Origin of the sequence: Variovorax sp. UMC13, from assembly GCF_014170375.1 — a bacterium.
GTDB lineage: Bacteria > Pseudomonadota > Gammaproteobacteria > Burkholderiales > Burkholderiaceae_C > Variovorax.
The window spans coordinates 1-56,325 of the sequence record NZ_LZZW01000012.1; the positions used below are offsets into that span (position 1 = coordinate 1).

The 56,325-nt window shown below is 69.1% G+C and carries 54 protein-coding genes; 21 read left to right on the forward strand and 33 right to left on the reverse strand.

Going from position 1 to position 56,325, the window contains the following annotated elements; all coding sequences use genetic code 11:
• From A9977_RS08540 to accD, 7 genes are all read left to right on the forward strand, one after another.
• Positions 1–770, forward strand: a 770-nt coding sequence (locus tag A9977_RS08540; protein WP_405054675.1) for a FimV family protein, incomplete at its 5' end; no start/stop codon positions are given.
• On the forward strand, positions 767–1,000 hold the full coding sequence (locus A9977_RS34195) for a FimV/HubP family polar landmark protein (RefSeq protein WP_259651873.1): 234 nt from the start codon (positions 767–769) through the stop codon (positions 998–1,000). The genes A9977_RS08540 and A9977_RS34195, both read left to right, overlap by 4 nt.
• 37 nt (positions 1,001–1,037) lie before the next feature.
• On the forward strand, positions 1,038–1,859 hold the full coding sequence (gene truA / locus A9977_RS08545; protein WP_183024469.1) for a tRNA pseudouridine(38-40) synthase TruA: 822 nt from the start codon (positions 1,038–1,040) through the stop codon (positions 1,857–1,859).
• Positions 1,856–2,536, forward strand: a complete 681-nt coding sequence (locus tag A9977_RS08550; RefSeq protein ID WP_183024470.1) for a phosphoribosylanthranilate isomerase — start codon at positions 1,856–1,858, stop codon at positions 2,534–2,536. Before truA ends, A9977_RS08550 begins: the two co-directional genes overlap by 4 nt.
• 50 nt (positions 2,537–2,586) lie before the next feature.
• On the forward strand, positions 2,587–3,855 hold the full coding sequence (gene trpB / locus A9977_RS08555; protein WP_183024471.1) for a tryptophan synthase subunit beta: 1,269 nt from the start codon (positions 2,587–2,589) through the stop codon (positions 3,853–3,855).
• On the forward strand, positions 3,852–4,697 hold the full coding sequence (trpA, locus tag A9977_RS08560) for a tryptophan synthase subunit alpha (protein WP_183024472.1): 846 nt from the start codon (positions 3,852–3,854) through the stop codon (positions 4,695–4,697). The genes trpB and trpA overlap by 4 nt, the downstream gene beginning before the upstream one ends.
• A 95-nt stretch (positions 4,698–4,792) precedes the next feature.
• Positions 4,793–5,665: an acetyl-CoA carboxylase, carboxyltransferase subunit beta gene (accD, locus tag A9977_RS08565; RefSeq protein ID WP_183024473.1), complete on the forward strand. Its 873-nt coding sequence runs from the start codon at positions 4,793–4,795 to the stop codon at positions 5,663–5,665.
• 47 nt (positions 5,666–5,712) lie between these two features.
• On the opposite strand, the gene A9977_RS08570 is transcribed toward accD, so the two are convergent.
• Positions 5,713–6,267 carry a YggT family protein gene (locus A9977_RS08570; protein ID WP_183024474.1) on the reverse strand — a complete coding sequence of 185 codons (555 nt, stop codon included), beginning with the start codon at positions 6,265–6,267 and terminating at the stop codon, positions 5,713–5,715.
• Positions 6,268–6,407: 140 nt separating this feature from the next.
• Between A9977_RS08570 and A9977_RS08575 the strand changes: the two genes are divergently transcribed.
• The 4 genes from A9977_RS08575 to A9977_RS08590 all read left to right on the forward strand — a co-directional run bounded on the left by A9977_RS08575 (position 6,408) and on the right by A9977_RS08590 (position 10,459).
• A complete protein-coding gene (locus tag A9977_RS08575) occupies positions 6,408–7,058 on the forward strand; it encodes an LON peptidase substrate-binding domain-containing protein (protein ID WP_183024475.1) in 651 nt (216 codons plus the stop codon).
• An 82-nt stretch (positions 7,059–7,140) separates the two neighbouring features.
• Positions 7,141–8,661, forward strand: coding sequence for a lysine--tRNA ligase (lysS, locus tag A9977_RS08580; RefSeq protein ID WP_183024476.1), 1,521 nt, complete (start codon positions 7,141–7,143; stop codon positions 8,659–8,661).
• Positions 8,658–9,938 (forward strand): Hsp70 family protein, encoded by a 1,281-nt coding sequence (locus A9977_RS08585; protein ID WP_183024477.1) that lies wholly within the window; start codon positions 8,658–8,660, stop codon positions 9,936–9,938. Before lysS ends, A9977_RS08585 begins: the two co-directional genes overlap by 4 nt.
• Entirely contained in the window at positions 9,935–10,459 is a 525-nt protein-coding gene (locus A9977_RS08590; protein ID WP_183024478.1) for a YgjP-like metallopeptidase domain-containing protein, read from the forward strand. The genes A9977_RS08585 and A9977_RS08590 overlap by 4 nt, the downstream gene beginning before the upstream one ends.
• A 7-nt stretch (positions 10,460–10,466) precedes the next feature.
• Here the strand turns inward: A9977_RS08590 and nagZ are convergent, their stop codons facing one another.
• The 22 genes from nagZ to A9977_RS08700 form a co-directional block, all read right to left on the reverse strand.
• Entirely contained in the window at positions 10,467–11,540 is a 1,074-nt protein-coding gene (nagZ, locus tag A9977_RS08595; protein WP_183024479.1) for a beta-N-acetylhexosaminidase, read from the reverse strand.
• Positions 11,537–11,950 (reverse strand): holo-ACP synthase, encoded by a 414-nt coding sequence (acpS, locus tag A9977_RS08600; protein WP_183024480.1) that lies wholly within the window; start codon positions 11,948–11,950, stop codon positions 11,537–11,539. Before acpS ends, nagZ begins: the two co-directional genes overlap by 4 nt.
• A gap of 4 nt (positions 11,951–11,954) precedes the next feature.
• The gene (locus A9977_RS08605; protein ID WP_183024481.1) at positions 11,955–12,722 is read right to left on the reverse strand and encodes a pyridoxine 5'-phosphate synthase; all 768 of its coding nucleotides are present in this window, start codon (positions 12,720–12,722) and stop codon (positions 11,955–11,957) included.
• A 6-nt stretch (positions 12,723–12,728) separates the two neighbouring features.
• The gene (gene recO, locus A9977_RS08610; protein WP_183024482.1) at positions 12,729–13,499 is read right to left on the reverse strand and encodes a DNA repair protein RecO; all 771 of its coding nucleotides are present in this window, start codon (positions 13,497–13,499) and stop codon (positions 12,729–12,731) included.
• A 69-nt stretch (positions 13,500–13,568) separates the two neighbouring features.
• The gene (gene era, locus A9977_RS08615; RefSeq protein WP_405054679.1) at positions 13,569–14,525 is read right to left on the reverse strand and encodes a GTPase Era; all 957 of its coding nucleotides are present in this window, start codon (positions 14,523–14,525) and stop codon (positions 13,569–13,571) included.
• Between the two features lie 65 nt (positions 14,526–14,590).
• Complete coding sequence (rnc, locus tag A9977_RS08620) at positions 14,591–15,286, reverse strand: ribonuclease III (protein WP_183024483.1); 696 nt, start codon at positions 15,284–15,286, stop codon at positions 14,591–14,593.
• Positions 15,287–15,288: 2 nt separating this feature from the next.
• Positions 15,289–15,663, reverse strand: a complete 375-nt coding sequence (locus A9977_RS08625; RefSeq protein ID WP_183024484.1) for a DUF4845 domain-containing protein — start codon at positions 15,661–15,663, stop codon at positions 15,289–15,291.
• A gap of 24 nt (positions 15,664–15,687) precedes the next feature.
• Complete coding sequence (gene lepB, locus A9977_RS08630; protein WP_183024485.1) at positions 15,688–16,659, reverse strand: signal peptidase I; 972 nt, start codon at positions 16,657–16,659, stop codon at positions 15,688–15,690.
• A 127-nt stretch (positions 16,660–16,786) separates the two neighbouring features.
• Positions 16,787–18,598 carry a translation elongation factor 4 gene (gene lepA, locus A9977_RS08635; protein WP_183024486.1) on the reverse strand — a complete coding sequence of 604 codons (1,812 nt, stop codon included), beginning with the start codon at positions 18,596–18,598 and terminating at the stop codon, positions 16,787–16,789.
• A gap of 522 nt (positions 18,599–19,120) precedes the next feature.
• Positions 19,121–20,608: a DegQ family serine endoprotease gene (locus A9977_RS08640; RefSeq protein ID WP_183024710.1), complete on the reverse strand. Its 1,488-nt coding sequence runs from the start codon at positions 20,606–20,608 to the stop codon at positions 19,121–19,123.
• 100 nt (positions 20,609–20,708) lie between these two features.
• The gene (locus tag A9977_RS08645) at positions 20,709–21,764 is read right to left on the reverse strand and encodes a MucB/RseB C-terminal domain-containing protein (RefSeq protein WP_259651874.1); all 1,056 of its coding nucleotides are present in this window, start codon (positions 21,762–21,764) and stop codon (positions 20,709–20,711) included.
• 42 nt (positions 21,765–21,806) lie between these two features.
• Positions 21,807–22,490, reverse strand: coding sequence for a sigma-E factor negative regulatory protein (locus A9977_RS08650; RefSeq protein ID WP_183024487.1), 684 nt, complete (start codon positions 22,488–22,490; stop codon positions 21,807–21,809).
• Between the two features lie 13 nt (positions 22,491–22,503).
• Positions 22,504–23,172, reverse strand: coding sequence for an RNA polymerase sigma factor RpoE (gene rpoE / locus A9977_RS08655; protein ID WP_259651875.1), 669 nt, complete (start codon positions 23,170–23,172; stop codon positions 22,504–22,506).
• Complete coding sequence (locus A9977_RS08660; protein WP_183024488.1) at positions 23,169–23,657, reverse strand: hypothetical protein; 489 nt, start codon at positions 23,655–23,657, stop codon at positions 23,169–23,171. The genes rpoE and A9977_RS08660 overlap by 4 nt, the downstream gene beginning before the upstream one ends.
• Before the next feature lie 13 nt (positions 23,658–23,670).
• Entirely contained in the window at positions 23,671–24,915 is a 1,245-nt protein-coding gene (fabF, locus tag A9977_RS08665; protein ID WP_183024489.1) for a beta-ketoacyl-ACP synthase II, read from the reverse strand.
• 96 nt (positions 24,916–25,011) lie between these two features.
• The gene (acpP, locus tag A9977_RS08670; RefSeq protein ID WP_140843300.1) at positions 25,012–25,251 is read right to left on the reverse strand and encodes an acyl carrier protein; all 240 of its coding nucleotides are present in this window, start codon (positions 25,249–25,251) and stop codon (positions 25,012–25,014) included.
• A 100-nt stretch (positions 25,252–25,351) separates the two neighbouring features.
• On the reverse strand, positions 25,352–26,095 hold the full coding sequence (gene fabG / locus A9977_RS08675) for a 3-oxoacyl-ACP reductase FabG (RefSeq protein WP_183024490.1): 744 nt from the start codon (positions 26,093–26,095) through the stop codon (positions 25,352–25,354).
• The gene (fabD, locus tag A9977_RS08680; protein ID WP_183024491.1) at positions 26,092–27,048 is read right to left on the reverse strand and encodes an ACP S-malonyltransferase; all 957 of its coding nucleotides are present in this window, start codon (positions 27,046–27,048) and stop codon (positions 26,092–26,094) included. Before fabD ends, fabG begins: the two co-directional genes overlap by 4 nt.
• A gap of 57 nt (positions 27,049–27,105) precedes the next feature.
• On the reverse strand, positions 27,106–28,083 hold the full coding sequence (locus tag A9977_RS08685) for a beta-ketoacyl-ACP synthase III (RefSeq protein WP_183024492.1): 978 nt from the start codon (positions 28,081–28,083) through the stop codon (positions 27,106–27,108).
• Positions 28,083–29,171, reverse strand: coding sequence for a phosphate acyltransferase PlsX (plsX, locus tag A9977_RS08690; RefSeq protein WP_183024493.1), 1,089 nt, complete (start codon positions 29,169–29,171; stop codon positions 28,083–28,085). Before plsX ends, A9977_RS08685 begins: the two co-directional genes overlap by 1 nt.
• 61 nt (positions 29,172–29,232) lie before the next feature.
• Positions 29,233–29,415, reverse strand: coding sequence for a 50S ribosomal protein L32 (gene rpmF, locus A9977_RS08695; RefSeq protein WP_183024494.1), 183 nt, complete (start codon positions 29,413–29,415; stop codon positions 29,233–29,235).
• A gap of 169 nt (positions 29,416–29,584) precedes the next feature.
• Positions 29,585–30,133, reverse strand: a complete 549-nt coding sequence (locus A9977_RS08700; RefSeq protein WP_183024495.1) for a DUF177 domain-containing protein — start codon at positions 30,131–30,133, stop codon at positions 29,585–29,587.
• 38 nt (positions 30,134–30,171) lie between these two features.
• Between A9977_RS08700 and A9977_RS08705 the strand changes: the two genes are divergently transcribed.
• Genes A9977_RS08705 through A9977_RS08715 form a run of 3 tightly spaced genes read left to right on the forward strand, consistent with a single transcriptional unit; the run spans position 30,172 to position 32,649 of the window.
• Complete coding sequence (locus A9977_RS08705; protein ID WP_183024496.1) at positions 30,172–30,753, forward strand: Maf family nucleotide pyrophosphatase; 582 nt, start codon at positions 30,172–30,174, stop codon at positions 30,751–30,753.
• Complete coding sequence (locus A9977_RS08710; protein ID WP_183024497.1) at positions 30,750–31,508, forward strand: SAM-dependent methyltransferase; 759 nt, start codon at positions 30,750–30,752, stop codon at positions 31,506–31,508. The genes A9977_RS08705 and A9977_RS08710 overlap by 4 nt, the downstream gene beginning before the upstream one ends.
• Before the next feature lies 1 nt (position 31,509).
• A complete protein-coding gene (locus A9977_RS08715; RefSeq protein ID WP_183024498.1) occupies positions 31,510–32,649 on the forward strand; it encodes an MFS transporter in 1,140 nt (379 codons plus the stop codon).
• Between the two features lie 7 nt (positions 32,650–32,656).
• Here the strand turns inward: A9977_RS08715 and A9977_RS08720 are convergent, their stop codons facing one another.
• The 4 genes from A9977_RS08720 to A9977_RS08735 are packed head-to-tail and all read right to left on the reverse strand — an operon-like array spanning position 32,657 to position 35,861.
• A complete protein-coding gene (locus tag A9977_RS08720; RefSeq protein WP_183024499.1) occupies positions 32,657–33,697 on the reverse strand; it encodes a S49 family peptidase in 1,041 nt (346 codons plus the stop codon).
• A 60-nt stretch (positions 33,698–33,757) separates the two neighbouring features.
• On the reverse strand, positions 33,758–34,123 hold the full coding sequence (locus A9977_RS08725) for a Rieske 2Fe-2S domain-containing protein (RefSeq protein WP_183024500.1): 366 nt from the start codon (positions 34,121–34,123) through the stop codon (positions 33,758–33,760).
• Between the two features lie 38 nt (positions 34,124–34,161).
• The gene (locus A9977_RS08730) at positions 34,162–34,833 is read right to left on the reverse strand and encodes an HAD-IA family hydrolase (RefSeq protein WP_183024501.1); all 672 of its coding nucleotides are present in this window, start codon (positions 34,831–34,833) and stop codon (positions 34,162–34,164) included.
• A complete protein-coding gene (locus A9977_RS08735) occupies positions 34,830–35,861 on the reverse strand; it encodes an RluA family pseudouridine synthase (protein WP_183024502.1) in 1,032 nt (343 codons plus the stop codon). Before A9977_RS08735 ends, A9977_RS08730 begins: the two co-directional genes overlap by 4 nt.
• Positions 35,862–36,404: 543 nt before the next feature.
• On the opposite strand from A9977_RS08735, the gene A9977_RS08740 reads away from it, so the two are divergent.
• The 6 genes from A9977_RS08740 to A9977_RS08765 all read left to right on the forward strand — a co-directional run bounded on the left by A9977_RS08740 (position 36,405) and on the right by A9977_RS08765 (position 45,567).
• The gene (locus tag A9977_RS08740) at positions 36,405–39,653 is read left to right on the forward strand and encodes an Rne/Rng family ribonuclease (protein ID WP_183024503.1); all 3,249 of its coding nucleotides are present in this window, start codon (positions 36,405–36,407) and stop codon (positions 39,651–39,653) included.
• Between the two features lie 516 nt (positions 39,654–40,169).
• On the forward strand, positions 40,170–40,757 hold the full coding sequence (locus A9977_RS08745; RefSeq protein ID WP_310936106.1) for a sugar transferase: 588 nt from the start codon (positions 40,170–40,172) through the stop codon (positions 40,755–40,757).
• Positions 40,758–40,958: 201 nt separating this feature from the next.
• The gene (locus tag A9977_RS08750) at positions 40,959–41,927 is read left to right on the forward strand and encodes a GDP-L-fucose synthase (protein ID WP_183024505.1); all 969 of its coding nucleotides are present in this window, start codon (positions 40,959–40,961) and stop codon (positions 41,925–41,927) included.
• 13 nt (positions 41,928–41,940) lie between these two features.
• Positions 41,941–42,921: a hypothetical protein gene (locus tag A9977_RS08755; RefSeq protein ID WP_183024506.1), complete on the forward strand. Its 981-nt coding sequence runs from the start codon at positions 41,941–41,943 to the stop codon at positions 42,919–42,921.
• Positions 42,918–44,285 carry an O-antigen ligase gene (locus A9977_RS08760; protein WP_183024507.1) on the forward strand — a complete coding sequence of 456 codons (1,368 nt, stop codon included), beginning with the start codon at positions 42,918–42,920 and terminating at the stop codon, positions 44,283–44,285. Before A9977_RS08755 ends, A9977_RS08760 begins: the two co-directional genes overlap by 4 nt.
• A gap of 49 nt (positions 44,286–44,334) precedes the next feature.
• Complete coding sequence (locus A9977_RS08765; protein ID WP_183024508.1) at positions 44,335–45,567, forward strand: glycosyltransferase WbuB; 1,233 nt, start codon at positions 44,335–44,337, stop codon at positions 45,565–45,567.
• An 87-nt stretch (positions 45,568–45,654) separates the two neighbouring features.
• Here A9977_RS08765 and A9977_RS08770 read toward each other — a convergent pair whose 3' ends face one another.
• The 6 genes from A9977_RS08770 to hemC form a co-directional block, all read right to left on the reverse strand.
• Positions 45,655–47,910 carry a polysaccharide biosynthesis tyrosine autokinase gene (locus A9977_RS08770; RefSeq protein ID WP_183024509.1) on the reverse strand — a complete coding sequence of 752 codons (2,256 nt, stop codon included), beginning with the start codon at positions 47,908–47,910 and terminating at the stop codon, positions 45,655–45,657.
• A 19-nt stretch (positions 47,911–47,929) separates the two neighbouring features.
• Positions 47,930–49,084 carry a polysaccharide biosynthesis/export family protein gene (locus tag A9977_RS08775; RefSeq protein ID WP_220811623.1) on the reverse strand — a complete coding sequence of 385 codons (1,155 nt, stop codon included), beginning with the start codon at positions 49,082–49,084 and terminating at the stop codon, positions 47,930–47,932.
• A 226-nt stretch (positions 49,085–49,310) separates the two neighbouring features.
• On the reverse strand, positions 49,311–50,591 hold the full coding sequence (locus A9977_RS08780; protein ID WP_183024511.1) for a heme biosynthesis protein HemY: 1,281 nt from the start codon (positions 50,589–50,591) through the stop codon (positions 49,311–49,313).
• Between the two features lie 3 nt (positions 50,592–50,594).
• Positions 50,595–51,680: a uroporphyrinogen-III C-methyltransferase gene (locus A9977_RS08785; protein ID WP_183024512.1), complete on the reverse strand. Its 1,086-nt coding sequence runs from the start codon at positions 51,678–51,680 to the stop codon at positions 50,595–50,597.
• Positions 51,677–52,447 (reverse strand): uroporphyrinogen-III synthase, encoded by a 771-nt coding sequence (locus A9977_RS08790; RefSeq protein ID WP_183024513.1) that lies wholly within the window; start codon positions 52,445–52,447, stop codon positions 51,677–51,679. Before A9977_RS08790 ends, A9977_RS08785 begins: the two co-directional genes overlap by 4 nt.
• Before the next feature lie 7 nt (positions 52,448–52,454).
• The gene (hemC, locus tag A9977_RS08795; RefSeq protein WP_183024514.1) at positions 52,455–53,360 is read right to left on the reverse strand and encodes a hydroxymethylbilane synthase; all 906 of its coding nucleotides are present in this window, start codon (positions 53,358–53,360) and stop codon (positions 52,455–52,457) included.
• 97 nt (positions 53,361–53,457) lie between these two features.
• Between hemC and ppc the strand changes: the two genes are divergently transcribed.
• Positions 53,458–56,316 (forward strand): phosphoenolpyruvate carboxylase, encoded by a 2,859-nt coding sequence (gene ppc / locus A9977_RS08800; protein ID WP_183024515.1) that lies wholly within the window; start codon positions 53,458–53,460, stop codon positions 56,314–56,316.
• Positions 56,317–56,325 lie beyond the last annotated feature (9 nt).

A 56,325-nucleotide genomic window follows, 5' to 3' on the forward strand; every position in this document is an offset into this window, starting at 1 on the left:
TGAGCAATCCGCTGATGCTGGGCGGCGGCGCGCTGATCCTGCTGCTGCTGGCCTTCCTGGCCTACCGCTTGACCCAGAGCCGGCGCCGCGACGCCGGCGAGAGCGTGTTCCTGGAAAGCCGGCTGCCCAAGGACTCCTTCTTTGCGGCCAGCGGCGGCGAATCGGTGGACACCAGGAACCGCAATTCGGTGGTGTCCTCGCTGTCGTATTCGCCCAGCCAGCTCGACACCGGCGACGTGGACCCGGTGGCCGAGGCCGACGTCTACCTCGCCTACGGCCGCGACCTGCAGGCCGAGGAAATCCTGCGCGAAGCGCTGCGCATTAACCCGGAGCGCGTGGCCATCCATCTCAAGCTGCTCGAGATCCACGCCAAGCGCCGCGACCTGCGCGCCTATGAAGCGCTGGCCGCCGATGTCCACAAGCTCACCGGCGGCACCGGCAGCGACTGGAACCGCGTGGTCGACATGGGCAAGGAACTGGATCCGGGCAACCCGCTGTACGAAGCGGGCGTGCGCCCGGTCGCCGACGCCGTGCTGCCGGTGGCCGCGGTCGCCGTGGCCGCCGCTTCGGCCGAACCCCGCAGGAGGCACCACCGGCGCTGCCCGCCGAGCACGACGCATCGAACGACTTCGACACCGACTTCAACACCGCCCCCGGCGCGCTGGAGACCCCTGGCTTCTCGATGCCGATGCCGGTCGACGAGCACACCCGTCCGGCCGAACTGCGCCCCGCGCCCAAGGACGACTCCGGCTTCATCGAATTCGACATGAGCGCACTGTCCGGCCTCAACGGCCGGGATGCGGGCGAGACCGAGCCGGGCCGCCTCGAAGCACTGGACGACGGCGCCGACAACCCGCACGCCATCAAGCTGTCGCTGGCGCGCGAGCTGCAGGCGCTGGGCGACACCGAAGGCGCGCGCTCGCTGGTCGAGGAAGTCGAGGCCGAAAGCGTCGGCGACCTGAAGACCCAGGCGAGGCAGCTGCTCGCCGAGTGGGCTTGAACACGCGCGCCGCACCGACCGCGGCCCGCTTTTTCCCGTGAGGCTGGCCCTCGGCGTCCGCTACAACGGCCAGGCCTACCAGGGCTGGCAGAGCCAGCTCTCGGGCCGGACCGTGCAGGACAAGCTCGAAGCCGCGCTGGCGCGCTTCGCCGACCGGCCCATCTCCACGCTCTGCGCGGGCCGCACCGACACCGGCGTGCACGGGCTGAACCAGGTGGTGCACTTCGACACCGACATCGAACGCACACCCTTTTCCTGGGTGCGCGGCACCAACCGCTACCTGCCGCCGGACATCGCGGTCCAGTGGGCCCACCCGGTGCCCGATGCCTTCCACTGCCGCGCCAGCGCGCTGGCGCGCCGCTACCGCTACGTGCTGTCGCAGTCGCCGGTGCGCCCCAGCCTCGATGCCGGCCGGGTCGGCTGGTCGATGTACCCGCTGGACGGCGACGCGATGCGCGCCGCGGCCGCCCTGCTCATCGGCCAGCACGACTTCAGCTCCTTCCGCGCCTCGGCCTGCCAGGCGCGTTCGCCGGTCAAGACGCTGCGCCGCATCGCCATCACGCAGCACGACGCCTCGCCCGACGGCGAGCGCTGCCACTGGCACTTCGAGTTCGAGGCCGACGCCTTCCTGCACCACATGATCCGCAACCTCATGGGCTGCCTGGTGCGCGTCGGCCGGGGCGATGCGCGGCCCGAATGGATCGCCGAGGTGCTGGCCGCGCGCAGCCGCAAGGTCGCCGCGCCCACCTTCTCCGCCGACGGCCTCTACTTCGTCGGCCCGCTCTACGACGCGGCCTGGGGCCTGCCGCCGGAGTCGACCTGGCAGGCCGAGGACGCTGCGTATGATGGTTCGCCATGACTTCCGCCACGCGCATCCGCATCAAGGTCTGCGGCCTCACCCGTGAACAGGATCTCGACGCGGCCGTGAACGCCGGCGTCGACGCCGTCGGTTTCGTGCTCTACCCGGCCAGCCCGCGCGCGGTGAGCGCCGAGCGCGCCGCCGAACTCGCGTCGCGGCTGCCGCCCTTTGTCACGCCGGTGCTGCTGTTCGTCAACGAGACGCCGGAAAACACCGTGGCAGCGCTGGCCCGCGTGCCGGGCGCGATGGCCCAGTTCCACGGCGACGAGTCGCCCGCGCAATGCCTGGCCGCCAGCGGCCGGGGCGCCCACCGCTTCCTGCGCGCGGCCCGTATTCCGCTGGGTCTGGCAGGGGCAGGCTTCGACCTCGTAAAATACGCTTCCGATTTCTCCCACGCCCAGGCCATCCTGCTCGACGCCCATGTCGACGGTTATGGCGGTGGCGGCAAGGCATTCGATTGGTCACTTCTTCCACCCGCCGTCGACGCTCACCTCGTCTTGAGTGGTGGACTCACACCTGCAAACGTGGCCGATGGCATTCGCCAGCTCCGGCCGCGTTGCAAGTCGCTGGCCGTTGACGTGAGTTCCGGCGTCGAGATGTCCAAGGGCATCAAGGACGCCGCCAAGATCCGTGATTTCGTCGCGGCCGTCAGGGCCGCCGAGCTCGCATCCTCCTGACCGCCGCACCGTCTCGTTTCCGACGGGCGCGGCCCATCGAATCGAGATTTATGACCTACCAGCAACCCGATGCCAGCGGCCATTTCGGCCCCTACGGCGGCAGCTTCGCGAGCGAGACGCTCACCCATGCCATCGCCGAACTGCGCGATGCCTACGCCAAGTTCAAGGACGACCCGGACTTCCTGGCCGAATTCCACTACGAGCTCAAGCACTTCGTGGGCCGGCCCTCGCCGATCTACCACGCGGCGCGCACCAGCCGCGAGGTCGGCGGCGCGCAGATCTACCTCAAGCGCGAGGACCTGAACCACACCGGCGCGCACAAGATCAACAACGTGATCGGCCAGGCCATGCTGGCGCGCCGCATGGGCAAGCCGCGCGTGATCGCCGAGACCGGCGCCGGCCAGCACGGCGTGGCGACCGCGACCATCTGCGCGCGCTACGGCCTCGAATGCGTGGTCTACATGGGCAGCCAGGACGTGCAGCGCCAGAGCCCCAACGTCTACCGCATGAACCTGCTGGGTGCCACGGTGGTGCCGGTGGAATCGGGCAGCAAGACGCTCAAGGACGCGCTCAACGAGGCGATGCGCGACTGGGTCACGAACGTGGAAAACACCTTCTACATCATCGGCACCGTGGCCGGCCCGCACCCCTACCCGACCATGGTGCGCGACTTCCAGAGCGTGATCGGCACCGAATGCATCGAACAGATGCCCTCGATGCTGGCGGCCCAGGGCCTGCTGGGTGACGGCCGCCAGCCCGACGCCGTGGTCGCCTGCGTGGGCGGCGGCAGCAACGCGATGGGCATCTTCCATCCCTACATCCCCTTCGCCGGCACCCGCCTGATCGGCGTCGAGGCGGCGGGCGAAGGCCTGGACAGCGGCAAGCATTCGGCCTCGATCCTGCGCGGCAGCTCGGGCGTGCTGCACGGCAACCGCACCTACCTGCTGCAGAACGAGGACGGCCAGGTGACCGAAACGCACAGCATCAGCGCCGGCCTCGACTACCCGGGCGTCGGCCCCGAGCACGCCTACCTGGCCGACATCGGCCGCGCCGAATACGTGGGCATCACTGACACCGAGGCGCTCGAAGCCTTCCACTACCTGTGCCGGACGGAGGGCATCATTCCCGCGCTCGAATCCAGCCACGCCGTGGCCCATGCGATGAAGCTCGCCAAGACCCTGCGCACCGACCAGTCGATCCTGGTGAACCTCTCGGGGCGCGGCGACAAGGACATCGGCACCGTGGCCGACCTCTCGGGCGTCGATTTCTACGACCGCCCCTCGATGCGCGGCCTGAGCGTGAAGGGAGGCAAGGCATGACCCGGATTGCCGCCGCCTTCGAGGCCCTGCAAAAGGACGGGCGCCGCGCGCTCGTGCCCTACGTGACCGCCGGCTTCCCCTACGCCGACATCACGCCCGAACTCATGCACGGCATGGTCGAGGCCGGTGCCGACGTGATCGAACTGGGCGTGCCTTTTTCCGACCCGATGGCCGACGGCCCGGTGATCCAGAAGGCCGGCGAGGCCGCTCTGGCGCTGGGCGTGGGCACGAAGCAGGTGCTGGCCATGGTCGCGGCCTTCCGCCAGACCAACGACCACACGCCGGTCGTGCTGATGGGCTACGCCAACCCGGTCGAGCGCTACAACGGCGTGCACGGCGCGGGCAGCTTCATCCGCGACGCGGCCGCCGCCGGCGTCGACGGGCTGCTGGTGGTCGACTACCCGCCCGAAGATTGCGAGGACTTCGCGGCCGACCTGCGCACGGCCGGCATCGACCTGATCTTCCTGCTGGCGCCCACCAGCACCGACGAGCGCATGGCGCAGGTCGGGCGCATCGCGACCGGCTATGTCTACTACGTGTCGCTCAAGGGTGTGACGGGTGCCGGCCACCTCGACACCGAGGCGGTCGGGCGCATGATCCCGCGCATCCGCCAACACGTGGGCGTGCCGGTGGGCGTGGGCTTCGGCATCCGCGACGCGGCCACGGCGCAGGCGGTCGGCTCGGCCGCCGACGCGGTGGTGATCGGCACCCGGATCATCCAGCTGATCGACGGCCAACCGCGCGAGAAGGTGGTGCCGGCGGTGCGTGAGTTCCTGGCCGGCATCCGCGACGCACTGGACGCCCTGCCCGCGGCTACCCCCAAGAACGCGGCTGGCAGATAATTGCCCGTTGCCTGACCCCAGCCCCTCTTTCACATGGTGGGAGAGGGGAGCAGATCGTCGCGCGGGCCCGCCCGTGCGAAAACATAGGATTGCCCATGAGCTGGCTTGAAAAACTGCTACCCCCGAAGATCGCCCAGACCGACCCCAGCGAGCGCCGCCAGATGCCCGAAGGCCTCTGGATCAAGTGCCCGAGCTGCGAGACCGTGCTCTACAAGACCGACCTCGAGCACAACCAGAACGTCTGCCCGAGCTGCAGCCACCACCACCGCATCGGCGCCCGGGCCCGGCTCGACGCCTTCCTCGACCCCGAAGGCCGCTATGAACTGGGCCAGGAAGTGCTGCCGGTCGACGCGCTGAAGTTCAAGGACAGTCGCAAGTACCCCGAGCGGCTCAAGGAAGCGCTGGAGAACACCGGCGAGACCGACGCGCTGATCGTCATGGGCGGCTCGGTCCACAGCATCAACGTGGTCGTGGCCTGCTTCGAGTTCGAATTCATGGGCGGCAGCATGGGCAGCGTGGTCGGCGAGCGCTTCGTGCGCGGCGTCGAGACCGCGATCGAGCAGAAGGTGCCCTTCATCTGCTTCACCGCCACCGGCGGCGCGCGCATGCAGGAAGGCCTGCTGTCGCTGATGCAGATGGCCAAGACCAATTCCGCCCTCACGCACCTGGCGAAGAAGGGCCTGCCCTACATCAGCGTGCTGACCGACCCGACCATGGGCGGCGTGAGCGCCGGCTTCGCCTTCGTCGGCGACGTGGTGATCGCCGAGCCCAAGGCGCTGATCGGCTTCGCCGGCCCGCGCGTGATCGAATCCACCGTGCGCGTGACGCTGCCCGAAGGCTTCCAGCGCGCCGAGTTCCTGCAGACCAAGGGCGCGATCGACTTCATCAGCGACCGGCGCGAGCTGCGCAAGACGATTGCCAGCACCCTGGCGATGCTGCTGCGCCAGCCCGCCGACGCAATTCTCTAGCGCCTGTCAGGCGCCGACCCAGCTTCCGCGAGAGGCTGGCGTCCGCCTCAGATCATGAACACCCGCGCCATCAGGTTGCCCAGCACGATGGCCAGCACCTGCAGCAGCACGATGGCGGCCAGCGGCGACAGGTCGATACCGCCGACCAGCGGAATGATGCGGCGCAGCGGGCGCACGATGGGTTCGGCCAGGCGCGACACCAGGTCGAGCAGCATGGCCGAGGCGCCGGGCACCCACGACAGCACGGCGTAGACCAGCAGCAGGGCCGTCAGGCCCGACACCACCAGCTGCAGCAGGCCGATCAGCGACACCAGCGGCAGGATCGCGATGCGACCGAACTGGCCGACCAGCAGCAACAGCAGCAGGAACTTCACCAGCACCAGCAGCCAGGCCGCCACGGCGCTGGCCAGGTCCCAGCGCTTGACCGAGGGCACGATGCGCCGCAGCGGCATCACGATCCAGTCGCTCACCGCGAACACGAAACGGCCCAGCGGGTTGCCGAAGGGCACGCGGTGGTACTGCATGTACAGCCGCAGCAGGCAGGCGCCGCCCAGCAGGCCCACGATCACATCGAGCAGGAAAGAGGGGATCTGGTAGAGCATGGCGCGTGCGGCGTGAAGGGACAGGGATGATAGTCATGCGCGCCGCCGGCCAGGCGCTTCGACGCAGGAGTGCAAGGGTCTCTGACACGCGCCCTCGCATCTGCTACGGTGCGGTTTGCGCGAACTTGTCTTCCGACACCATGCCGCCCTCCGCCCCGCTTCCTTCGCCGCTGCCGCTGTTCCCGTTGGGATCGGTGCTGTTTCCCGGCGGCTACCTGCCGCTGCGCATCTTCGAGGTGCGCTACCTCGACCTGATCGGCAAATGCCACAAGCAGGGCCTCCCCTTCGGCGTGGTGAGCCTGACGGCCGGCGCCGAGGTGCGCACGGCCGGCGCGGGCGTCGAACGTTTCTCCACCGTCGGCACGCTGGCCACCATCCGCAGCCTGCACAGCCCGCAGCCCGGCCTGTTCGAGATCGAATGCCTGGGCACCCAGCGCTTCGAGGTCCGAAGCAGCGAACTGCAGAAGCACGGCCTCTGGACCGCCGAGGTCGACCCAATGCCCGACGACGTCGCGCTCGGCATTCCGTCCGACCTGCAGCATGCGGCCGACGCGCTGCGACGGCTGGTCGACACGCTCGAGCAGCGGCGCATCGCCGCGCAGGATCCGGACCTGCGCCTGCCGATCGCCGCGCCCTACCGCTTCGACGACTGCGGCTGGGTCGCCAACCGCTGGTCGGAGCTGCTGCCCATGCAGAACACGCTCAAGCAGCGGCTGATGGAGCTCGACAGCCCGCTGATGCGGCTGGAACTGGTGAGCGACCTGCTGGCGCGCCACAACATCGCCGGCTGATCGCCTGGGCGCCCGCCAGGGGACGGCGGGCTAAAATCACGGGCTTCGCGCGGCACCGCTCGTGCCCTCCAGACCCTTGCCCATGACCGAACCTACGACCTCCCCCGCTCCCGCAATCGACGAAAACCAATTGATGGCCGAGCGGCGCGAGAAACTCAAGGCGCTACGCGCCGGCCAGGGCGTCGCCTTCCCCAACGACTTCAAGCCCGCGCACCGCGCCGTGGGCCTGGCCGCTTCGCACGGCGAAGCCAGCGCCGAGTCGCTCGAAGCGCAGCCCGTGACGGTCAGCGTCGCCGGCCGCATGATGCTCAAGCGCGTGATGGGCAAGGCCAGCTTCGCCTCGGTGCAGGACGCCACCGGCCGCATCCAGCTCTACGTGACGCGCGACGCGCTGGGCGAAGAGGTCTACGCCGACTTCAAGCGCTGGGACCTGGGCGACATCGTCGGTGCCAAAGGCACCTTGATGAAGACCAAGACCGGCGAGCTGTCGGTCAAGGTCACGTCGCTGCGCCTGCTCACCAAGAGCCTGCGCCCGCTGCCCGACAAGTTCCACGGCATGGCCGACCAGGAGCAGAAGTACCGCCAGCGCTACGTCGACCTGATCACCGACGAATCGGCGCGCGACCGCTTCAAGGCACGCAGCAAGGCCGTGAGCGCGCTGCGCGAGTTCATGGTGGCCAACGACTTCCTCGAGGTCGAGACGCCCATGCTGCACCCGATTCCGGGCGGCGCCAACGCCAAGCCCTTCAAGACGCACCACAACGCGCTCGACCAGGAGATGTTCCTGCGCATCGCGCCCGAGCTCTACCTCAAGCGCCTGATCGTGGGCGGCTTCGAACGCGTGTTCGAGATCAACCGGAGCTACCGCAACGAGGGCATCTCGGTGCGGCACAACCCCGAGTTCACGATGATGGAGTTCTACGCGGCCTACTGGAACTACCAGGACCTGATGGACTTCACCGAGCTGATCATCCGCACGATCGCGAAGAAGACCACCGGCGGCGAGCAGCTGACTTACCAGGGCAAGGCCGTCGACCTGAGCCAGCCCTTCGAGCGGCTCACGATCCGCGAAGCCATCGTCAAGCACACCGACGCCGGCGCCAACGTCGACGACACGACCTGGCTGATCAATGCCCTGCGCAAGCTCGGCCTGAATGAAGAGAAGGACAAGCTCTCGCAGCGCAGCCTGGCGAGCCTGCAGGTGCTGTACTTCGAGGAAACGGTCGAAGAGAAGCTCTGGCAGCCGACCTTCATCATGGAGCACCCGACCGAGATCTCGCCGCTGGCCCGCGCCAACGACGAACGCCCCGAAGTCACCGAGCGCTTCGAGCTCTACATCACCGGCCGCGAGTTCGGCAACGGTTTCAGCGAGCTCAACGACGCCGAGGACCAGGCCGCGCGCTTCAACGCGCAGGTCGCGGCCAAGGACTCGGGCGACGACGAAGCCATGTTCTACGACCACGACTTCGTGCGCGCGCTCGAGTACGGCATGCCCCCCACCGGCGGCTGCGGCATCGGCATCGACCGCTTCATGATGCTGCTGACCGACTCGCCGAGCATCCGCGACGTGATCCTGTTCCCCGCACTGCGTCGAGAAGCTTGAACGCGACGAACGCCGGCATCGGCATCGATTTCGGCACCTCCAACTCCGCGATCGCCTGGGCGATCGATGGCGGCATCGCGGAAGCGCTGCCGCTCGAGGGCACGGCCACCACCATGCCGACCGCCCTGTTCTACAACGCCGAAGACCGCACGACCCATTTCGGCCGCGACGCCGTCGCCATGTATCTGGCGGGGGTCGAAGGCCGGCTGATGCGCTCGCTCAAGAGCCTGCTCGGCAGCTCGCTGATGCAGGAGACCACGGCCGTCTACGACGGACTGATCAGCTTCCAGGACATCGTCGCGCGCTTCCTGCACGAGCTGGGCACGCGCGCCGAACAGACGCTGGGCCACCGGCCCGAGCGCGTGGTGCTCGGCCGGCCGGTGCACTTCGTCGACGACGACGCCAAGCGCGACCGCCAGGCCGAGGACAGCCTGCGCCTGGCCGCGCGCGCCGCGGGCTTCCGCGAGATCGCGTTCCAGTTCGAGCCCATCGCCGCGGCCTTCGACTACGAGCAGCGCGTGCGCAAGGAATCGGTGATCCTGATCGTCGACATCGGCGGCGGCACCTCCGACTTCACCGTGGTCCGGCTCGGCCCCGAGCGTGCGGTGCGCCCCGAGCGCAGCGACGACGTGCTGGCCACCAGCGGCGTGCACATCGGCGGCACCGACTTCGACCAGCGGCTGAACCTCGAGCGCGTGATGCCGCTGCTGGGCTTCCGCCACCACGACACGCGCGGGCGCGAGGTGCCGAGCAAGGTCTTCTTCGAGCTCTCGTCCTGGCACCTGATCAACTGGCTCTACGCGCCCAAGGCGGTGCGCCAGGCGCAGGAGCTGCGCACCAGCTATGCCGACACGCGGTTGCACGCGCGGCTCATGACGGTGCTGGAAGAGCGCTACGGCCACCGCATCGCGAGCGAGGTCGAGCAGGCCAAGATCCAGAGTTCGATCGGCGACGAGGCCGTGGCCATCGACCTGTCCTTTGCCGAGGCCGGCCTGGGTGCCTCGCTGACGCCGCAGGACATGGCCGAGCAGCTGGCCGATGCGCTGGGCAAGGTGGTGGCCAGCGCGCACGAATGCGTGCGCCGCGCCGGCCTGCGCAGCCACGACCTCGACGCGATCTACCTGACCGGCGGCTCCTCGGCGCTGCGGCCCTTCCAGGATGCGCTGCGGCGCAGCTTCGCCGGCGTCAAGCTGGTCGAGGGCGACCTGTTCGGCGGCGTGGCCGCGGGCCTGGCCTACGCGGCACGGGCCACGCGCAAGGCCGCCAGCACGGCGTGAAGTACCTCGCGCACTACCCGCCTGCGCTGCAGGCGCAGGTGCGCGAGCTGATCGCCGCGCAGGGGCTGGCGCCCATGCTGCTCAAGCGTTATCCGGCGCTGCACGCGGTGCGCACCGACCGCGCGCTGTACGACTATGTGACGGGGCTCAAGAACGAGTTCCTGCGCAACGCCGATCCGCTGTCCAAGGTGATGTTCGACAGCAAGCTGCACGTGATCCGCCACGCGCTGGGCACCCACACCACGGTCTCGCGCGTGCAGGGCAGCAAGCTCAAGGCCAAGCGCGAGATCCGCGTGGCCAGCCTGTTCAAGGCGGTGCCGCTCGAGTGGCTGCGGATGATCGTGGTGCACGAACTCGCACACATGAAGGAGCGCGAGCACGACAAGGCCTTCTATGCGCTGTGCACGCACATGGACCCCGACTACCACCAGCGCGAGTTCGACCTGCGGCTCTACCTGACGCACCTCGACACCGGCGGCGCGCGGCTGTGGAATGCCGAGCCGGACAGCGCCGGCTCCTGAAGAAGTCTCAGCCGGGCAGCAGCGCCACTGCGCGCCGGTAGGCCGCGGACGCGGTCAGCGCCTCCCAGTCCAGCGCGGCCGAGGTCGGCAGCAAGGCGCGGCGCCGGGCCTCGCCGGCCGCATCGGGCTGCCAGCGGCCATCGGCCGCGGCGACGCTGAAGCCTTCGAGCAATTCGTCCAGCGGCGCACCCTCGCCCACGCTCTGGTTGCAGAGCATCGCCAGGTCGCAGCCGGCCGCGAGCGCGGCCAGGGCGGCGTCGGTGTAGCTGAGCAGCTGGCCGTCGATGTAGCGGCCGGCCTCCATGCTCAGGTCGTCGCTGAAGATCGCGCCCTCGAAGCCGAGCCGGCCGCGCAGGATGGCCTGCAGCCATCGGGCCGAAAAGCCCGCGGGGCGTGCATCGACCCTGGGATAGATCACATGGGCCGGCATCACCGCGGCCAGCGTGCCGCCGAGCCATTCGAAGGGCCGCGCGTCGTCGGCCAGGATGGCCTTGAGGCTGCGCCGGTCGACCGGGATCGCGACATGCGAGTCGGCCTTGACAAAGCCATGGCCGGGAAAGTGCTTGCCGCAGTTGGCCATGCCGGCCTGCAGCAGGCCGTGCATCAGGCTCTGGGCCAGCAAGGCGGCGACGCGCGGGTCGCGGTGGAAGCTGCGGTCGCCGATGACCGAACTTCCGCCATGGTCGAGGTCGAGCACCGGCGCGAAGCTGAAGTCGACGCCCACCGCGCGCAGCTCGCTCGCCAGCACGAAGCCGGCCGCGGTCGCGGCCTGCACCGCACGCATCGCGTCGTCCATCCACAGCGTGCCCAGCGTGCGCATCGAGGGCAGCCGCGTGAAGCCGTCGGTGCGAAAGCGCTGCACGCGCCCGCCTTCATGGTCGACGCAGACCAGGATGTCCGGCCGGATCGCCTTGATCTCCGCATTGAGCGCCTGCATCTGCGCCCGGTCCTGCCAGTTGCGCGCGAAATGGATCACGCCGCCGACCTGCGGATGGGCGAGCCGACGCCGTTCGGCGGGCGTGAGGGCGGTGCCGGCCACGTCGATCACGAGGGGCCGCTGGGTCGTCGTCGGGGAATTCATGGGCTCGGGTCCGTCTTCGGATGCTGCTCGACCACCACGAAGCTGGCCGCGTAATCGGTTTCGTCGGTCACGGTGACGTGGGCCGTGAGCCCGCGCGCCTCGAACCATTCCTTGAGCACGCCGTGCAGCACGATCACCGGCTTGCCGCTGCGCTCGTTGGCGATCTCGCAGAGCCGCCAGCTCATGGGCATGCGCATGCCCATGCCGACGGCCTTGCTGAAGGCTTCCTTGGCCGAGAAGCGCGTCGCCAGGTAGCTCAGGCCGCGCTTCGGCCAGCGCGCGCTGCGCGCCTGCCAGACCGCGAATTCGGCGTCGCTGAGCACCTTGCGCGCGAAGCGCTCGCCCTGGCGCTCGAAGGTGGCGGCGACGCGGCGCACGTCGCAGATGTCGGTGCCGATGCCGTAGATCACGCGTTCACTTCGCGGCCTGCGCCTCGTCGATGCAGCGCAGGTAGTCGCGCGTGGTGGCGGCGTAGCCCAGTTCGAGCGCGTCGGCGACGAAGGCATGGCCGATCGAGACCTCCTTGACGCCCTGCACCGCGCGCAGGAAATCCGTGAGGTTGTCGCGGCTCAGGTCGTGGCCGGCATTGACCTCCAGCCCCGCGGCCTGGGCGGCGCGCGCGGTCTCGGCGTAACGCGCGAGCACCTCGGGGGCCCTGGCCGAGCCGCGCGAGGCCGCATAGCCCTCGGTGTAGAGCTCGACCCGGTCGGCGCCCACGGCCTTGACCGCGGCCATCATCTCGGGGATCGGGTCCATGAACAGGCTCACGCGCACGCCCAGCGCCTGGGTTTCGGCGATCAGCGGGCGCAGGCGCTCGGCATCGGACGGAAAGCTCCAGCCGTGGTCGCTGGTGGACTGCGTCTCGCTGTCGGGCACGAAGGTGGCCTGGTGGGGCCGGCAGGCGCGCACGAAATCCATCAGGTTGTGGAAGGGGTTGCCCTCGATGTTGAACTCGACCTGCGGCCAGTCGCTCGACAGCAGGGCCGCGAGATCGTGCACGTCGTGTGCCCGGATGTGGCGCTCGTCGGGCCGCGGGTGCACCGTGATGCCCGTGGCGCCGGCTTGCAGGCACAGGGTCGCGGCGCGCAGCACGCTGGGGATGCCGAGGTGGCGCGTGTTGCGCACCAGCGCGACCTTGTTCAGGTTGACCGAGAGGGCCGTGAGGGAGGAAGGCGTGGTCATGGGCGATCAGAGGGCTTGCAGATCCCGCATCATCTGCCGGGTCCGCAGGGTGGTAACGCCGCAATGGTAGTTCAGCAGCGTGCGCAACTGGCTGCGCAGGGCCGCGTTGCTGCCGGCGCTGAGCAGGGCCACGCAGCGCAAGGTGGCCGTGAAAGGCGAGCGATCGTCCAGCGCCTCCTGCAGCGCCAGCCAGTCGGCGCCCGCGAGCGAGGCGTCGGCCGGCGCCGACTCGCGCAGGCCGGCCTCGGGCACCAGCGCATAGCGCGCATCCTCGGCCAGCGGCGCGAGCGTCAGGGTTTCGGTGTCGAGCACCGGCAGCAGGCCGACGCCGCGCAGCAGCAGCAGTTCGAAGGCCCGCAGCGCGGCGGCCTGGGTCGCGGCCTGGGCCACCCCATGGTCGCTGGCCAGCACCTCGACCACGCCCGCATAGGCGTCGAACAGCGCCTCGTGCGCGTCGTCGCGCGCCAGCAGCCGCAGCAGCAGCTCGTTGACGTAGTAACCCGACAGCAGCGATTCGCCGGTGGGCATCACCAGGCCGCCCATCCATTCGGCGCTCTTGAGCGTGCGGATCTCGGCGTCGCCGCCGTAGTTGAGCTGCAGCGGCTGCAGCGGCAGCAGCACCGGCCGGAAGTTGGAGCTGGGCCGCTTCGCGCCCTTGGCCACGATGGCGACACGACCGTGGTGGCGGGTGAAGACCTCCAGGATCACGCTCGACTCGCTCCAGTCGTAGCGGTGCAGCACGTAGGCGGGTTCGTGGGAGACGCGTTGGGTGGCCATGTCAGTGCGCGCTGGGCGCCGAGGCGGGCGCCTGGTGGCGACGCGCAGCGCGCAGGTCCGGGGCTGTGCTTATTCGTAACCGAAGCTGCGCACGCGCGCTTCGTCGTCGGCCCAGCCGGAGCGCACCTTCACCCAGAGCTCGATGAACACCTTGGCATCCATCAGCTTCTCGAGCTCGACCCGGGTCTCGGTGCCGATGCGCTTGATGCGGTCGCCCTTGTCGCCGATGACCATGGCCTTGTGCGTGTCGCGCTCGACCACGATGGTCGCGGCGATGCGCATCAGGCGCTTCTGCCCCTTCTTCTGCGGCGGCTCTTCCTCGAACTTGTCGATGATCACGGTCGAGGTGTAGGGCAGTTCGTCGCCGGTCAGGCGGAACAGCTTCTCGCGCACCATCTCGCCGGCCAGGAATTTCTCGCTGCGGTCGGTGAGTTCGTCCTCGGCATAGAACCAGGGCTGCTCGGGCAGGTACTTGGCGCAGATGGCGAACAGGCGCTCGACGTCCTTGGCGCTCTTGGCCGACATCGGCACGAGCTCGGCGAAGTCGTGCTTCTCGTGCATGGTCTGCAGCCAGGGCGCGACATCGCCGCGGCGGTGGATGTTGTCCAGCTTGTTGGCCAGCAGCACCGTCGGGATGCCCTTGCCCAGCAGCTTGAGCACGCGCTCGTCGGCCGGCGTGAAGCTGCCGGCCTCGACCACGAACAGGATCAGGTCCACGTCACCGACCGCGCCCAGCACGGTCTTGTTGAGCGACTTGTTGAGCGCGTTGGCGTGCAGCGTCTGGAAGCCCGGCGTGTCGACAAACACGAACTGCGTGGCCTCGCGGGTGCGCATGCCGGTGATGCGGTGGCGCGTGGTCTGGGCCTTGCGCGAGGTGATGCTGATCTTCTGGCCGACCAGCGCGTTGAGCAGCGTCGACTTGCCCACGTTGGGCTTGCCGACGATGGCGATCAGGCCGCAGTGCTGCGGCCCGTGGACCGAGGTGTCGGCGGCCGCCGCCCCGGGCATCGCGGGCATGGGTGGCATGCCGGGGACGGGCGGGATCAGCTTTTCGGGGGCGCCATCGGCGTCGGGGACATCGTGTGTAGGGGTCATGTTGCTTTCGTGCCGCGGGCCTTGAGTCGGATCAGCATCGCCGCGGCCGCGGCCTGCTCGCCGGCGCGTCGCGAACCGCCGATGCCGCGCTCGGTCAGCCCCAGTTCGGGCACCTCGCACTCGACATCGAAGGTCTGCTTGTGGGCTGCGCCGAGCGTGCCGCTGACGCGGTAGACCGGCAGTTTCATTTTGTGCCCCTGCAGCCATTCCTGCAATTCGGTCTTGGGGTCCTTGGCGGCGGCTTCCATGCGCGGCGTGATCTCGACCGACTCGTAGAGCCGGCGCACCAGCGCCTGCGCCGCGCCGTAGCCGGCATCGAGGTAAACGGCGCCGATCAGCGCCTCCAGCGCATCGGCCAGGATCGAGGGGCGGTTCGGGCCGCCCGAGCGGGCCTCGCCCTCGCCCAGCCGCAGCAGCGGCGAAATCGCCAGCTTGACCGCCAGCTGGTGCAGCGTGTCCTGCTTGACCAGGTTGGCGCGTACGCGCGACAGATCGCCTTCGGGCAGGTCCGCGAGCCGCTCGTAGAGCAGGTGAGAGACGGCCAGACTCAGGACCGAGTCGCCGAGGAATTCGAGCCGCTCGTTGTGGTCGGCGGAAAAACTGCGGTGGGTGAGTGCGCGCTGCAGCAGCCGCGCGTCGGCGAATTCATGCCGGAGGCGCGCCTGCAGCGCAACAAGAGCGCCTTCTGCCACGGTCAGCGGGACTGACCCTGGCCCTTGTACTTGAGTACCAGGTAGGCCGGGCCGAACAGATGGATTTCGCGGTCGTAGGCATAGGACACGACGACCTTGTCGCCGACCTTCTGCACGTCGAGGTCCTTGCCGCTGACCGACTTGAAGTCGTCGATGGCCTGGGCGCGGTCGAAGATGGAACGCACTTCGGGCACCGTGCTGCCTTCGGCGGCCTTGGCCGCGGCCTTGTTGATGGCCTGGTACTCGATCAGCGTCGGGATGACCTGGGCCACCACCACGCCGACGCAGGCCAGCACGATGGCCACGAACAGCAGCCCGATGAAGGAGATGCCGCGTTGCTTCGACGCGGATGCCGACCGTTCAATGCTCTTTGCCATTGCTCTACCCTCGAATGATTGCTTTTATTGGAACGCGCCGATGCGCTTGAGATTGCCGAAATTCATCCAGACGAAGAACGCGCGCCCGACGATGTTCTGGTCGGGCACGAAGCCCCAATAGCGCGAGTCGAGCGAGTTGTCGCGGTTGTCGCCCATCATGAAATAGTGGCCGGCCGGCACCTTGCAGACCACGCCTTCGACACTGTAACGACAATTATCCCGGTCCGGAAAGCTCATCACCTCGACGTCGGAGATGCCCGCGCGGCGGGTCTCGTCGTTGAGCAGCTTGTGCTGCGTGGTGCCCAGCGTCTCGGTGTATTGCTTGAGGTAGCGCATGGTCTCCTCGTCGAAATACTCGGGGATCGCGTCCTTGCTGACCGGCTGGCCGTTGATGGTCAACTGCTTGTTCAGGTAGGCCACCTCGTCGCCGGGCACGCCGACCACGCGCTTGATGTAGTCGAGGCTGGGCTTGGGCGGGTAGCGGAACACCATCACGTCGCCGCGGGCCGGGGCCTTGCCTTCGGTGATCTTGGTGTTGAGCACCGGCAGGCGCAGGCCGTAGGTGAACTTGTTCACCAGGATCAGGTCGCCGGTGAGCAGCGTCGGCATCATCGAGCCCGAGGGGATCTTGAAGGGCTCGAACAGGAAGGAGCGCAGCAGGAACACCACCAGGATCACCGGGAACAGGCCGGCGGTCCAGTCCAGCCACCAGGGCTGCATGATGAGCCGCTCGCGTGCCTTGACGTCGACCCGGTCGACCTGCTCGATGCCCTGGCGCGCCAATTCTTCGCGCCGCTGCACGAGCGAGGCGTCGAGCCGCTCGGCCGCCTGGCGGCGCCGCGGCAGGAAGTAGAAGCGCTCGGCCAGCCAGTAGAGGCCGGTGACGACCGTCGCCACGAACAGCAGCAGCGCGAAGTTGCCTTCGACGGCACCGAAGTACCAGGCGCCGACGTAAGCGCCGAACGCGGCCAGGATGAGGGAGGTGAGGAGTGCCATCTTCGTTCTTTTAGATGCTGCAGGCGTCGGGAACAGCGCGGTCCCATGCCGGAGATGCCGCGGAACCGGCCGTGCCGGGCCGCCGGCATCGCCCGCTCGAGGGAGCGCTGCGGGGGTGGTTCATTCTTCAGTCTTCGACTTGCAGGATCGCAAGGAAGGCCTCTTGCGGCACCTCGACGGAGCCGATCTGCTTCATCCGCTTCTTGCCCGCCTTCTGCTTCTCGAGCAGCTTCTTCTTGCGGGAGATGTCGCCGCCGTAGCACTTGGCGAGCACGTTCTTGCGCAGCGCCTTGATTGTCTCACGCGCGATGATGGTGACCCCGATGGCCGCCTGGATCGCGACGTCGAACATCTGGCGCGAAATGATCTCGCGCATCTTCGACACCACCGCCCGGCCGCGGTACTGCGACTGGCTGCGGTGCACGATGATCGACAGCGCATCGACCTTCTCGCCGTTGAGCAGGATGTCGACCTTGACCACGTCGGACGCGCGGTACTCCTTGAACTCGTAGTCCATGGAGGCATAGCCGCGGCTCACCGACTTCAGCTTGTCGAAGAAGTCGAGCACGATCTCGCCCAGCGGCATCTCGTAGGTCAGCATGACCTGGCGGCCGTGGTAGGCCATGTTCATCTGCACGCCGCGCTTCTGGTTGGCCAGCGTCATGACGACGCCGACGTATTCCTGCGGCATGTAGAGGTGCACGGTCACGATCGGCTCGCGGATCTCCGACATGCGGCCGACGTCGGGCATCTTGGACGGGTTCTCGACCATGATCACTTCGCCGTCGCTGCGCACCACCTGGTAGACCACGCTGGGCGCGGTCGTGATCAGGTCCTGGTCGAACTCGCGCTCCAGCCGCTCCTGCACGATCTCCATGTGCAGCAGGCCCAGGAAGCCGCAGCGGAAACCGAAGCCCAGCGCCTGGCTCACCTCGGGTTCGTAGCGCAGCGAGGAATCGTTGAGCTTGAGCTTCTCCAGCGCGTCGCGCAGCGAGTCGTACTCGCTGGCCTCGGTCGGGTAGAGGCCTGCGAACACCTGCGGCTGGATCTCCTTGAAGCCCGGCAGCGCTTCGGTGGCCGTGGCCGCGGCACCGCCGGTGCCCGGCTTGATCAGCGTCACCGTGTCGCCGACCTTGGCCGCCTGCAGCTCCTTGATGCCCGCGATGATGTAGCCCACCTCGCCGGCTTCGAGCGAAGCGCGCGGCTCGTTGGCCGGCGTGAACACCCCGACGCTGTCGGCGTTGTAAATCGCGCCCGAAGCCATCATCTTGATGCGCTCGCCCTTCACCAGGCGACCGTCGACCACACGCACCAGCATCACGACGCCGACGTAGGGGTCGAACCAGCTGTCGACGATCATCGCGCGCAGCGGGCCGTCGGGATTGCCGCGCGGCGCGGGCATCTTCGCGACGATGGCCTCGAGGATGTCGTCGATGCCCACGCCGGTCTTGGCCGAACACGGGATCGCATCGGTCGCGTCGATGCCGATCACGTCTTCGATCTCGGTGCGCGCGTTGTCCAGATCCGCGTTGGGCAGATCGATCTTGTTGAGCACGGGGATCACCTCGACACCGAGGTCGAGCGCGGTGTAGCAGTTGGCCACCGTCTGCGCTTCCACACCCTGCGATGCATCGACGACGAGCAGCGCGCCTTCGCATGCCGACAGCGAACGACTCACTTCATAAGAGAAGTCCACGTGGCCCGGCGTGTCGATCAGATTGAGGTTGTAGACCTTGCCGTCGCGGGCCTTGTAATGCAGCGCAGCGGTCTGCGCCTTGATGGTTATCCCACGCTCTTTCTCGATGTCCATCGAGTCGAGAACCTGCGCTTCCATCTCGCGTTCCGCGAGGCCGCCGCAACGCTGGATCAGACGGTCCGCAAGCGTCGACTTGCCGTGGTCGATGTGCGCAATGATCGAAAAATTTCTGATGTGATTCATCAACGGGAACGCTTAAGTACTTGAATTGCCTCGTGCGCAGAAGGCGACAGGCAAGAAAAAAGGGCGCGTCCGAAAGAGACGCGCCCTGAACCAACAAGCAATGGCAACTGCAGTAGTTGGGACTTCATTGTAGGCAAAAAGGGGAGCGCGTACATGTCGGGGCCGGGTCAGGAAGGCTCGTTGCAGGTCAGCAACAGGAAGTTTGTTAACAGCTTATCAACAAAGGCGGTGGGCAACTGCCGGGACAACTTGTGGGTGATCTGTGGACCAGCAGTGGACTGTCCAAAGACATACCGCATGGTGAATGCACCCGCCGCCTTTATGCCCTCCGGGCGATCCAATCGGCGCCCATTCTACTAAATCAAGTCGTTAGTCTTACGCCAATGTTTGTCGTCACTAACTTATCGAGCCTCCAAAGCCGTCGAAAAAATCTTCGCGATGCGCCGTCGAAGCCCTCCGGCATCCTGAAAAAAGGCCCCAAACCCGACTGCCGGGTGGGGCCACTTGACCTGAGTAGGAAGATCAGCGGGCCGGTCGGATCAGCGCGTACTGCGCCCATTCGCCCCGGCGGAACAGCACGCTCACGGGCTTGGCCTTGTCGGCCTTGCCCAGGGCGGCGTCGAGTTCCTTGACGCTGGTCACCTCGGCATTGCCCAGCGCCAGGATCACGTCGCCCTCGCGCAGGCCGGCACGTGCGGCGGCGTCGGTGGCGGCGTCGATCTTCACGCCGCCGCGCACTTTCAGCGCTTTCTTCTGCGCTTCGGTCAGGTCGCTCACCGACAGGCCCAGCGACTTGGCGGCCGCAGAAGCCGAGGACTTCGGCGCCGGCTCCTCGCGCTCCACCGCGGGACGCGCCGGCTTGTCGGGCTCGATCTCGGCGATGGTCACGTTGAGGTCGCGGAAGGCGCCGCGCCGGTACACGGTGATCGTGCTCTTGGTGCCGGGCTTGGTGTTGCCGACCAGCCGCGGCAGGTCGCGCGAATTCTCGATCGCCTTGCCGTCGAACTTGGTGATGATGTCGCCCGCCTCGACGCCGGCCTTCTCGCCCGGCGAACCGGCCTCGACGCTGCGCACCAGCGCGCCCTGCGCCTTGCCCAGGCCGATCGACTCGGCGACGTCCTTGGTCACCTGGTCGATGCTCACGCCGATCCGGCCGCGCGAGACGCGGCCCGTGGCCCGCAGCTGCTCGCTCACGCGGATCGCCTCGTCGATCGGGATCGAGAAGGAGATGCCCATGAAGCCACCCGAACGCGAGTAGATCTGGCTGTTGATGCCCACCACCTCGCCGCGCATGTTGATCAGCGGGCCGCCGGAATTGCCGGGGTTGATCGCCACGTCGGTCTGGATGAAGGGAAGGTAGTCGCCGGTGTCGCGCTGCTTGGCGCTCACGATGCCGGCGGTCACGGTGTTCTCCAGGCCGAAGGGCGAGCCGATGGCCATCACCCATTCACCCACGCGCAGCTTCGACACGTCGCCGACCTTCAGCGCCGGCAGGCCGGTGGCATCGATCTTCACGACCGCCACGTCGGTGCGCTTGTCGGCGCCGATGATCTTGGCCTTGAACTCGCGCTTGTCGGGCAGCGTGACCAGCACCTCGGACGCGTCCTCGACCACGTGCGCATTGGTCATCACGAAGCCGTCGGGGCTCAGGATGAAGCCCGAGCCCACGCCACGCGGCCGGCTCTCTTCCTGCGGCTCCTGGGGACGGTTCTGGCGCGGTCCCTGGCGCGGCGTGCCCGGCGCGGGCTGCCCGAAGAAGCGGCGGAAGAACTCCTGCATCTCCTCGTCCATCTCGCCGTTGGCGCCGCCACCGCGCTGCGTCACCTTCTCGACGGTGCGGATGTTGACCACCGCCGGGCCGACCTGGTCGACCAGGTCGGTGAAGTCGGGCAGCGTGCGGGTCTGCGCCTGCGCGCCGGTCGGTGGCAGCAGGCCACCGGCCGCGGTCAGCACCAGCGCCGAGGCCAGCAGGCACGAACGGAGTTTTCTTCCCTCGACTTTGAGCAGCATCATCGGATCTCTTTTCATGAAAGAACAGCGAACATCATCGCGCTATGAATCGGCAGCGGCCGTTTGGTTCAGCGCGCAGCGGGACGGCGCGCGCACCGGGCTAGCGCGTGCGTACAAGATTCTGAGCGAAAGCCTGCAGCGTGCGTGGCGGCACCTCGCCGACGATCGTGAGCCACCAGTCCCCGCCCTTGTCGGTCATGCGCCGGGTCAGGGTGTAGGTGGCGCCGAGCGCCAGCAACGCCTCCTTCGACGGGCGCTGTGCATCGTAGGGCTCGACGAACAGCGAGACCGAGGCCAGGCCGTCGGAGAAGGTCCACTGCATGGTGCGTTCGGGCTTGGCCGCGCCATCGAGCGCGCGCCGGTAGCAATTGACCGGCTTGAAGCCCGCCACCGGCTCGCGCAGCGACCAGCCTTCGGCGGCCGCGGTGGTGCGTTCCAGCTCCGACTTCTCGACCCGGTAGCCGGCGGTGTTGCCCATCATCTGGACCAGCGCCTGCGGCTTCACCGGCGCATCGAACTGCAGTTCGGAGAAGGCCGACTGTTCGACCACGCGGCCGTCGCCGTCCACCGTCTGCAGCGCCACCACCAGGCCGGAGCGGCGTTCGCTCCAGACGCGGTAGCCGAAGCGCAGCGCATCGCGCGGCACGAGCTGCAGCACGTCGGCATCGAAACCCGCGACCCGGCCCTTGCCGAGCATCTGCACGTCGTAGAACTCGCCGATGGCCACGTCGGGCGCGCCACCCGGCAGGTTGGGGAAGAAATCCAGGTTCTCGCGCTTCTCGCTGCGCACGACCTTGTCCTCGGGCAGGAAGGTCATGACGTGGTCGTTGCGGCGGAAGGTCGAGCGTGGCGCGCCCGACAGCGCTTCGATGCGCTCCAGCAGCTGGTCGCCGTCGGCCACGTGCCAGATGCGCGAACTCGAGAGGTTGCCGCTGGTGGACGAGACCACGAAGGTGCCGACATAGGTGCGCTGCCGCGACGCCGCGTGCATGCGGCGCAGCCAATCGACCGTGCCCAGGCTCGACACTTCGCCGGCCACCGGCGGTGCGGCGCTCTTGGCCGCCGCTGCCGCGTGCCCGCGTGTCTGCGCGACCGCCAGGGGGGCCAGGCACAGCGCGGAGAGCACCAGCATGGCACGGCGGGCGGTCATGGGCATGGCGCGGCGAAAGTCAGGTTGATCAGCGGGCATTCGGAGGCGTCAGCGCGCGGAGCTCTCGAAGGTGGCGTTGCGCAGGAAGCCCGAGGGCATCTGCGCCCCGCCGGCGGCCTGCCGGTGTGCTTCGAGCAATTGGTCCAGGCGGGGGTCGCGCAGCATCACCTGCGGATTGCCGCTGCCGCTGCCGACCACCACACGGGTCGGTCCCGACGGGCCGCCCTGCTGGGCCGCCGACAGCACCGAGCCGTCGGAACTCGCCAGCTGCACCGCGGGCGTCGTTTGTTGCTGCTGTTGCGCCATCTGCGCGCCCGCGGGCGCGACGCCGCTGCCAACCCAGTTCCAGCCGATCGCCGCTGCCGCGACCAGCGAGGCCGCGCCGGCGACCAGCTTCCAGCGGAAGATCGGCTCGTTCGCGGCCTCGACCGGCAGCCGCGCCGCCACGGGCAGCGGCACCATCACGGGGGCGGCGACCACGGCCGCGCGCCGCACCGGCACCTCGTCGGCCAAGCGCTGCTGGAAACGTGCGAGGAACGCACTGCTGTCGGTGCAGGGCGCAGGCCGAGGCGCCCGCAGCACGTCGCCGATCAGGTGGTAGGTCTGCCAGCTGGACTGCAGTTCACCGTCGTGGGCGAGCAGGTCCATGGTTTCGCCGAAGGCGTCGCCCTGCAACCGATCGTCGGCCAAGGCGGAAATCTGCTCACGCACGGACTCGGGGGTATGTTTCATTTCATTCACCTGCTTACCAACGCTTGCCGGACTGGTTGTCGAGCATGGGCTTGACCCGCGCGGAAATGGCTTCGCGGGCCCGGAAAATCCGGGAGCGAACCGTGCCGATCGGGCAATTCATCAACTCAGCAATCTCTTCGTAGCTCATGCCCTCGATCTCGCGCAGCGTGACGGCCTGGCGCAATTCGGCCGGCAGGGCCTCCATCGCAGCCTCGACTGCGGCCGCGATCTCTTGCGCGGCCAGCACGGTTTCGGGGGTTTCGTCGCTGATTGGTTCGTTTCCAGGACGGTAAGTTTCATCATCGTCCGACGAAGATGGCCGCAAGGCGCTTTCCGAGACCGTCGGATCGCGCTTCATGTCGACCAGCGCCTTCTTGGCGGTGTTCACCGCGATCCGGTAGAGCCAGGTGTAGAACTGGGCTTCGCCGCGGAACTGGTGCAGCGCGCGGTAGGCCCGGATGAAGGTCTCCTGCGCGATGTCCTCGACCAAGTCGACGTCCCGCACCATGCGGCCGATCAGCCGCTCGATGCGCCGCTGGTACTTGATCACCAGCAGTTCGAAGGCCTTCTGGTCGCCCGCGACCGTGCGCTGCACGAGCTGGAAATCGACCTCGCCCGGACGCGGCTCGGCCACGTCGGTCAGACCGGCGTCCGGTGGCACGGGCGGGGGGGAGGCAGTCATGGAAGAGAGGAAGAAGGCGCAACGCGCACCGCCGCATCGGCGGGCCGGCCCACCGGCTCGGGCGTCGGGGCGCGCGAATATACCGCACGGCGCAAGTCCGGCCAGCGCGAAGGCTGCGCGCGGCGTTCGAGCCAGAGCCAGCGCTGGGGGCGTCCGGGCTCGACCAGGCGCAACAGCAGCAGGAATTGAAGGTCCAGGCAGACCTCGGCGCGCGCCGCCAAGGTCGGCGAAACGCCGCCCAGCGACCAGTCACGGCCGTCGAAGCGCAATTCACCGGGCATGGCGCGGCGACCGAGCCGCCACGCCGCACCGCCCGCGAACAGCACGCTCACCGCCAGCAGCGCCGCGCGGCCGCCGAACATGGCATCGAGATGCAGCACGGCAGCGCCTGCGCAGGCCGCGCCCAGCGCCCAGAGGCCGAACAACAGGCGATCCGCATCGCGCGAACGCCCCACCGGATAGCTCACCGCTGGGGCGCTGTGCATGGACGGAGTCGCTTCAAGCGCGCTTGAACACCAGCGTGCCGTTGGTGCCGCCGAAGCCGAAGTTGTTCTTCACCGCGACGTCGATCTTCAGGTCCCGCGCCTCGTTGGCGCAGTAGTCCAGGTCGCACTCCGGATCCTGGTTGAAGATGTTGATGGTCGGCGGGCTCTTCTGGTGATGCAGGGCCAGCACCGTGAACACCGACTCGATGCCGCCGGCGCCGCCCAGCAGGTGGCCGGTCATCGACTTGGTCGAGTTGACCACCAGCTTCTTGGCATGCGAGCCGAAGGTGTTCTTGATCGCGTTGGTCTCGTTGATGTCGCCGATCGGCGTCGAGGTGCCGTGCGCGTTCAGGTACTGCACCTCGTCGGCATTGACGCCGGCGTTGGCCAGGGCCGAAGCCATCGAGCGGCGCGGGCCGTCGACGTTGGGCGCCGTCATGTGGAAGGCGTCCGCGCTCATGCCGAAGCCGGAGACCTCGGCATAGATCTTGGCGCCACGGGCCTTGGCATGCTCGTATTCCTCGAGCACCAGCACGCCCGCACCCTCGCCGAGCACGAAGCCGTCGCGGTCCTTGTCCCAGGGGCGGGACGCGGTCTTGGGGTCGTCGTTGCGGGTCGACAGCGCACGCGCGGCCGCGAAGCCGCCGATGCCCAGCGGCGACACGGTCGACTCGGAGCCGCCCGCGATCATCACGTCGGCATCGCCGTATTCGATCATGCGCGCCGACAGGCCGATGGCATGCAGGCCGGTGGTGCAGGCGGTGACCACGGCGATGTTCGGGCCCTGGAAGCCGTACTTGATCGACACGTGGCCCGAGATCATGTTGATGATCGAGGCCGGCACGAAGAACGGCGACACGCGGCGTGGGCCGCGGTTCACCAGTTCGGCGTGCGTGTTCTCGATCAGCGGCAGGCCGCCGATGCCCGAACCGATGTTGCAGCCGATGCGCGTGGCCTCTTCAGGCGAGAGCGCATCGTTGGTCTTGAGACCGCTGTCCTGCACCGCCTGGATGGCGGCGGCCATCCCGAGATGGATGAAGCGGTCCATGTGGCGCGCTTCCTTCTCGGAAATGTATTGGGTGATGTCGAAGCCTTTGACCTCGCCTGCGAACTTGCAGGCGAAGGGGCTGGCATCGAAGGCCTTGATGGTGTCAATGCCCGAATTGCCGGCCAACAGGTTGGACCAGGATTCGGCCACCGTGTTGCCAACAGGGGCGATGCAACCGAGCCCGGTCACGACGACGCGGCGTTTGGTCATGCCGGCAAACCTTTCTGGGGAAGCACGGAAGCCCTCTCGCGAGCCACGCGACGACGATGCGCCGCGAGCCGGAACGGGTTTTCCACGCGCGGCCGATCAGGCCTTTTGATTCTTGGAAGCGTAGTCGACGGCGTTCTGCACCGTGGTGATCTTCTCTGCGTCTTCGTCGGGGATCTCGATGCCGAACTCGTCTTCGAGTGCCATCACCAGTTCCACCGTGTCCAGGGAGTCGGCACCCAGATCGGCCACGAAAGCCTTTTCGTTGGTGACTTGGGACTCTTCCACGCCGAGCTGCTCGGCGATGATTTTCTTGACACGTGCTTCGATATCGCTCATTTGGTTCCCTCTGGGGGTTTATAAAGAATCGGTGGATTTTAGCCGTCCGGGCCTGGGCCATTGCCTCACGGTCCGTACGGTAGGGAATTGCGCCAGACGGCTACATGTGCATGCCGCCGTTGACGTGGAGCTCCTGCCCCGTCACGTAGCCCGCCTGCGGCGAGGCCAGGTACGCCACCGCATGCGCGATGTCGGCCGGCTTGCCCAGGTGGCCCAGTGGAATTTGCGACAGCAACGCCTGCTGCTGCGCTTCGGGCAGGCTGGCGGTCATGTCGGTCTCGATGAAGCCCGGCGCCACGCAGTTGACCGTGATGTTGCGGCTGCCCAACTCACGCGCCAGGGCGCGCGTCATGCCGGCCACGCCGGCCTTGGCGGCCGCGTAGTTGGCCTGGCCGGCGTTGCCCGACGCGCCCACCACGCTGGTGATGCTGATGATGCGGCCGTAGCGCTGCTTCATCATCGGGCGGATCGCGGCGCGGGACAGGCGGAACACGGCCTTGAGGTTGGTGTCGAGCACCGCATCCCAGTCGTCGTCCTTCAGCCGCATGGCCAGCATGTCGCGGGTGATGCCCGCGTTGTTGACCACCACGTGCAGGCCGCCGTAGGCCTTGACGATCTCGTCGACCAGCGCATCGAGCGCCGCGCCGTCGTTGACGTTGAGCGCTCGGCCGCGGCCGTCGAAGGCGCCGAGCGCGGACGTGATCTTCTGGGCGCTCTCTTCGGTGGTGCCGGTGCCGATGACCTTGAGGCCGCGCTGGGCCAGTTCCAGCGCGATGGCCGCGCCGATGCCGCGCGATGCGCCGGTCACCAGGGCGACCTGGCCTTCGAATTTGGGGATGCTCATGGGGTGTTCAGCAATTGCCGGGTTTCGGCGAGTGTCGCCGGATCGTAGACCGAGGCCGCGGCCAGGTCGGGCGCGATGCGCTTGGCCATGCCGGCCAGCACGCGGCCGGGGCCGCATTCGACCAGCGCCGAGACGCCGCGCGCCTGGAGCGCCTGCACGCTCTCGACCCAGCGCACCGGGCCCGCGGCCTGGCGCACCAGCGCGTCGCGGATGCGGTCGGCATCGGTCTCGACGGCCACGTCGATGTTGTTCAGCACGGGGATCTGCGGCGCGGCCAGTTCGACCGACGCCAGCTTCTCGCGCAGCGCCTCGGCCGCCGGCCGCATCAGGCTCGAATGGAAGGGTGCCGACACGGGCAGCGGCAGCGCGCGCTTGGCGCCCTTGGCCTTGAGCACTTCGCAGGCCTTGTCGACGGCGGCCTTGCTGCCGGCGATCACGGTTTGCATCGGATCGTTGAAATTCACCGCCTCGACCACCTCGGCACTGTCGGCACCGAAGCCGGCCGTGACTTCGGCGCAGCCGGCGATCACCTGGTCGGCCGCCATGCCCAGCACCGCGGCCATCGCGCCCACGCCCACGGGCACGGCCTGCTGCATGGCCTGCGCGCGGAAGCGCACCAGCGGCGCCGCCTGGGCCAGCGTGAGCACGCCCGAGGCCACCAGGGCCGAGTATTCGCCCAGCGAATGGCCGGCCACCACCGACGGCTTGGCGCCGCCTTCGGCCAGCCAGGCGCGCCACGCGGCCACACCGGCCACCAGCATCACGGGCTGGGTGTTGGTGGTCAGCGCCAACGCTTCCTTGGGGCCGTCGTGGATCAGCGCCGCGACGTCTTCACCCAGGGCGTCGGAGGCTTCGCGCAGGGTCTCGGCGACGGCCGGGTGGCCGCCCCAGGCGTCGAGCATGCCCACGGCTTGCGAGCCCTGGCCGGGAAATACAAAAGCAAAGGATGTCATCGGTTGTCTCTTATGGTGTGGATGCCGGGCCGCCGAAGCCCGCGCGGCATCCGGCCTCTACAGGGTCAGGAGCACCGCGCCCCAGGTGAAACCGCCGCCCACGCCTTCGAGCATGACGGTGTCGCCCTTCTTGACCTTGCCGCCGCGCACCGCCTCGTCGAGCGCGAGCGGAATCGAGGCGGCCGAGGTGTTGCCGTGCTCGTGCACCGTCACCACCAGCTTGTCCAGCGGGAGCTTGAGCTTCTTCGCCGTGCCTTCCATGATCCGGATGTTGGCCTGATGGGGAATCAGCCAGTCGATGTCGGCCTCGGTCTTGCCAGCCTTGGCCAGCGTGGTGCGGGCGGCTTCCTCGAGCACGCGCACCGCCAGCTTGAACACCGCCTGGCCGTCCATGTGCAGCAGCGGCGTGCCAAGCACGTTGCCGCCCGACACATGGCCCGGCACGCAGAGGATGCCGACGTGCTTGCCGTCGGCATGCAGGTCGCTGGCCAGGATCCCCGGCTCGTCGCTGGCTTCCAGCACCACGGCGCCGGCGCCGTCGCCGAACAGCACGCAGGTGGTGCGGTCGTTGAAATCGAGGATGCGGGAGAACACTTCGGCGCCGACGACCAGCGCGCAGCGGGCGCTGCCGGTCTTGATCATGGCGTCGGCCACGGTCAGGGCGTAGACGAAGCCGCTGCACACCGCCTGCACGTCGAAAGCCGGGCAGCCGGCGATGCCGAGCTTGTGCTGCAGGATCGCCGCCGACGAGGGAAAGACCATGTCGGGGGTCGAGGTCGCCACCACGATCAGGTCGACCTCGCTCGCCTGGCGGCCCGCGGCTTCCAGCGCGCGCTTGCAGGCCTCGAGGCCCAGGTCGCTGCTGGTCACGTCCGGCGCGGCGAAGTGCCGGGCCCGGATGCCGGTGCGCTCGACGATCCACTGGTCGGAGGTTTCGACGCCACGTTCGGCCAGTTCACGGGCCAGGTCGTCGTTGGTGACTCGGCGCGGCGGTAGGAAGCTGCCGGTGCCGGTGATACGAGAAAAGAGGGTCATCAGACGTGGAGCGAGGGCGCGTCGGCTGGCACCGCCGATTCCGGCCGCGCTAGCAGCGGCGCGGCACGGGCGATACGAGCCCGCACACGCTCGAGCAGGTTGTTGCGAGCGGCATCATAAGCGCGATCCAGCGCATAGCCGAAAGCCTCCTCGTCCGCCGAGCCATGGCTCTTGAACACCAGCCCGCGCAGGCCCAGCAAGGCCGCGCCGTTGTAGCGCCGGTGATCCAGGCGCTTTTTGAGCGCTTTTAGCACCGGATAGGAAACGATCGCAGCAAACTTGCTGAAGAGCCCGTTGGAATACTCGATCCGCAGGAAGTCCACGATCATCGAGGCCACACCCTCGGAAGCCTTGAGCGTCACATTCCCGACAAAGCCGTCACAGACGACGATGTCGGTCGTGCCCTTGAAGATGTCGTTGCCTTCCACGTTGCCGTAGAAGTTGAGATCCTTGGATTTGGCGGCAGCTCGCAGCAGAACGCTGGCTCTCTTGATCGTTTCGCTGCCTTTGATGGCTTCTTCGCCGACGTTGAGCAGTCCCACGCTGGGCGCCTCGTTGCCGGTGAGCGCCGAGACCAGCGCCGAACCGAGCACGGCGAACTGCAGCAGGTCTTCTGCGTCGCAGTCGACATTGGCCCCCAGGTCGAGCACCGTGGTGGCGCCGCCGGTCCGGTTGGGCAGTTGCGGGGCGATGGCAGGCCGGTCGATGCCATCCAGCGTCTTGAGCAGATAGCGTGCGATCGCCATCAATGCACCCGTGTTGCCAGCGGACACCGCAGCTTGGGCCACACCATCCTTGACCTGCTGGATCGCCACCCGCATCGAAGAATCCTTCTTCTTGCGCAGGGCGATCTCGATGGGGTCGTCCATCGCAACCACTTCGGTCGCGGGAATCACCTTGGCGCGGGCGTGCGAAAACCCGCTCAACGCGGCCGGCAAACCGACCACGAGCAGATGGGCCTCGGGGTGTCGCTCCAGGAATGCGCGGCACGCCACCAGCGTGACGCGGGGTCCGTGATCGCCACCCATGCAATCCACGGCAAGCGTGATTGCGGAAGGCGCTGGAGCTGAAATAGGAGAGATGACCATCAAAACAAAGGCCCGACGCTACAGCAAAAGTAGCTTCGGGCCTCGGCCTTGGGTTCGGAGATCAGGAGTCCGACTTGGTCTTCAGAACCTTGCGGCCACGGTAGAAGCCGTTCGGGCTGATGTGGTGGCGCAGGTGGATTTCGCCGGTGGTCGGCTCGACGGCGATACCGGGCACGACGAGTGCGTTGTGCGAACGGTGCATGCCGCGCTTGGAAGGCGACTTCTTGTTTTGCTGAACGGCCATGATGGCTCCTGGAATTCGGTTAGGTGAGCGGGCAAGCGGGGCGGCATCGACCTGGCGTCTTTTGCAGATCCTCCAGTGGAAACCCTGCAAAAAGGTCGACGGCGGCGCGCGCGAAGCCCTCGATTATAGCGCGGTCGATCCGGCTGCGCCAGATCACCCGCACCGGGCGCTATTCGCCCTTGGGTTTCTTGAGTCCGCCCAGCACCGCGAAGGGGTTGGGGCGGGCCTCGTTGGCCTGTTCGAAATCGGCATCTTCGGCCGACAACCGGACCGGTTCCGGGCATACGTCATGGCGCGGCGTGACCGGGATCTCCATGAGCAGCTCGTCCTCGATCAGACCCTTGAGGTCGAAGTCGCGCGCGGCCACCAGCACGTCTTCTTCCGATTCCTCATCCTCGATCGCGGCCGCCTCTTCGTCGGCCGCGAAGCGGAACCAGCGATCGACTTCGAGGTCGAGCGACACCGGACCCAGGCAGCGCTGGCAGACGAAGGGCAGCGTGGCCTCGGCGTGCAGGTGCAGCCAGGCGACCGGCGCGCCGTCGCTGCCGGTGCGGCTTTCGCCCTGGGCCGTCCAGGCCACCTGCGCATCGGGGGCCGATTCGGCGAGTTCGGCGCTCAGGCGGGCGTAGCCCACGACCGGGTCGCTGCCATGCAGGGTGGCGGCGGCCTCGGCGAAGCCGGTCACATCGAGGCGGGTAGGCACAAATTCTCTGTTCATCCCGGCCAGTCTAAACCGCTCACGCACAATCACGCCCCATGCAACGTCCGCTGATCCTCGCCTCGACCTCGCGCTACCGCCGCGAATTGCTCACCCGCCTCCAGCGCCCCTTCAGCGTCGAATCGCCCGAAGTGGACGAAACACCGCTGCCGGGCGAGACCTCGCTGGCACTGGCCCAGCGCCTGGCGCTGGCCAAGGCCCAGGCCGTGGCGGCCCGTTTCCCGAGCGCCGTGGTGATCGGCTCTGACCAGGTGGCCGACCTCCACGGCGAGCCGCTGGGCAAGCCCGGCGACCACGCGCGCGCCACCGCGCAGCTGCAGCGCATGCGCGGGCAGACCATGGTGTTCCAGACCGCGGTGGCCGTGGTCTGCGCCGAGAGCGGCTTCGTCGCCCACGACGTGGCCCCGGTGCGCGTGGTGTTCCGCGACCTGAGCGACGCGGCGATCGAGAACTACCTGCGCGCCGAGCAGCCTTACGACTGCGCGGGCAGCGCCAAGAGCGAAGGCCTGGGCATCGCGCTGCTCGAATCGATCGACAGCGACGACCCGACCGCCCTCGTCGGTCTGCCGCTGATCCGCACCTGCCGCATGCTGCGCGCCGCCGGGGTCGACCTGCTGTGAGCCGCGGCAAGCTCTACCTCGTGCCGGCCCCGCTGGACTTCGGCTGCGACACCCAGGCACCGCTGCAGGACGCCCTGCCGCTGGGCACGCTGCAGGCCGCGGCCGGCATCACCCACTGGATCTGCGAGAACGCCAAGACCGCGCGCGCCTACCTCAAGCGCATCGACGCCGTCGTGCCGCTGGCGCAGCCGCTGCAGGCGCAGCAGATCCAGGAGCTGCCGCGCGAGGTGCACAAGAAGGGCGACCATGCGGGCCAGTTCGACGCCCGCCCGCTGCTGGCGGCCGCGCTGGAAGGCCACGACATGGGCCTGATGAGCGAGGCCGGCATGCCGGCGGTGGCCGACCCGGGCTCGTCGGTGGCGCGCGCGGCACACGACCTGGGGCTCGAGGTGGTGCCGCTGACCGGCCCGGTGTCGCTGCTGCTCGCGCTGGCCGCCAGCGGCCTCAACGGCCAGAACTTCGCCTTCGTCGGCTACCTGCCGCAGGACGCGGACGGCCGCGTGCAGCGCATCCGCGAACTCGAGGCCCTGGCCTTGAGAACCGGCCAGACCCAGCTCTTCATCGAGACGCCCTACCGCAACGCCGCGCTGCTGCAGTCGCTCACCCAGACCTTGCAGCACCACACGCGCCTGTCCGTGGCGCGCGGCCTCACGCTGGGCAACGCCAGCGTGCGCAGCGAAACCGTGAAGGCCTGGCGTGCCAGGCCGGCGGCCACCGAGGACCGCCTGCCGGCCGTGTTCGCCATCGGCCGCTGAGATGGGCGCGACCTCCCGCGGCAACCGCTGGGCCACCCGGACCCAGTTCTTCTGCTCCGGCTTCATCTTCGCGACCTGGGGCGTGCATGTGCCGACCATCAAGACCCACTACGGCCTCGACGAGGCGCAACTGGGCTTCGCCATGCTGGCCGCGGGCGTGGGCGCGCTGTTCGGCATCACGCGCGCCAGCCGCTGGATCGGCCGCCACGGCGCGCGCCGGATCGCCGGCTGCGCGGGCACGGTCTACGCGCTGCTGATCGCCCTGCTGGTCCTGATGCCCGGCTATGCGGCGCTGCTCGGCCTGCTGGCCGCCTTCGGCCTGGTGACCAGCGTGTTCGACGTGGCCATCAACACCGATGCCGCGCAACTGGAAGCGCATGAAGGCGCGCACCTGATGAGCGGCATGCACGGCATGTTCAGCCTGGGCGGCATGGTGGGCGCGGTGAGCGGCGGCGCCGCGCTGGCCACCGGCATGGGCGTGCAGGCCCATCTGCTGGCCGTGGCCGCCGTGATGGCGCTCGCCATCGCGGGCTCGTCCACCCGCATGCTGCCCCGGCCCGCCGGCGTCGCGGCCGATGCCGACGCGGGCTTCCGCCTGCCGCGCGGCGCGCTGGTGGTGATGGGGGTGCTGGCGGCCCTGGGCCTGATCGCCGAAGGCGCGATCTACGACTGGAGCGTGCTCTACTTGAACCAGGAACTGGGGGCGCCGCAGCAGCAGGCTGCCTTGGCCTATGCGAGCTTCTCCGCCGCCATGGCCGCCGCGCGCTTCGGCGGCGATGCGCTGCGCGCCCGCTTTGCACCCGCGCAGCTGCTGCGGGCCAGCGCGCTGCTGGCCGCCGCCTCGATGACCCTGGTGCTGCTGACCGACCTCCCCTGGCTCGCGCTCGCGGGCTTCGCCGGCGTGGGCGTGGGCTTCGCGAACGTGGTGCCGATCCTGTTCGCGGCCTCGGCCCAGGTGCCGGGCGTCGAACCCTCGCGCGGCATCGCGGCGGTGTCGGCCGCGGCCTACCTGGGCTTCATGGCCGGCCCGCCGGTGATCGGACTGCTGGCGCGCGTCAGCTCGCTGACGATCGCGCTCTACACGGTGGTGGCCTTCGCGGTCGCGCTGGCCGCCTCGGCACGCTACGCGAACACGCGCTGAACGCGGGTCAGCGCAGCGCCGGCGCGCTGCGCAGCGCGCTCACCGAGGCATTGCCCATCGCGGCGCCGAACTTCTTGGCCAGTTTCTCCGCCACGTTGTCGCGGCGCGTGTAGTCGATCACGTCCTCGGCCTTGATCACCTCGCGCGCCACGTAGTCGACGTTGCCGAGGTGGTCGGCCAGCCCCATGTCCACGGCCTGCTGGCCGCTCCAGAACAGGCCGCTGAACAGGCCCGGCGTGTCGAGCTTGAGGCGGTCGCCGCGGCCGGCCTTGACCACGTTGATGAACTGGGTGTGGATCTGGTCGAGCATCTGCTGCGCATGGGCGCGCTGCGGCTCGCTCATCGGGCTGAACGGGTCGAGGAAGCCCTTGTTCTCGCCCGCGGTCAGCAGGCGGCGCTCGACGCCGAGCTTCTCCATGGTGCCGGTGAAGCCGAAGCCGTCCATCAGCACGCCGATGCTGCCCACGATGCTGGCCTTGTCCACGTAGATCTGGTCGGCGGCGGCCGCGATGTAGTAGGCGGCCGAGGCGCAGGTCTCCTCGACCACCGCGTAGACCGGCTTGCCGTGCTTGGCCTTGAGGCGCTTGATCTCGTCGTTGATGATGCCGGCCTGCACCGGGCTGCCGCCGGGCGAATTGATCAGCAGCACCACGCCCTTGGCGCCCGCATCCTCGAAGGCGGTCTTCAGGGCCGCGACCACGAATTCGGCGCTGGCGTCGGAGCCGTTGGCGATCTCGCCCTTGATCTCCACCACCGCGGTGTGCGCCGTGGTCGCGGCGGTGCTGGTCGCGGTGCGCGACACCGCGAACCAGGCCAGGAAGATGAAGAAGGCCAGCCAGCCCAGGCGCACGAAGGTCTTCCAGCGGCGTGTCGCGCGCTGCTCGCGCAGGGCGGCGAAGGCGAGCTTCTCGAGCGTGGCCCGCTCCCAGCCGGGTTGTGAAGTGGGATCGTTCTTGGACATGTTGGGGGCGGCTTGCGCGGAGGAAAGCGGCACGGGCCGCTCGAAGGGCTCGAAACCCTGGGGTTCCGTGCGGGTGGGTTCGGTCATGTGGGTGTGCGCAGCCTGCGGGCAAACGACAGCTGCGAGAGGAAAGGAAGGGAGGGCATCCTAGAAAACGAGCGGCAGCAGGTTCCAGTCAGTATGCCAGTGCACCACGCCGTCACGCTCGCTCAGGGTGATCTTCACCAGCCCGCCACGGCAGGGCCCGCCGGCGCAGTCGCCGGTGTCGGGCTGGTAGGCCGCGCCGTGCGTAGCGCACAGCAGCCACTGCCCGCTGTCGTCGAAGAAGCGGTCGGGCTGGTAGTCCATCTCCATTGCCACGTGGGTGCAGCGGTTGAGGTAGGCGTGCGGCTGGCCCTCGAAGCGAATGGCGAAGGCGCGCAGGCTCTCGCCCTGGTGCACGACATCGAAGGACACGGCCCGCCCACCCTCGACCAGGTCGGCGGAATTGCACAGGGGAATGATGTCGCTCATGGCTGCTCGTCGATCAAACGATGCGTGGAGGTTGGCGGTCAGGCATTGTCCCGCAGCCAATCCGACAGTTCGGCGACAGAGTGGGCCACATGCAACGGCGACAGCGCCTCGAAGCCGGCCACCTCGTGCGCGCCGTAGCCCACGCCCACGCCCGCGCAGCCGGCATTGACCGCCAGCTGCAGGTCGTGGGTGGTGTCGCCGATCATCAGCGTGCGCTCGGCCGGCACGTCGAGTTCTTCCATCAGTTCGAGCAGCATGCGCGGATGGGGCTTGCCATGCGTCTCGTCGGCGGTGCGCGAACCATCGAAGCGGCCCCGCATGTCGCGCGCGGCCAGCGCCTCGTTGAGGCCGCGGCGCGACTTGCCGGTGGCGATGGCCAGCAGGTGGCCACGGGCCTTGAGCGCGTCGAGCATCGGCAGCACGCCGTCGAACAGCATCACGTCGTCCTGGTGCTGCAGGTAGTGGTAGCGGTAGCGGGCGCCGAGCTCGGCGTACTTCTCGCGCGGCACGTCGGGCGCGGCGCGGGCCAGCGCCTCGGCCAGGCCCAGGCCGATGACCCAGGCGGCGTCGCGCTCGTTGGGCCGGGCGCCGCCGACGTCGACGACCGCCTCCTGGATGCAGCGCGCGATCAGGCGGGTGGAGTCGTAGAGGGTGCCGTCCCAGTCGAAGACGATCAGGTCGAAACGGCGGGCGGAAACAGCATCGGTCATGGGGAAGGCGCAGGCGAAGGTGGGGTGGCGAGCGAAGCCAGGGCTTCGGGTGGCAGGAAGGCCAGGAGTTCCGGCGGCAGGTCGGCCTGCAGCGAGATCCGCTGGCCGCCCGCCGGGTGATTGAACTGCAGCCGCCAGGCATGCAGGAACATGCGCTTGAGGCCGCGTTTTTGCAACTGGCGGTTGCGTTCGAAGTCGCCGTACTTGTCGTCGCCGGCGATCGCGTGGCCGGCCGAAGCCAGGTGCACCCGGATCTGGTGCGTGCGGCCGGTCTTGATGGTCACGGCCAGCAGCGAGGCGGGTGCGGCGTCGCCCGGCAGGGCGAAGCTCGCCAGCACGCGCACCAGCGTCACCGCGTGCATCGCATCGGGATGGTCCTTGGCCACCACGCGCACCCGGCGTTCGCCGTCCGGCAGCAGGTACTTGGCCAGCGGCGCGTCCAGCACCTTGCGGTTGGCGGGCCAGCGGCCCTCGACCAGCGCCAGGTAGGTCTTGCCGGTCTCGCGCTCGCGGAACTGATCCTGCAGCGCCAGCAGCGCGCTGCGCTTCTTGGCCACCAGCAGGATGCCCGAGGTCTCGCGGTCGAGCCGGTGCACCAGTTCGAGGAACTTGGCGCCCGGGCGCGCGGTGCGCAGCTGTTCGATCACGCCGAAGCTCACGCCGCTGCCGCCGTGCACCGCGACGCCCGCGGGCTTGTCGATGGCGAGCACTGCATCGTCCTCCAGCAGGGGCGGGAACTCGCGCGGCGGTGCCGGTGGCGCCCCGCCCTCCTCGGCGCGCGCCGAGATGCGCACCGGCGGCAGGCGCAGCACGTCGCCCACCTCGATGCGCGTCTCGGCCTGGGCCCGGCCCTTGTTGATGCGCACCTCGCCCGACCGGATGATCCGGTAGACATGCGTCTTGGGAACGCCTTTCAGATGGCGGAACAGGAAATTGTCGAGTCGCTGCCCGGCCGATTCCTCATCGACCGTCAGAAAACGGACTTCGGCCGCTTCAGGGCCCGGCTTCGCACCTATAATGTTTTTCACCAGCGCGGTCTTGTAAGTGCTTGATTAAGCAGAAGTTTAGAGCACCACCGAAAGCGCTGTGAGGTCGATGCCGTTTGGGCGCCGAGTCCGCAAACCCCGCGCTGAAGCGCAAAGTGGCAGACAAGACGCCCCAGCCAAGCCGACGCCCACGAAACACCGATACGGAATACCCAGCCGGCAGGCTCCAAGCTGCCGGCGGATCGAAGCGAGCCCACTTGTGTTGATGCTGCTGATTCAAATTTGCCTGCGCCCGCTGATGCCAGCGGCCTCCGGCATGGAATTGTCCGCAGCGCGCGCCACCCCTGCGCAATCCGCCATGACATCCATGGCGACTCGACACCGTCGCGGGCTCGCCCCCATCCATGCGCCCCCTCGCCTGCTGCCGTTGAGCTGACGCTCGACAACGGCCGGCCGCGTTCACGCGGCGGCCAGGCAGCCGGAGTGTTAGCGGCAATTCCCCCTCGTTTCGCGAAGCGTCGTCCGTGCATCGTTGGCCCGTCAGGGGCCGGTTCGAACGCATATATCTATTAAGGACAACGCATCATGAAGCGGATGTTGATCAACGCCACGCAGCCGGAAGAGCGCCGCCTGGCCATCGTCGACGGGCAGAAGCTCCTCGACTACGAAATCGAAATCGAAGGGCGCGAACAGCGCAAGGGCAACATCTACAAGGCCGTCGTCACGCGCGTCGAGCCCTCGCTCGAAGCCTGTTTCGTCGACTACGGCGAAGACCGCCACGGCTTCCTGCCCTTCAAGGAAATCTCCAAGCAGTACTTCGCCGAAGGCGTGTCGGCCAGCCAGGCCCGCATCCAGGACGCGATCCGCGAAGGCCAGGAACTGGTCGTGCAGGTCGAGAAGGAAGAGCGCGGCAACAAGGGCGCGGCCCTGACCACCTTCGTCTCGCTGGCCGGCCGCTACGTCGTGCTGATGCCGAACAACCCGCGCGGCGGCGGCGTCTCGCGCCGCATCGAGGGCGACGACCGGGCCGAGCTCAAGGAGGCGATGGACCAGCTCGAGTACCCGAAGGGCATGAGCATCATCGCGCGCACCGCCGGCATCGGCCGCTCGGCGCCCGAACTCCAGTGGGACCTGAACTACCTGCTCAAGCTCTGGACCGCCATCGACGGCGCGGCCAAGGGCGCCAAGGGCGCCTTCCTGATCTACCAGGAATCCTCGCTCGTCATCCGCGCGATCCGTGACTACTTCAATCACGACATCGGCGACATCCTGATCGACACCGACGACATCTACGAGCAGGCCCAGCAGTTCATGGCCCACGTGATGCCGGAGCATGCGGCCCGCGTGAAGCGCTACCGCGACGACGCGGCGCTGTTCAGCCGCTTCCAGATCGAGCATCAGATCGAGTCGGCCTACGCCCGCACCGTGCAACTGCCCTCGGGCGGCGCGATCGTGATCGACCACACCGAAGCGCTGGTGTCCATCGACGTCAACTCGGCCCGCGCCATCAAGGGCGGTGACATCGAAGAGACCGCCACCCGCACCAACCTCGAGGCCGCCGACGAAGTGGCCCGCCAGATGCGCCTGCGCGACCTGGGCGGCCTGATTGTCATCGACTTCATCGACATGGACGAGTCGAAGAACCGCCGCGAGGTCGAAAGCCGCCTGCGCGACGCGCTCCGGCAGGACCGCGCCCGCGTGCAGTTCGGCTCGATCAGCAAGTTCGGCCTGATGGAAATGAGCCGCCAGCGCCTGAAGCCGGCGCTCAGCGAAGGCTCGTCGATCCCCTGCCCCCGTTGCGGCGGCTCGGGCCACATCCGCGACACCGAATCGAGCGCGCTGCAGATCCTGCGCATCATTCAGGAAGAGTGCCTGAAGGACAACACGGCCGCCGTGCACGTCCAGGTGCCGGTCGAAGTGGCCTCCTTCCTGCTGAACGAGAAGCGCCCCGAGATCGCCAAGATCGAGCTCAAGCAGCGCGTGACCGTGCTGATGGTGCCCAACAAGACCTTCGAGACGCCGCACTACAAGCTCGAGCGCCTCAAGCACGACGACCCGCGCCTCGACCACATCCAGGCCAGCTACAAGATGGCCGAGGAGGTGGAAGACCCGACCTCGGTCACGCGCCGCTCGCAGGAACCGACCAACAAGCAGACCCCGGTGATCAAGGGCGTGCTGCCCGACGCACCGGCACCGGTCGCCGTGCCCAAGCCCGAACCGGTCCGCCCGCCCGTCGCGGTGCAGCCACCCGTGGCGCCGCCGCCCGCGGCCCCCGTGGCCGCGCCGGCCGAAGGCGGCTTCTTCGCCTTCATCAAGCGCCTGTTCGGCGCCGAGACGCCCGCGGCCAAGCCCGCGGCGGCTTCCAGCACCGGCACCCCCGCCAGCGCCATCCCGGTAGAAGCACCGAAGCCACGCCGCGACGGCCGTGGCGGACGCGACGGCGAAGCCCGTTCGGCGCGCGACGGCGAACAACGCCGCGGTGGCCGCGGTGAAGGCCGTGGCGGCCGTGACGGCGAAGGCCGTGGTGGTCGCGACGGCGAACGCCGCGGCGGTCGCGGTGGCGAACGTTCGGGTGAACGCGCCGGCGAACGCCAACCGCGTGAAGCCCGGACCGAACTCCGCAGCGACGCACCCGTGCGTGAAGCACGCGAACCGCGCGAGCCCCGTGAACCGCGTGAAGGCGGCCGCGAAGGCCGCGGCCCGCGCAACGGCGGCCGTGGCGAACGCCGCGACGCCGACCGTCCGGTGACGCTGGAAGGCGCGGACGGCCAGCAGGAAGCGGTCCAGAACCTGGCGCCGGCCGTCGATGAAAACGGTGCGCCGATCGAGCGCGCACCGCGCGCCCGCCGTGAACGCGGCGAGCGTGGCGAACGTGGTGGCGAGCGCAACGGCGAGGCACGCGAACGCGGCACCGCCGAAGCGCCCGCGCGCTTCCTGAACGGCGATGCGTCGTCTTCGGACGGCACGAGCGCCGAGCGCAACGAGCGCGCGCCGCGTGAGGAACGTGCGCCGCGTGAAGAACGCGCCCCCCGCGAAGACCGTGCGCCGCGCGAAGAGCGCACACCGCGCGAGGACCGCGAGCCCCGTGGCGAACGCGCCGGTGAAGGCCGCCGCGAACGCCGCGACGGCACGCCGCGCCCTGCCGAGTCGGCGCCCGACGCCCTCGCGGCCGTGAATCCCGAGGCGCTCGAAGGCCAGGCCGACAACGGTGCAGCGACCGAGCAGGCCCCTCGCCGCGACGGCGACGAACGCCGCGGTCGCTCGCGTGACCGCTACGGCCGTGATCGCCGCGAGCGCGCACCGCGCGAAGGCGACGAGACGGTCGCGGCCACGGAAGCCGAAGCCGTTGCTGCGGAACCGGCGGCTCCCGTCGCCGTCACACCCGCGCAGCCGGTCGCCGAAGCCGTGGTGGCGGCCGCTCCGGTCGTTGCGACGCCGGTGCCCGAAGTCCAGGCCGCGCCGGTGGAAGCCGCTCCGGTCCGCACCGAGCGCGCGCCTCGCCCCGCGGCGGCCGCACCGGCGGTGGTGCACAGCCAGCCGGCCAACGGCCGCGGCGCGCTGCCGAAGGTTCAGCCCTTCGAGTTGCCCCTGGCGGAACTCGCCCAGGTGGCGGAAGGTTCGGGGCTGCATTGGGTGAACTCCGATGCCGAGCGCGTCGCACAGGTTCGCGCCGCCATCGCGGCCGAAGTCAAGCCGATCCACGTGCCACGCGAACGCCCGCCCGTGCCGGTGCTGGACGAAGGCCCGCTGGTGCTGGTCGAAACGCGCCGCGACCTGGCCGCCACGGTGTTGCCGTTCGAACGCGCCGCGCACGAGGGCGACACCGCTCGCTGAGCGCCGCCCCCCTGGGCACCCGCTCAGGGTGCCCGCATGCCGACCCCGACGTCGGCCGCCTTCACCGGCGGCCGACGTTTTTTTTCGCCTTCCTGAAGCCAGGCGCTGCGCTGGTCGCCCTGCCCTCGCCTCGGAAACAAGTAGCAACAAAGGTCCTCGGAGAGTGTGATTTTTCTTCGTACAAAAGTTCTACAAACGTATTTAGAATGTTGCATCGCACAACATGAAGTGGGACGTGAAATAGTGCCGGTCTGCGGTCTCTATAAAAAATGAGTACCGTAGACTTACAGGACAAACTAGAACAAATGTGTTCAAATTCTTTCCTGTAGTATTAAAGCGTTACACTGCCGCGCCGTAGGCAGAAACCCCAAGGGGATTCACATGTTTCGTACCGATTCGACTGCGCAAGGCCATCTGCTCAGGCACCGCCCCTCCGGGCGCGGGGAGCCCGCACCCACGCCCATCGCCGCACAACCGAAGGGTCTGACGCCGTTGCAACGCGGCCTCAAACGAAGCGTGGACATCGTCGCGGCCCTGACCTTCTTCACCTTCTTCGGCCCGATCTACCTGGTGGTGGCCCTGGCCGTCGCCATCAGCATGGGCCGGCCGGTGCACTTCTTCCAGACCCGGATGGGCGAAGGCGGCCAGCGCTTCAAGTTCTACAAGTTCCGCTCCATGGTGCGCAACTCCGAGAGCATCCTGGACGACTACCTGAGCAAGAACGACGTGGCCCGCACCCAGTGGGAAACCTTCCAGAAGCTCGAAGTGGACCCGCGCATCACCCCGCTGGGCCGCCTGATCCGCAAGCTGAGCCTGGACGAGCTGCCGCAGTTCTGGAACGTGCTCAAGGGCGACATGAGCCTGATCGGCCCCCGCCCCTGCATGGAGCGCCAGCGCAGCCTCTACGGCAAGCACTGGGACCACTATTGCGCGATGCGCCCCGGCATCACCGGCCTGTGGCAGGTGAGCGGCCGCAACCGGCTGTCCTACGCCCAGCGCGTCGAACTCGACGCGCAGTACGTCAACAACTGGTCGCTGTGGCTGGACATCAAGATCCTCGCCAAGACCGCGACGGCGGTGATCTCGGGCGAAGGCTCGCGCTGAGCGGGCGAAGGCCTGGAAAAGCGGCGGCTCGGCAACGGGCCGCTTCGCCTACCGCTTCCAGCCTCGCGCCAAACGAGGGATGATGCGGCGCAGAGGCCCGCCCCAGCGGATCGAGCGGCCGATGCGCCGCCCGGCCGCCGGTCCTCTCGAACCTTCTTCCTTCCAGCGGCGGCCCGACGGTCAACCTATCTCAGAGATTTCATGAACGCGCTTCGCAAAGGCATCTACGTGGCGGGCCATCGAGGCATGGTCGGCAGCGCCATCGTGCGCACGCTCGAAGCCCTCGGCCACGAACGCATCATCACGCGCACCCACGCCGAACTCGACCTGACCGACCAGGCCGCCGTGCGCGACTTCTTCGCCACCGAGAAGCCCGACGCGGTGTACCTCGCCGCGGCCAAGGTGGGCGGCATCCATGCCAACGCCACCTACCCGGCCGAGTTCCTCTATGCCAACCTGATGCTCGAGGCCAACGTGGTCCACGAAGCCTGGCGCAGCGGCGTGACGCGGCTGCTGTTCCTCGGCTCGAGCTGCATCTACCCGCGCCTGGCTGCGCAGCCGATGGCCGAGGACGCCCTGCTCACCGGCAAGCTCGAGCCCACCAACGAGCCCTACGCCATCGCCAAGATCGCGGGCATCAAGCTCTGCGAGAGCTACAACCGCCAGTACGGCACCGACTACCGCAGCGTGATGCCGACCAACCTCTACGGGCCCGGCGACAACTACCACCCGGACAACAGCCACGTGCTGCCGGCGCTGATCCGCCGCTTCCACGAAGCCCGGGAGGCCGCCGCGCCGTCCGTCGTGATCTGGGGCACGGGCACGCCCAAGCGCGAGTTCCTCTATGTGGACGACATGGCCGCAGCCTGCGTGCACGTCATGGACCTGCCGCGCGACCGCTATGCGGCCAGCACCGAGCCGATGAACAGCCACATCAACGTCGGCTGCGGGGAAGACCTGTCGATCGCCGAACTGGCGCAGCTGGTGGGCGAAGTGGTCGGCTACCGCGGCGAGATCCGCTGCGACGCCAGCAAGCCCGACGGCGCGCCGCGCAAGCTGCTCGATATCTCCCGCATCCGCGCCCTGGGCTGGGCCCCGCGCATCGGCCTGCGCGAAGGCATCGCGAGCGCATACCAGGACTTCCTGGCCCACGAACGCGTGGCCGCCTGACATCCCAGCGCCCATGCAAGCTGCCACCTCGCTCTCCCTGATTCCGCCCGGCACCGGCGGGGTGCGCGACTACGCCGCCATTGTCGGCAGTTCGATCCATGCGCCGGTGCGCGAACTCTCCGCCCAGACCGACACCCGGGATTGGTCGGGCGACGTGCTGCTGCTGCATTTCAGCGGCTACGGCTATCACAAGCGCGGCATTCCCTCCTGGCTGCTCAAGGAACTCGCGAGCCTGCGCGAGCGCTTTCGCGTGTTCGGCGTGGTCTTTCACGAGCTCTATGCCTCCGGCCCACCCTGGCGTTCGGCCTTCTGGCTCAGCGGCATGCAGCGGCGCATCGCCAGCGAGCTGGCAGGCCAGGCCGACTTCTGGCTCACCAACCGCGAACGCGCGGGCCATTGGCTGCGCGAACAGGCGCCCGAGGCGCCACACCGCGTGCTGCCCGTGTTCTCGAACGTGGGCGAGCCCGCCGCGGCCGAACACGAACGCGAGGCCTCGATCGTGGTCTTCGGCAGCGCCGGCATGCGCGCACCGGCCTATGCCTGGAACGATGGCGAGATCTTCCGCTTCGCCAAACGGCATGGCCTGCGCATCGACGACGTCGGTGCGCCGCTGCAGGACCGCGCCCTGGCGAACCGCCTGATCGAGGAAGGGGTCCAGGTGCGCGGCATGCTGCCGGCCAAGGAGGTGAGCCGGGCCCTGTCCCAGGCACGCCACGGCGCGCTGGCCTATCCCGCCGACTTCGTCGGCAAGAGCGGCATCTTCGCTGCCTACGCCTCGCATGGCACCTGCCCGATCCTGCTCACCAAGGACCTGGCGCCCTGCGACGGCATGCGGCCCGATGTCGAGTACGCCGCCGGCTTCGATGCGCTGGAGCGCGATCCGGGGCTGGACCCGCAGGCCATCGGCCAGGCCGCGCGCCGCTGGTACGAGCCGCACTGCATCCAGGCCCACGCCGCGGCCCTGCAGGCGCTGAGCCGGAGGGCCCGCGCATGAAGCAGGGTGCCGTCTATTCCCAGCCGATGCCGGCCGCGCCGGGCGCCCGCGCCGCGGGCCGCGCGTCGACCCTCAGCGCGGCCGGCCGCATGTTCATCGCGGTGCTGCTGATCGTGGTGTTCGAGGGCGCGATGCGCAAATGGGTGGCGTCGTCGCTGACGCTGCCGTTGATCGGTCTGCGCGACCTGCTGGCCGTGGCGGTGGTGGCCCAGGCCGCCTGGTCGGGCCAGCTGCATCGCTACGCCAAGGTGACGGTGCCGCTGCTGGCCTGGTCCTGCTGCGTGATCGCCTGGGGGCTGATGCAGATGGTGGCCGGCGAGAGCTCGCCGATCGTGTTCCTGATCGGCATGCGCTTCTGGCTGCTCTACATCTGGTTCGGCGTGGCCGCCGCCGCCTCGATGAACGAGGCCGACTACCGCGCGGCCGTGCGGCTGGTCGTCGCCACCGTGATGGTGCTGGCGCCGCTGGCGGTGCTGCAGCACTATTCGGCGCCCGGCGCCACCATCAACCGCCAGCTCGACGGCGACGAGGACACCGTGTTCGTGGCCATCGCCGGCGTGGTGCGGACCACCGGCACCTTCAGCTTCACCTCGGGCTACGCCACCTACCTGATCATGGCGGCGCCGCTGGTCTTCGGCGTGCTCGCGGCCCGCAAGCAGGGCCGTCGCCAGCGCCTGTTCGCCTTCCTCGGCTTCGGCGCCTTCCTGCTGTGCAGCCTGATGAGCGGCTCGCGCGCGGCGGTGCTCTCGGCCGCCTTCATGCTGGCCGCCTACCTCGCCACGCGGGTGCTGTTCGCCCGCAACCGCGACAAGCCGGCGGCGCTGGGCGCGGCGCTGGTGGCCTGCGTGCTGACCGCGGCCTTCGTGTTCTTCCTCTCCGACGCGGTGCAGGTCACGCAGCAACGCTTCGAGCAGGCCGCCAGCGGCGAGGATTTCGCCGACCGCCTGCTCGCCACCTTCATCGGCGAGCCGAACGTGTTCGGTGCCTCGACCTGGCTGGGCGCCGGCCTGGGCGCGGGCTCGAACCTCGCGACCGCGCTCAACGCGAGCGCCACCAACTTCGGCCTGGCCGAATCGGAGACCGGCCGCATCCTGCTCGAGGGCGGCCTGCTGGGCTTCGCCTTCATCGCCCTCAAGGTGCTGCTGCTGCTGACGGCGCTGGTCTCCAGCATCCGGCTGTCGGCCCAGCGGCACAGCGGCTTCCCGATCCTCGTGTGGCTGACGCTGGTGATCTCGCTCATGACCTGGCCGGCCATCGGCCAGCTCACGGCCAACGCACTCCTGGGCCTGCTGCTGGCTTACTTCCTGCTGCTGTTCCGCTATCCTTCGAACGATTTCTTCCCGGTGCGATTGCCCTCCAAGTGAGCGGTGGCTGCGACGGACGCCGATCCGCCTCTTCCCCTTTTTCGCACCGATGAAACTCCTCGTCTACGGCATCAACTTCGCGCCCGAACTCACCGGCATCGGAAAGTACAGCGGCGAAATGGTGGCCTGGCTGAGTGCACGCGGGCACGAAGTGCGCGTGATCACCGCCCCGCCCTATTACCCCGAGTGGAAGGTGCATGCGGGCTACAGCGCGACGCGCTACGCCCGCGAGACCTGGCACGGCGCGCAGGTGTTCCGCACCCCGCTGTGGGTGCCCACCAAGGTCAACGGGACGCGCCGGCTGCTGCACCTGGCGAGCTTCGCGCTGGCCAGCATCCCCGCGCTGCTGGCCCAGTGGCGCTGGAAGCCCGACGTGATCTGGATGACCGAGCCGCCGCTGTTCTGCACCCCGGCCGGGCTGGCCTTCGCACGGCTGCGCTCGGCCAAGGCCTGGCTGCACATCCAGGACTACGAGGTCGATGCGGCCTTCGAGCTGGGCCTGCTCAAGGGGGCCCGCCTGCGGTCCTTCGTGGCCGGCGCCGAGCGCTGGCTGCTGGGCCGCTTCGACCGCGTCTCGACCATCTCGCAGCGCATGCTCGAGCGCGCCAGCGCCAAGGGCGTGCAGGCCACGCGGCTGCTGTCCTTCCCCAACTGGGCCGACATCTCGGCCATCCGGCCGCTGGCGGGACCGAGCCCCTACCGCGCCGAACTCGGCATCGCCGACGATGCCGTGGTCGCGCTCTATGCCGGCAACATGGGCGCCAAGCAGGGCCTCGAACTGCTGGCGGACCTCGCGCTCGCCTTGCGCGCGCGGACCGACATCGTGTTCGTCTTCTGCGGCGGCGGCGCCGGCCGCGACGCGCTGATGGCGCGCTGCGCCGGGCTCGACAGCGTGCGCTTCATCGACCTCCAGCCGGTCGAGCGCCTGGGCGACCTGCTGGGCCTGGCCGACGTCCACCTGCTGCCGCAGCGCGCCGATGCGGCCGACCTGGTCATGCCCTCGAAGCTCACCGGCATGCTCAGCAGCGGCCGGCCGGTGCTGGCCGGCGCGCGGCCCGAAACGGAGCTGGGCCAGGTGGTGGCGCAATGCGGGCGCATCGTGCCGCCGGAAGACGCCGCGGCCTTCGCCGAAGCCCTGCTGCAGCTGGCCGCCGATCCCGCGCTGCGCCGCGAACTCGGCCTGCGCGCCCGCCGCTATGCCGAGGAGCGCCTGGACCGCGACGCGGTGCTGGCGCGTTTCGAACGCGACCTGCAGGACTGCATCGGCCGGCGCGTGGACTGAGCGGCCTGTCCTGGCACCGCCCATGAAAAAACCGCCTCGAGGGGCGGTTTTTTCATGGGCGGACGGGGCATGCCGCCCCGCCGGATCTCACTGCTCGTCGGGCAGGATGCTGTCGTAGTTGTAGTTGGTGTAGCGGTAGCGCCCGTACTTGTAGGGCGTGTAGGCGCGGCGCTCGACGTCCATGGCGTTGAGCAGCACACCGGTCGCGGCGCGGCCGCCCAGGGCCAGGCGGCGCGTGCTTTCGCGCAGCTCGCCCATGGTCGACTGGTCGGCGCGCGCCACCAGCAGCACCGTGCCTGCGTGCGCCGCCACGGTCATCGTGTCGGCCGCCACCAGCACCGGCGGGGTGTCGATCACGATCAGGTCGTACAGCTCCGAGAGTTTCTCCAGCATCGACTTGAAGGACTCCGACACCAGCAGCTCCGAGGGGTTCGGCGGCAGCTGGCCGGTGGCCAGGAAGTCGAGGTCGGGCACCACCTGGCGGTGCACGGTCTGCTGCACGGTCAGGCTGCCGGCGATCAGTTCCGACAGGCCGCCATGGCGCTGCAGCCCGAAGTACTGGTGCGCATGGCCGCGCCGCAGATCGGCGTCGATCAGCAGCGTGCGCTTGCCCGCGGCCGCCATCAAGGCCGCGAAGTTGGCCGTGACGAAGCTCTTGCCCACGCCGGGCGTCGCGCCGGTGATCAGCACCCGGTTGTTGGGCGCTTCCAGCATCGCGAACTGCATCGCGGTGCGCAGGCTGCGCAGGCTCTCGACCGCCGGGTCGTCCGGGTGCTCGATGGCCAGCAGGCGCACGCCGGTCGCACCGGTGAGCCGGCGCTTGGCGATGCCGTCCTGCGCATTGCTCAGCGGGATGGTGGAGAAGACCGGCAGCCCGCTGTGGCTCTCGACTTCATGCGGATCCCGGATGCGCTGCTCGATGAAGGCATTGCGCAGGTAGGCGGCGACGATGCCCAGGAACAGGCCCAATGCCAGCGCCGCGCCGACGATGACCGAGCGACGGGGCTTGACCGGCAGTGTCGGCACCAGGGCCTCATCGAGCACGCGCACGTTGCCGACCTTGCCTTCCTTCACCAGTCGCAACTGCAGTGCGTTGTTCAGCAGCGACTGGTAGAGCTCGGTGTTGACCTTGACGTCGCGCTCCATCCGCACGGCTTCCTGCTGGATCGCCGGCAGGCCCTTGATGCGCGTCTGGATGTTGCCGATGTCGCGCTGCAGCGCGGCGATCTGCGCGTCGAGCGTCTGCACCGACGGATGCTCGGCGGTGAAGCGGCTCTCGAGTTCGCGCCGGCGCTGCTGCGCCTCGAGCAGCTTGCTCTGGCGGTCCACCGCCTCGCCCAGGATGGCCGTGGCCTCTTCGCCGAAGGCGACGGTGGCCTTCTGGTTGCGGAAGCGGTTGTAGATCTCTTCGGAAGCCTCGAGCTGGCGCTTGAACTGCGGCAGCTGCACGTCGAGGAAGGCCAGCGTCTTCTGCGCCTCGGCCGCCTTGCGTTCGATGTTCTGGCGCACGTACTGGGCGCCGACCGCGTTCAGCACGCGGGTGATCTGGTAAGGGTTGTTGCCGCGCGTCGACACCTCGATGATGCCCGACTGCTTGCCGCGCTCGTAGAGCGACAGGCCGGCCTGCACCTCGGCCACGACACCGGACTTGCGATGCCGGACCAGGTCGAATTCCGCGCCTGCCTTGCCGGACAGCCGGTCGATCATGAGCTCGACCGTGCCCTCGTCGGTCTGCGACTTCAGCAGCGTGCCGACGGTGCCTTCGAGCGGCGCCGCGAGGCGCGGATTCGTCAGGCTGTAGCGGCCGCCGCCCAGGGCCGTCACGCGGAACTCCGAACCCTCCAGGCCCTCGGGCACGTCGAAGCTCGAGGCGACGATCTGCTCGGTGCCCGACACATAGCCCTTGAGGCCCAGGAAGCCCGGCTCCGACAGCCCGTTCGAGCGGCGCGCCATCCAGCCGCCGATGTAGGGGATGTAGCGCGGTGAACTCGCGATGTAGAGCTTGCTGGCCTCGACCGCGGGTGCCACCACCATGCGCGAACGGATGATCTCCATCTCGGCGCTGGTCGGGGTGCGCAGGTCGAACAGGCCGGCGGCCTCGTTGAGCACGCCCTTGGAGTTGTTGCCGTTGCCATCCTCGACCTGCACGACCACGGCGGTCTCGTAGACCGGTCGCGCCAGCAGGGCGTAGGCGATGCCGATCGCCAGCACCACCAGCGTGATCGCCAGGATCACCCACTTCTGCGCGCGCAGCACGTCGACGTAGCGACCGAAGTCCACGTCACCGCCGCCCTCGCTGGCTGTGGGCAGGTCGGTGTTGGAATAAGGAGTGGTGGAATTCATCGGCTGGATACTCTGAAAATCAGCGCGTCGACGGCCGCGACAGGTCGCGCACCGAGGTGGCGGTCGCGGTCGAGGGCAGGATGAGACTGATCACGCGGTTCCACTGCACCAGCGGCACGGGATCGACATAGACCACATCCCTCGGCCGCAGCGCGAACTGGTCGGCCAGCGCCAGCGCCGTGGGCGTGCGCGCATCGAGATGGAACAGCGACTGGCCGCCCTTGGGCTCGTTGCGCACGACGTAGATCTGGCGCGGGTTGGCCGAGCTCAGGTTGACGCCGCCGACCTCGCTCAGCGCCTCGTTGAGGCTCAGGCGGCCGTTGCGCATCGGGATGGCGGCCTGCTGCAGGACCTCGCCCATCACCGTGACCTTGCGCTCGTCGCGCCCGCGCACCATCACCATGTCGCCGTTCTTCAGCGGAATGCGGGTCGGGTCGACGCCCGCGCCGGCCAGGCCCACCAGGTCCAGCGTGGTGGTGACGCCGTTGCGCGTCAGGGTCACGAAGGAACGGTCGCCGTTGGGCAGCAGCCCGCCGGCGCGGTTGAGCGCTTCGGCCAGCGTCATGGGAATGTCGGTGAACACCAGCAGGCCCGGCGAGCGCACTTCGCCTTCGACATAGGCGCGCTTGCTGCGGAAGGCGGTCACGCGCACGCTCAGCTGGGGTTTCTTGAAGACGCGGGACAGGCGCTGGACCAGCGTGTCCTCGATCTGCTGCACCGTCATGCCGGCGGCATTGAGCGGACCGGCATAGGGAAAGGTCAGCTGGCCGGTGTCCGAGACGATGAAGCCCGGCGCGGGCGAGATGCTCGCCGGATCGGCCACGGTGGTCGCCGGCGTGCTGCTGAAGGCAATCTCCGGATGGTCGTAGACCACGATGCCGATCACGTCGCCCGGGCCAATGCGGTAGGCCTCGGGGTTGCCGATCAGCGCCAGCACCTCGGGGCCGATGCCGGCCGAGACGGCCTTGTTCTGCGCCTGGATGAGCGCCGGGGTGATGGCGGTCAGGGCGCCGGCGGGCGGCGGGTCGTCATTGGGGCCCGCATAGCCCGAGGGCGACACGGCTTTGCTGGCCTCGCTGCTGGCCGAGCTGAAGCCGGGGGCGAGCGGAGCACAGCCCTGCAGCACCAGGGCGGCAGAGACGAACAGAGCAGCGTGTACTACAAAACTTTTCAAACCGGACTCCACAGAAACCAAAATGAATACTTTTGGAAACAGTTCCGACTGTACAGCAGGTCACATGATTCCTTCAAATTGTTTCTTGGGGTATCGCCGACAGTGGCCGGCGCGATCGTGCACAAGGTCACGATGACCGGGTCGAAAGTGAAGAAAAGAGCGACTCACCCCGGCGCCGCGGGCTGGCTGCGCGCGCCGTACCGTCCCTTGGGATACCCAGGAAGCCCTAGAGGTTTTCCGTCTGCGCCGCGCGCTTCCAGGCCGCCAGAGCCTGCGGCGCATCATCGCGCGCTTCGGCCAGTTGGGCCAGTGCCAGCCAGGCGCGCCGGTAGAGTTCGGTGTCCTGCAGGCCCAGGCCGGCCTGCGTCAGCAGCTGCTGGGCCTTGCCCCACAGCTGCCGCTTCATGCAGGCCATGCCGGCCAGGTACTGCAGGTTGGCGTCGCGCGGGTTGTTGCGCTGGGCCGATTCGATGCGCGCCAGCCAGTCGGCGTCGACCGAATCCAGGCCCGCCTCCAGGGCCCGCGTGAGCCGCACGCGCAAGCCGTCGCCCAGGCTGCGCGGCTGCTCGACCATCCGCTCCCACACCGGCAGCAGCCAGCTGCGGGCCACCGCCAGGTCGCCGTTGAGCAGCACCATGCGCTGGGCGGCCTGGATCGCGACTTCGGGCATCTCCCGTTCGTTGCTCTCCAACGCGCCCCAGGCACGCAGCAGTTGCGCCGCGTCATGGGAATCCGACAGCACCTCGGTCGCCAGGCCGCGCACGATGCTTCGCGCCGCGGCCTCGGAGAAGGCCCGGTGCTTGGCCAGCAGGCGCGCCGTCTGCAGGGCCTCGAGCGTGCGGCGCTCCTGCCGCGCCGCCTTGAGATGCAGGCGCAGGGCCAGCGTGCGCCGCTGCACGCCCTGCGGCAGCTCTTCCAGGCGCGCCAGCGCGGCGGCCGGGTCGCGGTCTTCGAGGGCCCAGCGGGCCGATCGCAGTTGCACGCCTTCGCGGGTCTCGGGGCTGAGCACGCCGCGCTCGGCGCTCTCGTTGAGCGCCAGCTGGAGATGGGCATCGCGCGCCGGCCGGTCCTGCAGGGATTGCGCGCTTTCGGCGGCCAGCAGGTGCGACAGCACCCGCAGCTGGCGCGCCTGCGGCAGGGACACGTCGAGCCCCTCGAGCGCGCGCTCCTGCGCCAGCGCGGCCAGCGCCGCCTTGCGGGCGCGCGAGAAACGCCCGGCGATCAGCTGCACCATGGCGTCGAGCAGCGAGGAATGCAGCGCGCGTTCCTTCTGCTGCACCCGCCATTGGCGCGCCTGGTGCGGCAAGGACAGCAGCGCCGCCAGCGCGCGCAGGGCGGCATAGAGCAGCACGAAGGCGCCGGCCAGCAGCAGCAGCACCAGGTTGAGCGACAGGTCGACCCGCCACGGCGGCCAGAACACCGTGACCGTGCCCTGGTTGTTGCCGGCGAACAGCGCCACCGCGGCCGCAATGCCGAACAGCGCGAGGAGCCAGAGTGCGGCGCGCATCGCTCAGCGACCGGCCGCCGCCGTGGCCAGCGCGGCGAGCGTTTCGTCGACGCGCGGGGGCTCCGCGGTGCGCACCTGCAGCTGCAGTTGCTGCAACAGCGTGGCGGCCGTCTGCACGCGGCGCGACGCGGGATCGAAATAGCGGTTGAGCGAACCGGCCACCAGCGCGAGTTCGCTGCGCGCGGTCTCGGCCTGGCGCGACAGCAGCGCGAGGCGGATGTTGAGCAGCTTGAGCTTGAGGTTCTCGCGCAGGAAGAAGCTCTGGTCGGGCGCCAGCAGCACGGCCTCGGGCCGTTCGATGCGCCCCACGCGCACCAGCGAACGGGCTTCGCCGCGCACCGTGAGCAGCAGGCGCTCCCACCAGGGCGCGTCGGCCGGGATCGGCTCGGGCTGCCAGGCGTTGGCGCCGCCGCCGTGGCGCACCGCCACCGCATTGAGCGTCGGCAGGTCGTCGACACCGCGCATCAGTTCGTCGAGTTTGAGCAGCGCATCGCCGCCGTCGCTGCTGGCCGAGGCGCGCAGGCGGTCGGCGTCGCGCTGGATGGCCCGCTGCAGCGGCGCCAGCCGCGGTTGCGCGGCGCGCGTGATGCGCACGTCGGCGGCCTTGAGCGCGGCCAGCAGCGGCTCGACGTTGCCGGTGGTCTGCGCCTGCTGCAGCGCCAGGCGCAGCGTCGACTCGATGTCGACCACCAGGTTCTCGTCGCGCGAGCGCGACAGGCTCTGCATCAGCTCCTCGAGCTGCGAACGCTGCAGCGTCACCTCGGCCAGCCGGCCCTCGGCCAGCGCCAGCCGCGCGGCGGTGTCGCGCACCGTCTCGTTGGCCTGGCGCGCGAGCGTGCGCGCCTCGAGCGACTGCGCCAGCGAATCGCCGCTCTGGCGCGCGAGCTGTTCCTGCATGCCGCCGACCTTCTGCCACAGCACCAGCACCGTCACCAGCGCGATCAGCGTGAGCAGGGCCAGCAGGCCGAGGAAGATGCGCGACAGCACCAGCGCGCCGAGCGCGGCCGGCGCATGCCCCACGACCGGCACCACGGTCCGCGGTGCGGCATCGGATGCGAGTTCTTCGGGGGGCGGCAGCGCTTGACTCATGCGAACGATTCTATCGACGCGATCAGCGCCGCCTGTCCGGGCGGCGCGACCTGCACCGAACCGAAACCGGCGGCGCGCGCGGCCTCGCCGATGCGGGGATGGGTGGCGACGGCGCGGGCCCGGTCCCAGCGCAGGCCGGGCAGGGCCGCGCGCAGGTTGGCGATGGCTTCCCCGCTGCTGAACAGCCAGACGCTGCCGTCGGTGGCGGCCGCGCTCGCCAGTTGCCGCTCGGCCTCGCCCAGCACCGGTGGCAGCCGGCGGTAGGCCACGACGGTGTCGATCCGGCCCCCCGCGGCCTCGATCTCCCGCGCCAGCCAGCCGCGGCCGATGGGCGCTCCCGCGGCGTTGCCGCCGCGCACGATCAGCACCCGCGTGCCCGGCCCGACCTGGGCGCGCACATCGGCCCACAGGGTCTCGGAATCGAACTGCTCGGCGCCGGCCGGGGGCGCGTCGATGCCCGCCGCAGGCACGCCGGCCTCGCGCAGGCCGCGCACCGTGCCGGGCCCGGTGGCCCAGCAGCGCGGCAGGTCGGCGCCCAGCGTCACGCCCTGGAAGAAGTGCGTGGCCGCGGCCGCGCTGACGAACATCAGCGCCGACCAGTCGGCCAGGCGCTCGCGCACGGCCTGCAGCGCGTCGGCCTCCGCGACCGTGTCGATCACGATCAGCGGCAGCGCCACGGCCTCCAGGCCCGTGCCCTGCAATTCCGCGATCCAGCGTTGCGCCTCGCGCGCCGGGCGCGTGACGATCACGCGGCGGGTGCTCGGCATCGCCCGGTCAGCGCGCGCCGGCCGCGCGCAGTTGCGCCGCCACCGACACGCCCAGCGCCTCGGCCTGGGCCGGGTCGTCGACCGGGCCGGTGGTCTCGGCCTGCAACAGGGCGGCCGAACCTTCGGCGTCGCCCCAGGCGGCCTCGATGCGCAGCCGGCCGTCGGGCTGCCAGCGCGCATGCGCGGCCAGCGGCATCGAGCAGCTGCCGCCCATGGTGCGGCTCACGGCGCGCTCGGCGGCCGTGGCCAGGCCGTCGCGGCGGCTCGCCAGCGGCGCGAGCAGTTCCAGCAGGTCGGTGCGGTCGGCGCGGATCTCGATGCCCAGTGCGCCCTGCCCCGCGGCCGGCAGCATGGTCTCGGGCGCGAAGGCCGTGCGGATGCGCTCGGCCAGGCCCAGCCGCATCAGGCCCGCGGCCGCCAGGATGATCGCGTCGTAGTGGCCTTCGTCCAGCTTGCGCAGCCGGGTGTCGAGGTTGCCGCGCAGGGGTTCGATGCGCAGGTCGGGCCGCAGCGCGCGCAGCAGCACCACGCGGCGCAGGCTGGAGGTGCCGACCACCGCGCCCTGCGGCAGTTCGTCGAGCGTGGCGTAGCGCGGCGAGACGAAGGCGTCGCGCGGGTCCTCACGCTCGAGCACGCAGGCCAGCGCGAAGCCTTCGGGCAGGTCCATCGGCACGTCCTTGAGCGAATGGACGGCGATGTCGGCGCGCCCTTCCTCGAGTGCGAGTTCCAGTTCCTTGACGAACAGCCCCTTGCCGCCGACCTTGCTCAGCGAGCGGTCCAGGATCTGGTCGCCGCGGGTGGTCATGCCGAGCAGGCTGACGGTGTGGCCTCGTTCTTGCAGCAGCGCCTGAACATGTTCAGCCTGCCAGAGGGCCAGACGGCTTTCGCGCGTCGCGATCACGATGTTGCTCAAAGCCGATATCCAGTGATGAAGATGACCCGCGGGATGCTAGCATGTTGCGCCGCAGCAACGCTGTCGGCATACCCGTTCCACCGAGGAGAAAACGCGAATGACGACAGGCAAGAAAGCGCCGGCCCCCGCACCCCGACGCGCACGCAGTGAAGACCAACCACTGATCGACGACATCCGGCTGCTGGGACGAATTCTTGGCGATGTCATCCGCGAACAGGAAGGCAAGGAAACCTACGAGCTGGTGGAGAAGGTCCGCACGCTGTCGGTCTCGTTCCGTCGCGACGCCGACCAGGCCGCCGACCGCGCGCTGAAGAACCTGCTCAAGGGCCTGAGCGCGGCCGAGACGGTGCGCGTGATCCGCGCCTTCACCTACTTCAGCCACCTGGCCAACCTGGCCGAGGACCGGCACCAGATCCGCCGCCGCGCCGAGGAAGACCGGGCGGGCGAGAGCCCCGACGGCAGCCTCGAGACCGCGCTGGCGCGCATCCGCAAGGCGGGCGTGTCGCCGGCTGCGGTGGTCGAGTCGCTGGCCCAGAGCTACGTCTCGCCGGTGCTGACCGCGCACCCGACCGAAGTGCAGCGCAAGAGCATCCTGGATGCCGAGCGCGCCATCGCGCAGTTGCTGACCGCGCGCGACGAGATCGGCTGGCGCCAGCAGGCCTTCGCGGGCAAGAAGGACGCGCTCTCGCCGCGCGAGTACGCCGAGAACGAAAGCCAGATCCGCATCCGCGTCACGCAGCTCTGGCAGACCCGCCTGCTGCGCTTCTCCAAGCTCACGGTGGCCGACGAGATCGAGAACGCGCTGAGCTACTACGAGGCGACCTTCCTGCGCGAGATCCCGCGCGTCTACGCCGAGCTCGAGCGCGCGCTGGGCCACGACGGCATCGCGCCCTTCCTGCGCATGGGCCAGTGGATCGGCGGCGACCGCGACGGCAACCCCAACGTCACGGCCGAGACGCTCGAGTACGCGCTGCGCCGCCAGTCGGAACTGGTGCTGCGCCACTACCTCACCGAGGTGCACTACCTGGGCGGCGAACTGTCGCTGTCGGCCACGCTGGTCGACGTGTCGGTCGAGATGCAGGCGCTGGCTGAGCGCTCGCCCGATGCCAGCGAGCACCGCGTCGACGAGCCCTACCGGCGCGCGCTGACCGGCGTCTATGCGCGCCTCGCGGCCACGCTGCGCGAGCTCACCGGCGGCGAGGCCGCGCGCCATGCGGTCGCGCCGCAGAACCCCTACCCGAACGCCGAGGCCTTCCTGGCCGACCTGCGCACCATCGCCGAGTCGCTGAGCGACAAGCACGGCGCCGCGCTGATCGCGCAGCGCCTAGGCCCGCTGGTCCGCGCGGTGGAGGTGTTCGGCTTCCACCTGGCCACGGTCGACCTGCGCCAGAGTTCGGACAAGCACGAGGCGGTGGTGGCCGACCTGCTCGCGCAGGCGCGCATCGAGCCCGAATACGCGGCGCTGGCCGAAGACGCCAAGCAGACGCTGCTGCTGCGCCTGCTCAACGAAGCGCGCCCGCTGCGCGTGCCCGATGCGCAGTACGCGCCGCTCACGCACAGCGAACTGGCCATCTTCACCGCGGCCCGCGCCTCGCGCGCGCGCTACGGTGCCGCCGCGATCCGCCACTACATCATCAGCCACACCGAAACCGTGAGCGACCTGTTGGAGGCGCTGCTGCTGCAGAAGGAAGTGGGCCTGCTGCGCGGCACGCTCGACGACAGCGCGGTGCACGACCTGATCGTGGTGCCGCTGTTCGAGACCATCGAAGACCTGCGCAACGCCGCGCCGATCATGCGGGCCTTCTATGCGCTGCCGGGCATCAAGGCGCTGATCCAGCGCTCCGGCGCGCTGCAGGACGTGATGCTGGGCTACAGCGACAGCAACAAGGACGGTGGCATCTTCACCAGCAACTGGGAGCTCTACCGCACCGGGCTCGCGCTGGTGGCGCTGTTCGACGAACTCAACGCGCCGGCCGCGGGCGGCAAGAAGAACGCCGTCACGCCGATCCGGCTGCGCATGTTCCATGGCCGCGGCGGCACCGTGGGCCGTGGCGGCGGCCCCAGCTACCAGGCGATCCTCGCGCAGCCGCCGGGCACGGTGCGCGGCCAGATCCGGCTGACCGAACAGGGCGAGGTCATCGGCTCCAAGTACGCCAACCGCGAGATCGGCCGGCGCAACCTGGAAACGCTGGTGGCCGCCACGCTCGAAGCCACGCTGCTGCCGGCCGGCAAGGCCGCGCCCGCGGCCTTCCTGGGCGCGGCGGCCGAGCTCTCGGCCGCCAGCATGGCGGCCTACCGCAAGCTGGTCTACGAGACCCCGGGCTTCGGCGACTACTTCTTCAGCGCCACGCCGATCCGCGAGATCGCCGAGCTCAACATCGGCTCGCGGCCCGCTTCGCGCAACCCCAGCCGCAGCATCGAGGACCTGCGCGCCGTGCCCTGGAGCTTCAGCTGGGGCCAGTGCCGGCTCACGCTGCCGGGCTGGTACGGTTTCGGCTCGGCCATCGAGCAGTTCGTGGCCGGCGCGCCCAACGCCGCGGCCAAGAAGGAGCGCCAGGCGCTGCTGCAGCGCATGTACGCGCAGTGGCCCTTCTTCCGCACCTTGCTGTCGAACATGGACATGGTGCTGGCCAAGAGCGACCTCGCGCTGGCCTCGCGCTACTCGGAGCTGGTGGCCGACCGCAAGCTGCGCCAGAAGGTGTTCGGCATGATCGAGTCCGAGTGGCACCGCACCTCGGACGCGCTCACGCTGATCACCGGCGCCAAGCAGCGGCTCGAGGGCAATGCCGAGATGCAGCGCTCGGTGCGCCACCGCTTCCCCTACATCGATCCGCTGCACCACCTGCAGGTCGAACTGATGCGGCGCTACCGCGCGGGCGAAGGCGGCGAGCGGCTGCAGCGCGGCATCCACATCTCGATCAACGGCGTGGCTGCGGGGTTGCGCAACACGGGCTGACAGGCCCCG

Excerpts from the sequence above, each read along its gene's own strand:
- A9977_RS08640 (WP_183024710.1), bottom strand. The coding sequence starts at position 20,608 with ATGCTGCTCAAAGTCGAGGGAAGAAAACTCCGTTCGTGCCTGCTGGCC.
- A9977_RS08720 (WP_183024499.1), bottom strand. The coding sequence starts at position 33,697 with ATGACCGAACCCACCCGCACGGAACCCCAGGGTTTCGAGCCCTTCGAG.
- acpP (WP_140843300.1), bottom strand. The coding sequence starts at position 25,251 with ATGAGCGATATCGAAGCACGTGTCAAGAAAATCATCGCCGAGCAGCTC.
- A9977_RS08715 (WP_183024498.1), top strand. The coding sequence starts at position 31,510 with ATGGGCGCGACCTCCCGCGGCAACCGCTGGGCCACCCGGACCCAGTTC.
- trpA (WP_183024472.1), top strand. The coding sequence starts at position 3,852 with ATGACCCGGATTGCCGCCGCCTTCGAGGCCCTGCAAAAGGACGGGCGC.
- rpmF (WP_183024494.1), bottom strand. The coding sequence starts at position 29,415 with ATGGCCGTTCAGCAAAACAAGAAGTCGCCTTCCAAGCGCGGCATGCAC.
- A9977_RS08755 (WP_183024506.1), top strand. The coding sequence starts at position 41,941 with ATGCAAGCTGCCACCTCGCTCTCCCTGATTCCGCCCGGCACCGGCGGG.
- A9977_RS08570 (WP_183024474.1), bottom strand. The coding sequence starts at position 6,267 with ATGCTCTACCAGATCCCCTCTTTCCTGCTCGATGTGATCGTGGGCCTG.
- recO (WP_183024482.1), bottom strand. The coding sequence starts at position 13,499 with ATGGCCACCCAACGCGTCTCCCACGAACCCGCCTACGTGCTGCACCGC.
- era (WP_405054679.1), bottom strand. The coding sequence starts at position 14,525 with ATGCCACCCATGCCCGCGATGCCCGGGGCGGCGGCCGCCGACACCTCG.
- A9977_RS08605 (WP_183024481.1), bottom strand. The coding sequence starts at position 12,722 with ATGACCACGCCTTCCTCCCTCACGGCCCTCTCGGTCAACCTGAACAAG.
- A9977_RS08765 (WP_183024508.1), top strand. The coding sequence starts at position 44,335 with ATGAAACTCCTCGTCTACGGCATCAACTTCGCGCCCGAACTCACCGGC.
- A9977_RS08625 (WP_183024484.1), bottom strand. The coding sequence starts at position 15,663 with ATGGCAAAGAGCATTGAACGGTCGGCATCCGCGTCGAAGCAACGCGGC.
- ppc (WP_183024515.1), top strand. The coding sequence starts at position 53,458 with ATGACGACAGGCAAGAAAGCGCCGGCCCCCGCACCCCGACGCGCACGC.
- A9977_RS08770 (WP_183024509.1), bottom strand. The coding sequence starts at position 47,910 with ATGAATTCCACCACTCCTTATTCCAACACCGACCTGCCCACAGCCAGC.
- nagZ (WP_183024479.1), bottom strand. The coding sequence starts at position 11,540 with ATGAATTCCCCGACGACGACCCAGCGGCCCCTCGTGATCGACGTGGCC.
- plsX (WP_183024493.1), bottom strand. The coding sequence starts at position 29,171 with ATGGTCATCTCTCCTATTTCAGCTCCAGCGCCTTCCGCAATCACGCTT.
- rpoE (WP_259651875.1), bottom strand. The coding sequence starts at position 23,172 with ATGACTGCCTCCCCCCCGCCCGTGCCACCGGACGCCGGTCTGACCGAC.
- A9977_RS08650 (WP_183024487.1), bottom strand. The coding sequence starts at position 22,490 with ATGAAACATACCCCCGAGTCCGTGCGTGAGCAGATTTCCGCCTTGGCC.
- A9977_RS08725 (WP_183024500.1), bottom strand. The coding sequence starts at position 34,123 with ATGAGCGACATCATTCCCCTGTGCAATTCCGCCGACCTGGTCGAGGGT.
- A9977_RS08760 (WP_183024507.1), top strand. The coding sequence starts at position 42,918 with ATGAAGCAGGGTGCCGTCTATTCCCAGCCGATGCCGGCCGCGCCGGGC.
- A9977_RS08645 (WP_259651874.1), bottom strand. The coding sequence starts at position 21,764 with ATGCCCATGACCGCCCGCCGTGCCATGCTGGTGCTCTCCGCGCTGTGC.
- A9977_RS08790 (WP_183024513.1), bottom strand. The coding sequence starts at position 52,447 with ATGCCGAGCACCCGCCGCGTGATCGTCACGCGCCCGGCGCGCGAGGCG.
- A9977_RS08575 (WP_183024475.1), top strand. The coding sequence starts at position 6,408 with ATGCCGCCCTCCGCCCCGCTTCCTTCGCCGCTGCCGCTGTTCCCGTTG.
- A9977_RS08730 (WP_183024501.1), bottom strand. The coding sequence starts at position 34,833 with ATGACCGATGCTGTTTCCGCCCGCCGTTTCGACCTGATCGTCTTCGAC.
- fabG (WP_183024490.1), bottom strand. The coding sequence starts at position 26,095 with ATGAGCATCCCCAAATTCGAAGGCCAGGTCGCCCTGGTGACCGGCGCA.
- A9977_RS08705 (WP_183024496.1), top strand. The coding sequence starts at position 30,172 with ATGCAACGTCCGCTGATCCTCGCCTCGACCTCGCGCTACCGCCGCGAA.
- A9977_RS08660 (WP_183024488.1), bottom strand. The coding sequence starts at position 23,657 with ATGCACAGCGCCCCAGCGGTGAGCTATCCGGTGGGGCGTTCGCGCGAT.
- fabF (WP_183024489.1), bottom strand. The coding sequence starts at position 24,915 with ATGACCAAACGCCGCGTCGTCGTGACCGGGCTCGGTTGCATCGCCCCT.
- A9977_RS08750 (WP_183024505.1), top strand. The coding sequence starts at position 40,959 with ATGAACGCGCTTCGCAAAGGCATCTACGTGGCGGGCCATCGAGGCATG.
- lepB (WP_183024485.1), bottom strand. The coding sequence starts at position 16,659 with ATGGCACTCCTCACCTCCCTCATCCTGGCCGCGTTCGGCGCTTACGTC.
- A9977_RS08685 (WP_183024492.1), bottom strand. The coding sequence starts at position 28,083 with ATGACCCTCTTTTCTCGTATCACCGGCACCGGCAGCTTCCTACCGCCG.
- A9977_RS08550 (WP_183024470.1), top strand. The coding sequence starts at position 1,856 with ATGACTTCCGCCACGCGCATCCGCATCAAGGTCTGCGGCCTCACCCGT.
- A9977_RS08700 (WP_183024495.1), bottom strand. The coding sequence starts at position 30,133 with ATGAACAGAGAATTTGTGCCTACCCGCCTCGATGTGACCGGCTTCGCC.
- fabD (WP_183024491.1), bottom strand. The coding sequence starts at position 27,048 with ATGACATCCTTTGCTTTTGTATTTCCCGGCCAGGGCTCGCAAGCCGTG.
- A9977_RS08740 (WP_183024503.1), top strand. The coding sequence starts at position 36,405 with ATGAAGCGGATGTTGATCAACGCCACGCAGCCGGAAGAGCGCCGCCTG.
- A9977_RS08785 (WP_183024512.1), bottom strand. The coding sequence starts at position 51,680 with ATGAGTCAAGCGCTGCCGCCCCCCGAAGAACTCGCATCCGATGCCGCA.
- A9977_RS08780 (WP_183024511.1), bottom strand. The coding sequence starts at position 50,591 with ATGCGCGCCGCACTCTGGCTCCTCGCGCTGTTCGGCATTGCGGCCGCG.
- lepA (WP_183024486.1), bottom strand. The coding sequence starts at position 18,598 with ATGAATCACATCAGAAATTTTTCGATCATTGCGCACATCGACCACGGC.
- trpB (WP_183024471.1), top strand. The coding sequence starts at position 2,587 with ATGACCTACCAGCAACCCGATGCCAGCGGCCATTTCGGCCCCTACGGC.
- lysS (WP_183024476.1), top strand. The coding sequence starts at position 7,141 with ATGACCGAACCTACGACCTCCCCCGCTCCCGCAATCGACGAAAACCAA.
- accD (WP_183024473.1), top strand. The coding sequence starts at position 4,793 with ATGAGCTGGCTTGAAAAACTGCTACCCCCGAAGATCGCCCAGACCGAC.
- A9977_RS34195 (WP_259651873.1), top strand. The coding sequence starts at position 767 with ATGAGCGCACTGTCCGGCCTCAACGGCCGGGATGCGGGCGAGACCGAG.